General features: G+C 73.0%; 50 protein-coding genes, 1 tRNA gene and 3 rRNA genes (2 of these 54 running past the window's edge). 42 read left to right on the plus strand and 12 right to left on the minus strand.

Features of this window, described 5'->3' with window-relative positions; genetic code table 11:
• The 7 genes from adhE to KKR89_RS05145 all read right to left on the minus strand — a co-directional run.
• Window positions 1-1,764, minus strand: the 5' portion of a protein-coding gene (gene adhE / locus KKR89_RS05115) for a bifunctional acetaldehyde-CoA/alcohol dehydrogenase (RefSeq protein WP_307802246.1). It extends 999 nt beyond the left edge of the window; the window shows 1,764 of its 2,763 coding nt (coding positions 1-1,764); it begins with the start codon at window positions 1,762-1,764; its stop codon lies beyond the left edge, outside the window.
• Window positions 1,765-2,004: 240 nt separating this feature from the next.
• The gene (locus tag KKR89_RS05120) at window positions 2,005-2,523 is read right to left on the minus strand and encodes a hypothetical protein (protein WP_208198156.1); all 519 of its coding nucleotides are present in this window, start codon (window positions 2,521-2,523) and stop codon (window positions 2,005-2,007) included.
• Window positions 2,524-2,681: 158 nt separating this feature from the next.
• Window positions 2,682-3,305 (minus strand): hypothetical protein, encoded by a 624-nt coding sequence (locus tag KKR89_RS05125; RefSeq protein ID WP_208198157.1) that lies wholly within the window; start codon window positions 3,303-3,305, stop codon window positions 2,682-2,684.
• Entirely contained in the window at window positions 3,302-3,646 is a 345-nt protein-coding gene (locus tag KKR89_RS05130) for a hypothetical protein (protein WP_208198158.1), read from the minus strand. The genes KKR89_RS05125 and KKR89_RS05130 overlap by 4 nt, the downstream gene beginning before the upstream one ends.
• A 51-nt stretch (window positions 3,647-3,697) precedes the next feature.
• Window positions 3,698-3,773 (minus strand) — tRNA-Arg (locus KKR89_RS05135).
• 63 nt (window positions 3,774-3,836) lie between these two features.
• Window positions 3,837-4,490: a FadR/GntR family transcriptional regulator gene (locus KKR89_RS05140; RefSeq protein WP_208198159.1), complete on the minus strand. Its 654-nt coding sequence runs from the start codon at window positions 4,488-4,490 to the stop codon at window positions 3,837-3,839.
• 150 nt (window positions 4,491-4,640) lie between these two features.
• Window positions 4,641-5,258, minus strand: coding sequence for a 4'-phosphopantetheinyl transferase family protein (locus KKR89_RS05145; RefSeq protein WP_208198160.1), 618 nt, complete (start codon window positions 5,256-5,258; stop codon window positions 4,641-4,643).
• 71 nt (window positions 5,259-5,329) lie between these two features.
• On the opposite strand from KKR89_RS05145, the gene argS reads away from it, so the two are divergent.
• From argS to KKR89_RS18510, 7 genes are all read left to right on the plus strand, one after another.
• On the plus strand, window positions 5,330-7,012 hold the full coding sequence (gene argS / locus KKR89_RS05150) for an arginine--tRNA ligase (RefSeq protein WP_208198161.1): 1,683 nt from the start codon (window positions 5,330-5,332) through the stop codon (window positions 7,010-7,012).
• Window positions 7,009-8,388, plus strand: a complete 1,380-nt coding sequence (gene lysA / locus KKR89_RS05155; protein ID WP_208198162.1) for a diaminopimelate decarboxylase — start codon at window positions 7,009-7,011, stop codon at window positions 8,386-8,388. Before argS ends, lysA begins: the two co-directional genes overlap by 4 nt.
• 162 nt (window positions 8,389-8,550) lie before the next feature.
• Window positions 8,551-9,639 carry a heme/hemin ABC transporter substrate-binding protein gene (locus KKR89_RS05160; RefSeq protein ID WP_251141024.1) on the plus strand — a complete coding sequence of 363 codons (1,089 nt, stop codon included), beginning with the start codon at window positions 8,551-8,553 and terminating at the stop codon, window positions 9,637-9,639.
• Window positions 9,636-10,709, plus strand: coding sequence for a FecCD family ABC transporter permease (locus tag KKR89_RS05165; RefSeq protein WP_208198163.1), 1,074 nt, complete (start codon window positions 9,636-9,638; stop codon window positions 10,707-10,709). The genes KKR89_RS05160 and KKR89_RS05165 overlap by 4 nt, the downstream gene beginning before the upstream one ends.
• Window positions 10,706-11,533 carry a heme ABC transporter ATP-binding protein gene (locus KKR89_RS05170; protein WP_208198164.1) on the plus strand — a complete coding sequence of 276 codons (828 nt, stop codon included), beginning with the start codon at window positions 10,706-10,708 and terminating at the stop codon, window positions 11,531-11,533. Before KKR89_RS05165 ends, KKR89_RS05170 begins: the two co-directional genes overlap by 4 nt.
• Window positions 11,530-12,321: a hypothetical protein gene (locus tag KKR89_RS05175; RefSeq protein WP_208198165.1), complete on the plus strand. Its 792-nt coding sequence runs from the start codon at window positions 11,530-11,532 to the stop codon at window positions 12,319-12,321. The genes KKR89_RS05170 and KKR89_RS05175 overlap by 4 nt, the downstream gene beginning before the upstream one ends.
• A gap of 80 nt (window positions 12,322-12,401) precedes the next feature.
• Complete coding sequence (locus tag KKR89_RS18510) at window positions 12,402-14,912, plus strand: HtaA domain-containing protein (protein ID WP_214765676.1); 2,511 nt, start codon at window positions 12,402-12,404, stop codon at window positions 14,910-14,912.
• A gap of 113 nt (window positions 14,913-15,025) precedes the next feature.
• Here KKR89_RS18510 and KKR89_RS05185 read toward each other — a convergent pair whose 3' ends face one another.
• Window positions 15,026-15,700, minus strand: coding sequence for a biliverdin-producing heme oxygenase (locus KKR89_RS05185; RefSeq protein ID WP_208288004.1), 675 nt, complete (start codon window positions 15,698-15,700; stop codon window positions 15,026-15,028).
• A gap of 258 nt (window positions 15,701-15,958) precedes the next feature.
• On the opposite strand from KKR89_RS05185, the gene KKR89_RS05190 reads away from it, so the two are divergent.
• The 25 genes from KKR89_RS05190 to KKR89_RS05310 all read left to right on the plus strand — a co-directional run bounded on the left by KKR89_RS05190 (window position 15,959) and on the right by KKR89_RS05310 (window position 38,455).
• Window positions 15,959-17,272 (plus strand): homoserine dehydrogenase, encoded by a 1,314-nt coding sequence (locus KKR89_RS05190; RefSeq protein ID WP_208288005.1) that lies wholly within the window; start codon window positions 15,959-15,961, stop codon window positions 17,270-17,272.
• 36 nt (window positions 17,273-17,308) lie between these two features.
• On the plus strand, window positions 17,309-18,400 hold the full coding sequence (gene thrC / locus KKR89_RS05195; RefSeq protein ID WP_208288006.1) for a threonine synthase: 1,092 nt from the start codon (window positions 17,309-17,311) through the stop codon (window positions 18,398-18,400).
• Window positions 18,401-18,406: 6 nt separating this feature from the next.
• Window positions 18,407-19,393: a homoserine kinase gene (gene thrB, locus KKR89_RS05200; RefSeq protein WP_208288007.1), complete on the plus strand. Its 987-nt coding sequence runs from the start codon at window positions 18,407-18,409 to the stop codon at window positions 19,391-19,393.
• Window positions 19,394-19,739: 346 nt separating this feature from the next.
• Complete coding sequence (rho, locus tag KKR89_RS05205) at window positions 19,740-21,821, plus strand: transcription termination factor Rho (protein WP_214765679.1); 2,082 nt, start codon at window positions 19,740-19,742, stop codon at window positions 21,819-21,821.
• A 94-nt stretch (window positions 21,822-21,915) separates the two neighbouring features.
• Window positions 21,916-22,365, plus strand: a complete 450-nt coding sequence (locus tag KKR89_RS05210) for a type II toxin-antitoxin system PemK/MazF family toxin (RefSeq protein ID WP_214765682.1) — start codon at window positions 21,916-21,918, stop codon at window positions 22,363-22,365.
• Window positions 22,366-22,486: 121 nt separating this feature from the next.
• Entirely contained in the window at window positions 22,487-22,702 is a 216-nt protein-coding gene (gene rpmE, locus KKR89_RS05215; protein WP_191784206.1) for a 50S ribosomal protein L31, read from the plus strand.
• Window positions 22,703-22,854: 152 nt separating this feature from the next.
• Window positions 22,855-23,919 (plus strand): peptide chain release factor 1, encoded by a 1,065-nt coding sequence (prfA, locus tag KKR89_RS05220; RefSeq protein ID WP_243891252.1) that lies wholly within the window; start codon window positions 22,855-22,857, stop codon window positions 23,917-23,919.
• Window positions 23,916-24,842 carry a peptide chain release factor N(5)-glutamine methyltransferase gene (gene prmC / locus KKR89_RS05225; protein WP_251141025.1) on the plus strand — a complete coding sequence of 309 codons (927 nt, stop codon included), beginning with the start codon at window positions 23,916-23,918 and terminating at the stop codon, window positions 24,840-24,842. Before prfA ends, prmC begins: the two co-directional genes overlap by 4 nt.
• Complete coding sequence (locus KKR89_RS05230) at window positions 24,839-25,522, plus strand: L-threonylcarbamoyladenylate synthase (protein ID WP_208288010.1); 684 nt, start codon at window positions 24,839-24,841, stop codon at window positions 25,520-25,522. Before prmC ends, KKR89_RS05230 begins: the two co-directional genes overlap by 4 nt.
• Window positions 25,519-26,628 carry an MraY family glycosyltransferase gene (locus KKR89_RS05235; protein ID WP_208288011.1) on the plus strand — a complete coding sequence of 370 codons (1,110 nt, stop codon included), beginning with the start codon at window positions 25,519-25,521 and terminating at the stop codon, window positions 26,626-26,628. The genes KKR89_RS05230 and KKR89_RS05235 overlap by 4 nt, the downstream gene beginning before the upstream one ends.
• The gene (locus KKR89_RS05240; RefSeq protein WP_214765685.1) at window positions 26,625-27,071 is read left to right on the plus strand and encodes a hypothetical protein; all 447 of its coding nucleotides are present in this window, start codon (window positions 26,625-26,627) and stop codon (window positions 27,069-27,071) included. Before KKR89_RS05235 ends, KKR89_RS05240 begins: the two co-directional genes overlap by 4 nt.
• 162 nt (window positions 27,072-27,233) lie before the next feature.
• On the plus strand, window positions 27,234-28,019 hold the full coding sequence (gene atpB / locus KKR89_RS05245) for a F0F1 ATP synthase subunit A (protein ID WP_214765772.1): 786 nt from the start codon (window positions 27,234-27,236) through the stop codon (window positions 28,017-28,019).
• Window positions 28,020-28,121: 102 nt separating this feature from the next.
• Entirely contained in the window at window positions 28,122-28,352 is a 231-nt protein-coding gene (atpE, locus tag KKR89_RS05250; protein WP_043598826.1) for an ATP synthase F0 subunit C, read from the plus strand.
• Window positions 28,349-28,930, plus strand: a complete 582-nt coding sequence (locus KKR89_RS05255; protein ID WP_214765688.1) for a F0F1 ATP synthase subunit B — start codon at window positions 28,349-28,351, stop codon at window positions 28,928-28,930. Before atpE ends, KKR89_RS05255 begins: the two co-directional genes overlap by 4 nt.
• A complete protein-coding gene (locus KKR89_RS05260) occupies window positions 28,930-29,742 on the plus strand; it encodes a F0F1 ATP synthase subunit delta (RefSeq protein WP_214765691.1) in 813 nt (270 codons plus the stop codon). The genes KKR89_RS05255 and KKR89_RS05260 overlap by 1 nt, the downstream gene beginning before the upstream one ends.
• Before the next feature lie 68 nt (window positions 29,743-29,810).
• Window positions 29,811-31,439, plus strand: a complete 1,629-nt coding sequence (gene atpA / locus KKR89_RS05265; protein ID WP_208288015.1) for a F0F1 ATP synthase subunit alpha — start codon at window positions 29,811-29,813, stop codon at window positions 31,437-31,439.
• A 2-nt stretch (window positions 31,440-31,441) separates the two neighbouring features.
• A complete protein-coding gene (locus tag KKR89_RS05270) occupies window positions 31,442-32,338 on the plus strand; it encodes a F0F1 ATP synthase subunit gamma (protein WP_208288016.1) in 897 nt (298 codons plus the stop codon).
• Window positions 32,339-32,408: 70 nt separating this feature from the next.
• Complete coding sequence (gene atpD, locus KKR89_RS05275; RefSeq protein ID WP_208288017.1) at window positions 32,409-33,896, plus strand: F0F1 ATP synthase subunit beta; 1,488 nt, start codon at window positions 32,409-32,411, stop codon at window positions 33,894-33,896.
• Window positions 33,897-33,943: 47 nt separating this feature from the next.
• Window positions 33,944-34,231: a F0F1 ATP synthase subunit epsilon gene (locus KKR89_RS05280; protein ID WP_208288018.1), complete on the plus strand. Its 288-nt coding sequence runs from the start codon at window positions 33,944-33,946 to the stop codon at window positions 34,229-34,231.
• Between the two features lie 30 nt (window positions 34,232-34,261).
• Entirely contained in the window at window positions 34,262-34,711 is a 450-nt protein-coding gene (locus KKR89_RS05285; RefSeq protein ID WP_214765694.1) for a DUF2550 domain-containing protein, read from the plus strand.
• 27 nt (window positions 34,712-34,738) lie between these two features.
• Window positions 34,739-35,434 carry an endonuclease NucS gene (gene nucS / locus KKR89_RS05290; RefSeq protein WP_214765697.1) on the plus strand — a complete coding sequence of 232 codons (696 nt, stop codon included), beginning with the start codon at window positions 34,739-34,741 and terminating at the stop codon, window positions 35,432-35,434.
• Window positions 35,434-36,039, plus strand: a complete 606-nt coding sequence (locus KKR89_RS05295) for a hypothetical protein (RefSeq protein ID WP_214765700.1) — start codon at window positions 35,434-35,436, stop codon at window positions 36,037-36,039. Before nucS ends, KKR89_RS05295 begins: the two co-directional genes overlap by 1 nt.
• Window positions 36,036-36,698, plus strand: a complete 663-nt coding sequence (locus KKR89_RS05300; protein ID WP_214765703.1) for a TetR/AcrR family transcriptional regulator — start codon at window positions 36,036-36,038, stop codon at window positions 36,696-36,698. The genes KKR89_RS05295 and KKR89_RS05300 overlap by 4 nt, the downstream gene beginning before the upstream one ends.
• The gene (locus KKR89_RS05305) at window positions 36,695-37,147 is read left to right on the plus strand and encodes a hypothetical protein (protein ID WP_214765706.1); all 453 of its coding nucleotides are present in this window, start codon (window positions 36,695-36,697) and stop codon (window positions 37,145-37,147) included. The genes KKR89_RS05300 and KKR89_RS05305 overlap by 4 nt, the downstream gene beginning before the upstream one ends.
• Window positions 37,148-37,207: 60 nt before the next feature.
• Entirely contained in the window at window positions 37,208-38,455 is a 1,248-nt protein-coding gene (locus KKR89_RS05310) for an N-acetylglucosamine-6-phosphate deacetylase (RefSeq protein WP_214765709.1), read from the plus strand.
• 22 nt (window positions 38,456-38,477) lie between these two features.
• Here KKR89_RS05310 and KKR89_RS05315 read toward each other — a convergent pair whose 3' ends face one another.
• A complete protein-coding gene (locus KKR89_RS05315) occupies window positions 38,478-39,485 on the minus strand; it encodes a LacI family DNA-binding transcriptional regulator (protein ID WP_214765712.1) in 1,008 nt (335 codons plus the stop codon).
• 249 nt (window positions 39,486-39,734) lie between these two features.
• Here KKR89_RS05315 and KKR89_RS05320 point away from each other — a divergent pair, with 249 nt between their 5' ends.
• The 4 genes from KKR89_RS05320 (at window position 39,735) to KKR89_RS05335 (ending at window position 43,349) form a co-directional block, all read left to right on the plus strand.
• Window positions 39,735-41,183, plus strand: a complete 1,449-nt coding sequence (locus KKR89_RS05320; protein ID WP_214765715.1) for a GH1 family beta-glucosidase — start codon at window positions 39,735-39,737, stop codon at window positions 41,181-41,183.
• A 95-nt stretch (window positions 41,184-41,278) separates the two neighbouring features.
• Window positions 41,279-41,584 (plus strand): hypothetical protein, encoded by a 306-nt coding sequence (locus KKR89_RS05325; protein WP_214765717.1) that lies wholly within the window; start codon window positions 41,279-41,281, stop codon window positions 41,582-41,584.
• On the plus strand, window positions 41,581-42,597 hold the full coding sequence (locus KKR89_RS05330; RefSeq protein ID WP_214765720.1) for an HAD family hydrolase: 1,017 nt from the start codon (window positions 41,581-41,583) through the stop codon (window positions 42,595-42,597). Before KKR89_RS05325 ends, KKR89_RS05330 begins: the two co-directional genes overlap by 4 nt.
• Window positions 42,594-43,349 carry an alpha/beta fold hydrolase gene (locus KKR89_RS05335; RefSeq protein WP_214765723.1) on the plus strand — a complete coding sequence of 252 codons (756 nt, stop codon included), beginning with the start codon at window positions 42,594-42,596 and terminating at the stop codon, window positions 43,347-43,349. Before KKR89_RS05330 ends, KKR89_RS05335 begins: the two co-directional genes overlap by 4 nt.
• A gap of 27 nt (window positions 43,350-43,376) precedes the next feature.
• Here KKR89_RS05335 and KKR89_RS05340 read toward each other — a convergent pair whose 3' ends face one another.
• Both KKR89_RS05340 and KKR89_RS05345 read right to left on the minus strand, forming a co-directional pair.
• Window positions 43,377-43,856, minus strand: coding sequence for a hypothetical protein (locus tag KKR89_RS05340; protein WP_214765726.1), 480 nt, complete (start codon window positions 43,854-43,856; stop codon window positions 43,377-43,379).
• A gap of 22 nt (window positions 43,857-43,878) precedes the next feature.
• Window positions 43,879-46,104, minus strand: a complete 2,226-nt coding sequence (locus KKR89_RS05345; RefSeq protein ID WP_214765729.1) for a coiled-coil domain-containing protein — start codon at window positions 46,102-46,104, stop codon at window positions 43,879-43,881.
• A gap of 366 nt (window positions 46,105-46,470) precedes the next feature.
• On the opposite strand from KKR89_RS05345, the gene KKR89_RS05350 reads away from it, so the two are divergent.
• The 6 genes from KKR89_RS05350 (at window position 46,471) to rrf (ending at window position 56,680) form a co-directional block, all read left to right on the plus strand.
• Window positions 46,471-48,420 (plus strand): hypothetical protein, encoded by a 1,950-nt coding sequence (locus KKR89_RS05350; protein ID WP_214765732.1) that lies wholly within the window; start codon window positions 46,471-46,473, stop codon window positions 48,418-48,420.
• The gene (locus KKR89_RS05355; protein WP_251141026.1) at window positions 48,417-49,478 is read left to right on the plus strand and encodes a hypothetical protein; all 1,062 of its coding nucleotides are present in this window, start codon (window positions 48,417-48,419) and stop codon (window positions 49,476-49,478) included. Before KKR89_RS05350 ends, KKR89_RS05355 begins: the two co-directional genes overlap by 4 nt.
• A gap of 94 nt (window positions 49,479-49,572) precedes the next feature.
• Window positions 49,573-50,505 carry a tetratricopeptide repeat protein gene (locus tag KKR89_RS05360; protein ID WP_214765735.1) on the plus strand — a complete coding sequence of 311 codons (933 nt, stop codon included), beginning with the start codon at window positions 49,573-49,575 and terminating at the stop codon, window positions 50,503-50,505.
• 947 nt (window positions 50,506-51,452) lie between these two features.
• Window positions 51,453-52,974: ribosomal RNA gene (locus KKR89_RS05365) — 16S ribosomal RNA — on the plus strand.
• A gap of 402 nt (window positions 52,975-53,376) precedes the next feature.
• Window positions 53,377-56,486: ribosomal RNA gene (locus tag KKR89_RS05370) — 23S ribosomal RNA — on the plus strand.
• 77 nt (window positions 56,487-56,563) lie between these two features.
• Window positions 56,564-56,680 (plus strand): 5S ribosomal RNA (gene rrf / locus KKR89_RS05375).
• Together the 16S, 23S and 5S rRNA genes form the textbook arrangement of a ribosomal RNA operon.
• 382 nt (window positions 56,681-57,062) lie before the next feature.
• On the opposite strand, the gene glgB is transcribed toward rrf, so the two are convergent.
• Window positions 57,063-57,671, minus strand: the end of a protein-coding gene (glgB, locus tag KKR89_RS05380; RefSeq protein WP_208197323.1) for a 1,4-alpha-glucan branching protein GlgB. The gene runs 1,614 nt beyond the window's last position; 609 of the gene's 2,223 nt are visible here — the last part of the coding sequence; its start codon lies beyond the right edge, outside the window; it ends in the stop codon at window positions 57,063-57,065.

Consider the following 57,671-nt stretch of genomic DNA (forward strand, 5'->3'; position numbering starts at 1 on the left):
CGAGCCGCCGCCCAGGGCGATGATCGTGTCGGGACGGAAGTGCCGCATGTTCGCGGCGCCCTTCTGGACCGTGCGCACGGACGGCTCGGGCTCGACCTCGTCGATGATCTGCACGGCGACGTTGTTCGAGCGCCGACGCAGGACGTCGAGGACCTTGTCGACGAAGCCGAGGTTGGTCATGGTGGTGTCGGTGACGATGGTGACGCGCTCGACGTCCGCCATGTCCGCGAGGTAGCGGATCGCGTTGGGCTCGAAGTACGTCTTGGCGGGGACCTTGAACCACTGCAAGTTGTTGTTCCTCCGGCCCACGCGCTTGACGTTGATCAGGTTGACCGCCGACACGTTGTTCGACACCGAGTTGTGGCCGTACGAGCCGCAGCCGAGCGTGAGCGACGGGATGAACGCGTTGTAGATGTCACCGATGCCGCCGAGCGACGACGGTGCGTTGCAGATGACCCGGATCGCCTTGACGCGCTTGCCGAACTCGATCGTGAGCGCCTCGTCCTGCGTGTGGATGGCAGCGGAGTGGCCCAGACCGTCGAACTCGACCATCTGCTCGGCCAGTGAGATGCCCTCCTCGGTGGACGACGCGCGCAGCACCGCCAGCACGGGGCACAGCTTCTCGCGGGTCAGCGGCTCGGCGGGGCCGACGCCGGTGACCTCGGCGAGGATGATCGACGTGTCGCGGGGCACCGTGAAGCCGGCCTGCTCCGCGATCCACTGGGGCGACTTGCCGACGACGGCGGGGTTGAGCTTCGCTCCGCCGCAGTTCTCGCCGCCGGACTCGACGCCGAAGATGAACTGCTCGAGCTTCGCCTTCTCCGCCGGGCTCACGCGGTAGGCGTGCAGCCGGGCGAACTCCGCCATCGCGGCGTCGTAGATCTCGTCGTCGAGGATCGCGGCCTGCTCGGAGGCGCAGATGACGCCGTTGTCGAAGGCCTTGCTCAGCACGATGTCGTTGATCGCCCGCGCGAGCTTGGCGGTCTTCTCGACGTACGCCGGGACGTTGCCGGCGCCGACCCCGAGAGCGGGCTTGCCGCACGAGTAGGCGGCCTTGACCATGGCGTTGCCGCCGGTCGCGAGGATCGTGGCGACGCCCGGGTGGTTCATGAGGGCGCCGGTCGCGGCGAGCGACGGGACCTCGACCCACTGGATGCAGTGCTCGGGGGCGCCCGCGGCGACGGCCGCGTCCCGCACGATCCGGGCGGCCGCGACCGACGACCGCTGCGCGTTCGGGTGGAACGCGAAGATGATCGGGTTGCGGGTCTTGAGCGAGATCAGCGACTTGAAGATCGCGGTCGAGGTGGGGTTGGTCACCGGCGTGATGCCGGCGATGACCCCGACGGGCTCGGCGATCTCGGTGATGCCGTTGAGCTCGTCGACGTTGATGACGCCGACCGTCTTGAGGTTCGCCATCGAGTTGGTGACGTGCTCGCACGCGAAGATGTTCTTGACGGCCTTGTCCTCGAAGACGCCACGCCCGGTCTCCTCGACCGCGAGCCTGGCCAGCTGGCCGTGCTGGTCGAGCGCGGCGACCGCGCCCTTCTTGACGAAGCGGTCGACGTCCTCCTGCGTCATCGACGCGAACTCGGCGAGCGCCTTGGTGGCGTTGGCGACGAGCTCGTCGATGGCCTGGGCGACCTCGTCGGGCTCGGTCACGCCGAGGGCGGTGCCGGCGGGCTGGGCACCGGCGGCCGAGGACACCTCGGTCGGCGCGTCGGCGGGGGCCTTCGCGCGGGTGCTCTTCTTGGTGGTCTCGGACACCATGGACTCCCCGGGTAGTGGGTGGGATGGCCGACGCTGGAGCCGTCTGCCGCTGGTACAGACGCTAGGTACAGGGGGTCCCAAAAAGATGGGATGAAAGTCCTCGGGGTGTGACGCACGCCGCTTCCCGCCGCTCCCGCGCGCCCGTGAGGGGACCTGAGTCCCACCCCCGGGCGACGTGTCGGGGCGGCCGGACGTCGCCGGCGCAGGCGGTGGCCCGCCGCGCGTCGAGGTCGCCTGCTACGCCCGCGCGGACACGAGCGTGGCGCCCCAGCCGAACGCCCGCTCGAGCTCCGCGTCCGTCGGCCCGGTGGTGGTCCCGGCGACCTCGAAGGACGTGGGCGGCGCGACGAGCTTCCCGGACAGCGCCTGCAGGCGCTCGGCGATCGCGTGCGCCGCGGAGCCGCTGTCCGGTGTGCCCCAGGCGGTGTCGAACGCGGCCACCGGGGTGTCGGCCACCAGGTCCGGCGCCGAGCTGAGCCAGCGGTCCAGCCCGGTGAGGCCGGAGACGGTCGGGGCGTGAGCGCGGGCCTGCGTGCGCGAGTCGTTGGTGCTCATGCCGCGCAGGTGCGTGGGCCCTCCCACGGCCAGCAGCAGCACGTCCGTCGCGCGCCACGGTGTGCGCTCCCCGGCACCCACGACGCGGCCGACCTCGACGACGTCGACCGGCAGGCCGCACGACGCGATGCCCGCAGCAACCGCCTCGGCGATCGCCTGGGTGCCGCCGAACATGGACTCGAACACCACCATCGCTGTCATGACCCCACGATCCTCGCCGGGCGGTCCCGGCGCCGGGGCCGTTGGTCCCTCGACCTGCGGGCGCCGGGCCACGGCCCCGGCGGTCGGGAGGGTCCGCAGCGCAGCGGGGCAGGCGCCGCGTCACCTCCCACGTCGAGGTGGTCGACGCGCCGCGGGGGTCACCCTGCCCGCCGGCTGCGCAGCCACGGGACCCAGACGCGCCACGCGATCAGGCCGAGCAGCACCGCCGTGACGGTCGCGCTGACGCCGGCGACGACGAGCCAGGTGCGCGCGTTCCCGCCGTCGACGTAGTCGTCGACGTCGGCCTGCGCCATGACGAGGGTGCGGTCCTGCGGGTCCTGCCGCACGGCGAGCGGCCCGGCGTACCGCGTGCCGTCGGGTGCTGCGGCCCAGGTGTCGACCGGGACGTCGCCGAACGGCACGTCGACGCCCCGCAGGTCGACGCTCCTGCCGTCGACCTGCGCCCGGACGTCGTCGGAGGCGAAGCAGAAGCGGCACGTCGGCGCCTCGTAGACCTCGACCTGTGTGGCCGTGGCGCGGGCGCCGCGCTCCTGCATGTCGCGGGCCAGGGCGGTGTCGAGGACCTCCGACCTGGCGGCGACCACGGACGGCACGGTGAACCCCAGCGCCAGGGTCAGCGCGGTGGCCCACCACCACGACCGGTTCCGTCGGGGGCCATGCTCCGGGGCACCCGTGCCAGGGTTCTGCTCGTCGCCTCGCAGTGACGTGCTGTCGTCGACGGGGGACGTGGGGTCCCCGTCCGCCGGGTGCGGAGTCGTCATACCCGGAGCGTGCCAGCGGCCCGCCCTCGGCGCGCGTCGGCTCGGACTCCGCGGGTGCTGCCCTGGACGACGTCGACGACCGGTACCCCCGGTACCGCCGAGGTGGCGACGCGGGCGGGCGTGACCGTGATCTCCTCGCCCACGTGCAGGGTGGCCGGGTCGAGCCGTTCGGACAGGTCCACGGGGGACGACAGCGTCACCGTCCCGGTGCGGTGGTCGTGGTCGTGGTCGTAGTCGTAGTCGTAGTCGTGGGCCGGGCGGTTGCCGCAGCCCCGACCGCCGCCCCAGCGTGCGGCCCATGCGGACGTGCGTCGCGGCGTCCGAGCACGGCAGCGTCGCACGCTTGGGTGCGCGAGAGCCCCACGGCCGGGAACGGCGGTGGGGCTCTCGTGTGGTGCGCCCGAAAGGATTCGAACCTTCGACCTTCTGCTCCGGAGGCAGACGCTCTATCCGCTGAGCTACGGGCGCGCGGCGATCCCCGAGACTACCAGCCCTCCCGGGGCCTCTCCGCCCGCTTTCCGGTGCTGCGGCTCACGCGTCGTCGAGCAGGCCCGACAGGTAGTCGCTCGTCTCGGACGCGGCGCGGTCGGGGTCGCCCGCGACGATGGCCTCGATGAGCGAGTCGTGCGAGTCGTGCGCGTGCGCGTCGGTGACGAAGTTGAAGCGGATGTTGTCCCCGATGGCCTCGATGAGGTTGTCGTACAGGGATCGCAGCACGGGGTTCGCCGAGGTGCGGACGATCGTCCGGTGCAGCTCGAGGTCCGTCGAGACCATCTCGTCGAGGTCGCCGCCCGCGTAGGCGCGGGCTCGGGCGTCACGCTTGGCGAGCAGGTCGGAGGCGTCGGTCGCGGTGCGACGGTGCGCCGCCAGCCGGGCCGCCTCCATCTCCAGCGCCCGGCGCACGGACACGACGTCGCGCTGCCGTGCGTCGGCGATCTGGCGGCTCATGGTGACGGCGAGCTCGGAGGACGACAGCACGTACGTGCCCGACCCCTGGCGCCGGACCAGCAGCCCCGCGTGGACGAGGGACTGGACGGCCTCGCGCACGGTGTTGCGCCCGACCCCGAGCAGCTCGACGAGCGACGGCTCGGGCGGGATGCGCGACCCGACGGGCCACTCCCCGGAGCTGATGCGGGACCGCAGCGACTCGACGGCGGTGTCGATCAGTCCGGTGCGTCGCACCATGGGCGGTGGCCTCCTCGTGGTCGGCGGCGCGGGACGCGGCCGAGACGGACGGCCGCGGTGCCACCGTCCCCGAGTCAACACGTCCGACGACCCGACGACCAGTCTGACGCCTGCAGCGCCCCCGGCGTGTCGCGCGGGAACGTCCGCAGGTCAGCGCGGCAGCGCGAGCGCGGTGACGAGCAGACCGCGCCCCGTGGCCCAACGGCCGTGCAGCACGTCGACCCCCAGCCCGGGGCGGTCCAGGTGCGCGGTGAAGGTGCCGTCACCGACCTCCACGCGCACGTCCTCGAAGCCGAGCCACGTGCCGACGACCGGGGACCACACCTTGTAGACGGACTCCTTGGCGGAGAAGACGAGCCGCTCGGGCCACGGCCCGGCGGCGTGGGCCGCCCGCTCGTCGTGCGACATCACGAGGTCAGCCACGCCCGCGGGCAGGGGTGCGAGCGGCTCGGCGTCGATCCCGACGCCCACCCACGCGTCGGCGCGCGCGACCGCGGCCGCGCGGTAGCCGTCGCAGTGCGTCAGGGCGCCGACGACGCCCGCGGGCCACACCGGTGACCGGTCCGGTGCGCTGGGCACCGCCGGCCGGCCGGCCCCGAGCAGCTCCAGCGCGTCGCGTGCGCACGCCCGCACGGCGGCGTACTCGGCGCGTCGCGCAGGCACGGCCCGTACGACCGCGGCGGCCTCGTCACCGAGCAGCGGGGCCGCGGCGGACGCCCCGAACGCCTCGACCCCGACGACGCCGGGCGGCAGGAGGTCGGCGAGCACGCCCCCAGTGTGTCGGCTCGACGGGCGGATCCTGTCGCAGGCGGCCCGCGCCGGTCGCCTACCCTGGGACCGTGACTCCCGACCAGCTCGCCGACGCACTGCGCGGCGCTCTCGTGCACGCCGTCGACGACGGCACGTTCGCCCTCGACCCGGCCGCGATCCCGGCCCGTGTGCACATCGAGCGACCCCGTCAGCGCGAGCACGGCGACTGGTCCACGAACGTCGCGCTGCAGCTCGCCAAGAAGGCCGGCGTGAACCCGCGGGCGTTCGCCGAGGAGCTCGCCCGCCGCCTGGGCGACGTGCCGGGCATCGCCGCGGTCGAGATCGCCGGGCCGGGGTTCCTCAACATCCGCCTCGACGCGGCGGCGGCCGGCGAGCTCGCGCGCGGCATCGTCGAGCAGGGCGGGGCGTACGGCACGAACGACACCTTCGCGGGGCTCAAGGTCAACCTCGAGTTCGTCTCCGCCAACCCGACGGGCCCGCTGCACATCGGCGGCGCGCGCTGGGCCGCGGTCGGGGACGCGCTCGCCCGCGTGCTGTCCGCGTCGGGCGCGGACGTGACGCGCGAGTACTACTTCAACGACCACGGCGCGCAGATCGACCGGTTCGCGCGGTCGCTGGTCGCGCGGGCACGCGGCGAGGAGGCACCGGAGGACGGGTACGGCGGGCAGTACATCGCCGAGATCGCCGACCGGGTCATCGCCGACGCGCTGGCCGCCGGTGAGCCCGACCCGCGCACGCTGCCCGACGACGAGGCGCGCGAGGTGTTCCGTGCGCGCGGCGTCGAGCTGATGTTCGGCGAGATCAAGCAGTCGCTGCACGACTTCGGCGTCGACTTCGACGTCTACTTCCACGAGGACTCGCTGCACGAGTCGGGTGCCGTCGACCGGGCCGTCGCGCGCCTGCGCGAGAGCGGCCACATGTTCGAGGCAGACGGCGCGCTGTGGCTGCGCACCACCGAGTTCGGCGACGACAAGGACCGTGTCGTCATCAAGTCGGACGGCGAGGCCGCCTACATCGCGGGCGACATCGCGTACTACCTCGACAAGCGCGAGCGCGGGTTCGACCGCGTCGTCATCATGCTGGGCTCGGACCACCACGGGTACGTCGGCCGCATGATGGCCGTGTGCGCGGCGTTCGGCGACACCCCGCACGTGAACCTCGAGCTGCTCATCGGGCAGCTCGTCAACCTCATGAGGAACGGCGAGCCGGTCCGGATGTCGAAGCGCGCCGGCACGGTCATCACGATGGACGACCTCGTCGAGGCCGTCGGCGTGGACGCCGCGCGCTACGCGCTGTCGCGCTCGTCGTCGGACCAGCAGATCGACCTCGACCTCGACCTGCTGACGAAGGCCACCAACGAGAACCCGGTGTTCTACGTGCAGTACGCGCACGCCCGCACGGCGGCCGTCGCACGCAACGCCGCCGAGGCCGGCGTGCGCCGCGAGGACGGGTTCGACGCCTCGCTGCTCGACCACGAGTCCGAGGCCAAGCTGCTCGGGCTGCTCGCGGACTTCCCCCGCGTCGTCGCGCAGGCGGCGGACCTGCGCGAGCCGCACCGCGTGGCCCGCTACGCCGAGGCCGTCGCCGGCGCGTACCACAAGTGGTACGACCAGAAGCTGCGCGTCGTGCCGTTCGGGGACGAGGCCGTCACCGACGCGCACCGCACCCGGCTGTGGCTCAACGACGCGACACGCCAGGTGCTCGCGAACGCGCTCGGCATGCTGGGGGTCGGCGCCCCGGAGCGGATGTGAGCGAGCCGCTCGGCCTGCCCTGGTCGACGGGCGTCGTGCGGGGTGCAGACGGTGCCGTGCGCGTCGCGGGCGTCGACGTGCGCGACCTCGCGGCCACGCACGCCACGCCCGCCTACGTGCTCGACGAGGCGGACCTGCGCGCCCGCGCCCGCGGCTACCGCGAGGCGTTCGAGGCCGCGTGCGCCGAGCACGGCACGAAGGTCGACGTGTACTACGCGGGCAAGGCGCTGCTGACGCGCGCCGTCGCGCGCTGGGTGCACGACGAGGGCCTGCGCGTCGACACCGCGAGCGGCGGGGAGCTGGCCGTCGCGCTGGCGGCCGGCGTCCCGGGCGCGCACGTCGGCCTGCACGGCAACAACAAGTCGGACGACGAGCTGCGTGCCGCCCTCGACGCGGGGGTCGGGCGCATCATCGTCGACTCGCTGGTCGAGGTGGACCGCCTGGCCGCGCTCGTGCGCGCGCACCGCGGTCCGGGCGGTGCGCCGGCGCCGGTCATGGTCCGCGTGACGACCGGCGTGCACGCCGGGGGGCACGAGTTCATCTCGACGGCGCACGAGGACCAGAAGTTCGGGCTCTCGCTCGCGCCCGGCCCCGACGGCGGCGACAGCCCGGCGCTCACCGGGCTGCTCCGGGTCCTGGACCACCCCGAGCTGCACCTGCTCGGGATCCACTCGCACATCGGCTCGCAGATCCTCGACGCCTCGGGGTTCGCGGTGGCCGCGCAGCGCGTGCTCGCCCTGCGGGCGGAGCTGCGCGACCGCACGGGCGTCCTGGTCGACGAGGTCGACCTGGGCGGCGGCTACGGCATCGCCTACCTGCCCGGCGAGGTCCCGGTCGACCCTGACCGCATCGCGAAGGAGGTCGTGCAGGCCGTCGCCGACGCCGCGCGCGAGCTCGGCACGCCGATGCCGCGGCTGTCGATCGAGCCGGGTCGCGCGATCGTCGGGCCCGCGGGCCTGACCCTGTACACGGTCGGCACGGTCAAGCCCGTGCGTCTCGACGACGGCCGCGTGCGCACCTACGTGTCGGTCGACGGCGGCATGAGCGACAACATCCGCCCCGCGCTGTACGGCGCGCAGTACCACGCGGAGGTCGTGTCCCGGGTGTCGGACGCCGCGCCCGTGCTCGCGCGCGTCGTCGGCAAGCACTGCGAGAGCGGCGACATCGTCGTCCACGAGGTGCAGCTGCCCGGCGACGTGCGGGCCGGTGACCTGCTCGCCGTGGCCGCGACGGGTGCCTACGGGCGCTCGATGGCGTCGAACTACAACCTGCTGACGCGGCCACCCGTCGTCGCCGTGACGGCGGGCGAGTCGCGCGTGCTCGTGCGCCGCGAGACGGTCGCCGACCTGCTGGCGCTGGACGTCGCCGCGTCCTGAGCCGGGCGTTCTGCACCGGTTTCTGCAGGTGACGCCCCCGTGGTCAGTAGGACGTGTGTCCTACTCCACTCCGTCCGCGTGTTGGTAGGTGAGCCTAACCTCGGTTAGGTTCGCCTGGCGGCGCCCTCGCGCCGCGTCCCCCGGACGAAGGCGGTGAACGCCGTGCGCGCGCGTGCGACCCTGCTCGCGACCATGGCGACGCTGCTCGTCGTGCTGACGACGGCCTGCTCCGGCCCCGGGGACGCCGTCGCCGTCGAGGCGGACGGCGGCCGACACCTCGCCGACGTCACGCCGGTCGACGACCCGAGGGCCGCGACCGGGCCCGCCACCGCGGTCGTGGCCGACGCCTCCGTCCGGCCCGTCACCGACGACCCCGACCCGCAGCTGCCCGTGACCGTGACCGACGCGCAGGGCACCGAGGTCACCGTCGACGACGTCTCGCGCGTCCTCGCGCTCGACGTCTACGGCACCCTCGCCCGCACCGTCTTCGAGCTCGGGCTCGGCGACCGCGTCGTCGGTCGCGACGTGTCGTCCGGCTTCGCGGAAATCGCCGACCGCCCGCTCGTCACGGCGGGCGGCCACGACCTGTCGGCCGAGGCGATCCTCGACCTCGCGCCGACCGTGATCGTCACCGACACCACGCTCGGCCCGTGGGACGTCGTGCTGCAGGTGCGCGAGGCCGGGATCCCGGTGGTCGTCGTCGACTCGCACCGCGACGTGAACGGGGCGCCCGACCTCGTGCGGCAGGTCGCCGCCGGGCTCGGCGTGAGCGACGCGGGCGAGCAGCTCGCGCAGCGCACACAGGCCGAGGTCGAGGCGAAGGTCGCGCAGATCGCGCAGGTCGCGCCCGCCGACCCGGCCGACCGGCTGCGGATCGTCTTCCTCTACGTGCGCGGCCAGGCGGGGATCTACTACATGTTCGGCGAGGGGTCGGGCTCCGGTGCGCTCATCGAGGCGCTCGGTGGCGTCGACGTCGCGCACGAGATCGGCTGGCGCGGCATGCGCCCCGTCAACGACGAGGGGCTGGTCGCGGCGTCGCCCGACGTCATCCTCATGATGACGGACGGCCTGACCTCCGTCGGTGGCGTCGACGGCCTGCTCGACCGCCTGCCCGCGATCGCCAGCACGCCCGCGGGCGAGCGCCGGCGGATCGTCGACATGGAGGGTTCGCAGGTCCTCAGCTTCGGTCCGACCACGGCCGACGTGCTCGACGCCCTCGCGGTCGCGCTGTACGCGCCGGGGCAGCCGTGAGCGCTCCCGCCGTCGTCGCGGCGCCGCAGCGGGGGACGGCCTGGCGCCGCAGCGCGCTGTTCGTCGGGCTCGCCGTGGCGCTCGTGGCTCTCGCGGTCGTCGCCGCGGGGACGGGCCAGCTGCGCGTGCCGCCGGCCGAGGTGCTCGGCTCGGTGCTGCACCGCCTCGGCCTGGACGTCGGGCCCCTGCCCGCCCACCAGCACGGCGAGCAGGCGCTGTGGACGATCCGCTTCCCGCGCGTCGTCATGGCGATGCTGGTGGGCGCGGCGCTGGCCACCGGCGGTGCCGTGCTGCAGGGCGTCTTCGGCAACCCGCTCGCCGACCCGGGCATCGTCGGGGTGTCCTCCGGTGCCGCCGTCGGCGCGTGCCTCGTCATCGTCACCGGCTGGACGTTCGCCGGGCCGTGGACGATCGCGCTGCTCGCGTTCGTCGGCGGGCTGGCGGCCACGCTGCTGGTGTACCTGACCGCGCGCGGCGGAGGCCGCACCGAGGTCGTGACGCTCGTGCTCACGGGTGTCGCCGTCAACGCCGTCGGCGGTGCAGCGGTCGCGTTCCTGACCTTCCTGGGTGACACGCAGGCGCGCGAGCAGATCGTCTTCTGGCAGCTCGGGAGCCTCAACGGCACGCGCTGGGTGTACGTCGCCGTCGTCGCGCCCCTCGTCCTCGTCGGGCTGGTGGTCGCCGTCCTCATGAGCCACCGCCTCGACCTGCTCGCGCTGGGCGAGCGGCCGGCGCGTCACCTCGGCGTCGACGTCGAGCGGCTGCGCATCGGGGCCGTGGTCGTGGTCGCGGTCCTCACGGCCGCCGCGGTGGCGTTCTGCGGCGTCATCGGGTTCGTCGGGCTCGTCGTCCCGCACCTCGTCCGCATGCTGGTGGGGCCGTCGCACGCCGTGCTCGTGCCGGCCTCGGCCCTCGGGGGAGCGGTGCTGCTCGTCGGCGCGGACCTCGTGGCGCGCACCGCCGTCCCCTACGCCGACCTGCCCATCGGAATGCTGACGGCGCTCGTCGGCGGGCCGTTCTTCTTCTGGCTGATCCGCCGGACCCGCCGCTCGGCCGGGGGGTGGGCATGAGCGTCCTGCGCGCCGAGGGCGCCCGCGTCGCGTACGGCGCCCACACGGTGCTCGACGGCGTCGACCTCGAGGTCGACGCCGGTGAGGTCGTCGCGCTCGTCGGGCCGAACGGGGCCGGCAAGTCGACGCTCCTGTCGGTGCTCGGCGGCGACCCGCGTCCCGACGCGGGGCGCGTCCTGCTCGACGGCGTCGAGCTGCAGGCGCAGGACCTGCGGCGGCTGGCCCGGCGGCGGGCGGTCATGCTGCAGGAGATGCGGCTGTCCTTCCCGTTCCGGGTCGAGGAGGTCGTGCACATGGGTCGGCACCCGTGGCGCGGCACGCCGCAGGAGGACGGTGACGACGCCGTGGTCGCGGCGGCCATGTCGGACGCGGACGTCGTCCACCTGGCGGCCCGCACGTTCCCCACGCTGTCCGGCGGCGAGAAGGCACGCACGTCGTTCGCCCGCACCCTCGCCCAGCAGGCGCCCGTGCTGCTGCTCGATGAGCCCACGGCCGCGCTGGACGTCCGTCACCAGGAGGCGCTGCTCGCGCGCGTGCGGCAGGCCGCGCGGGAGGGCGCCGCCGTCGTCGTCGTGCTGCACGACCTCACGCTCGCCGCGGCGTGGGCCGACCGCGTCGTCGTGCTCGCCGACGGGCGCGTCCGGGCGGACGGCGCCCCGGCCGACGTCCTGACGTCGGACCTCCTCTCGGCGGTCTACCAGCACCCGGTCGACGTGTGGCACCGGCCGTCGGGTGTGCCCGGCGCGCCCGGCGAGATCGTCGTCCTGCCCGTGCGCTCGCCCCGCGACGCCGCGCCCCCCGCCCTCAGCCAGGAGACCCCATGACCCCCGTCCTGCGTCGGCCGGCCCTGGCCGCCGCCGTCCTCGCGTCCGCCGCTCTCGTCGCGACGGTCCCGCCCGCGGCGGCCGCGCCCTCGACGGCGTCCGTGACCGTCGACCGCGTCGACGGCCTGCCGGTGGGCGAGCCCACGACCCTGCAGGTCACCGGATCCGGCTTCCAGGTCGTGACCGGCGGCTTCGGCGGCCTGTACGTGCTGTTCGGGTGGGTCGACGACCCCGCGGGTGGCACGTGGCGGCCCAGCCAGGGCGGTGCGACGGGCACCGACCTGCGCTACGCCGTGGACGAGGCGGCACGCGACAACGCGGGCTACCAGGTCTTCGTCGCGTTCCCCGGGTCGCAGACGGCGGTCGAGGCGAACGGCGGCACCCTCGGCGAGGACGGGTCGTTCAGCGCCACCGTCACCGTGCCGGGTGCCCGGTTCGCGGCACCGGACGCCGCGGGCGGCACGAGCGAGATCGACTGCCTGCAGGTCACGTGCGGCGTCCTGACGATCGGCGCGCACGGCGTCGAGAACGCCACCAACGAGACGTTCACCCCCGTGACCTTCGCGACCGACGACGCGCCCGCGACCCCGCCGGCGGAGCCGTCCGCGACCGAGCCGGCCGAGCCCGCGCCGAGCCCGACCGCCGAACCGACGGTCGCCGCCGCGGTGGACGACGCGGACGCGGACGGCTCCGCCCTGCCGCCGGCACTCGCCGCCGGTGCCGCGGTGCTCGCCGCGGCCGCCGGTGCTGTCTGGTGGCGTGCGCGACGTCGCGGCTCCGCCGCGTGACCCCCCTGACCTCCCTGACGCCGGCCGGGCCACGCGCCGCCGGCACCCGCTCGCACGTCCGCCCCCGAGAGAGGAACACGATGTATCCACGAAGGACGGTCCGCGCCGCGCGCGCGGTCACCGGGGCGCTCACCGCGCTCGTCCTGGGCGCCGGAGGCCTCGCAGCCGCCGCGCCCGCGTCGGCCGCGCCTGCGCCTGCGGTGCAGGTGTCGCGCACGGAGCTGCCGGTCGAGGGCGTGACGACGGTGACGGTCGAGGGCACGGGCTTCCTGCCGTCGCTGGCGACCGGTGCGCGTCCGCCGCTGGCGGGTAGTGCGGCCGGTGCGTACGTGGTGTTCGGTGCGTTCCCCGAGGTGTGGCAGCCGTCGGTCGGTGTGTCGTCGCTCGCGCGGAAGGCCGCGGCGACGAGCTGGGCGGTCCCGGCGGACTCGATGGCCACGATCGGTGGTCCGGCCGCGGGTGCGATCGAGCTGCGGGAGGACGGGTCGTTCACCGCGACGCTGCAGGTCGACAAGGCCGAGCTGGACGCGAAGCAGCCGGCGGCCGGTGCGCGGTACGGGATCTACACGTACGCGGGTTCGGGTGCTGCGGTGGCGGCGTACGAGACGTTCACGCCGCTGACGTTCGTCGAGCCGGCCCCCGAGCCGTCGCCGACCCCGGAGCCGACGCCGACCCCGGAGCCCACGCCGACGCCCGAGCCGACCCCGGCCCCGGCCCCGGCGCCTGCGGTGCAGGTGTCGCGCACGGAGCTGCCGGTCGAGGGCGTGACGACGGTGACGGTCGAGGGCACGGGCTTCCTGCCGTCGCTGGCGACCGGTGCGCGTCCGCCGCTGGCGGGTGGTGCGGCCGGTGCGTACGTGGTGTTCGGTGCGTTCCCCGAGGTGTGGCAGCCGTCGGTCGGTGTGTCGTCGCTCGCGCGGAAGGCCGCGGCGACGAGCTGGGCGGTCCCGGCGGACTCGATGGCCACGATCGGTGGTCCGGCCGCGGGTGCGATCGAGCTGCGGGAGGACGGGTCGTTCACCGCGACGCTGCAGGTCGACAAGGCCGAGCTGGACGCGAAGCAGCCGGCGGCCGGTGCGCGGTACGGGATCTACACGTACGCGGGTTCGGGGGCTGCGGTGGCGGCGTACGAGACGTTCACGCCGCTGACGTTCGTCGAGCCGGCCCCCGAGCCGACGCCGACCCCGGAGCCCACGCCGACGCCGACCCCCACCCCGGAGCAGCCGGTGGGACCGGCCGTGACGGTCGACCGCATCCTGCGGACCGACGGCTCGCTCGACCTGACCGTGCGTGGCACGGGCTTCGGCGCGGGCGTCGCGGCGAACGGCCTGTACGTCGCGGTCGGCCCCCGGCTGGGTGACGCGTGGTACCTCGACGCCTCGACGTTCCAGGCCGCGACGTGGGTGAACCCGCGCGTGACGACCGCCGTGGGTGACATGGCACCGCTCGCCGCGGACGGCACCTTCACGGTCCGGTTCACCGGCGTGCGCCCGACCTACGTCAGCAACGGCGTCACGTACGACCACGCCGGTACGCCGTTCCACGTCGTGACGATGGCGGCGCACGGCTCGAGCGACCGGTCGCTGGACACGAGCACGCCGCTGTCGTTCGACGGCGTGCCGCAGCTGCCCGCCACGCCGCCGGCGTCCGCACCGGCTCCGGCTGCGCCCGCGCCGCTGGTCGTGGAGGGGCTGACGTCCGGTGCGGTCGTCGCGGGCGGAGAGCTGAGCCTCACGGCCGGCGGCTTCCGCCCGGGCGAGACCGGCATCCGGCTGGAGCTGCACTCCCCGCCCGTCGTGCTCGCGCGCGGGCTGACCGCCGACGCCGCCGGCGTCGTGACCGTGCAGTTCACCGTTCCTGCGTCGACCCCCGCCGGGCGGCACACGCTCGTGCTCGTCGGCGCGGACCAGACGCTGCGGCAGTCGATCACGGTCACGGCCGCGCAGCCCAGGTGCGTCGCGCGCTCGGTCAGCGGTGCCACCCTGACGTGGGGCGTGCGGGACAGCTTCCGCACGTACGTCGCCGGCCCGGTGGCGCGCGGCTCCATCACGCCCTCCGGCGTGTCCGGCACGGGTCCGTGGACGTGGTCCGGGGGCACCGGCCGCTTCAACCCCGACGGCCCGGCGGGCGCTGCCGCGTGGTCCGGACGCGTCGCGTTCTCGGGTCACGACGGCGCCCTGGCGCTGACGATCGCCGACCCGCGGGTGCAGGTCACCAGTGCCACGTCGGCCGTGCTCACCGCCACCGTCACGAGCGCCGACGGCACGTCGCGCGTGACCCTCGCGACGCTCGCGCTGTCCGCGGGGCAGCGGACCGTGGGCGACGGCCGGGTCGCGTACAGCGGCGTCCCGGCGACGCTCACGGCCGCCGGTGCGACGGGCTTCGCGGGCTTCTACACGGCCGGCGAGGCGCTCGACCCGGTGTCGTTCACGCTGCCGCTCGGCGGGCAGGTGGAGTGCGACGCGAGCACGGGCCTCGCGACGACCGGTTCCGACGCGCTGTCGGGCGTCGGTGCGTCGGTGGCGTTCGTGCTGCTCGGGGCTCTCATGGTCGGCGTCGCGCGCCGGCGCCGGGGGACCACGACCGCCTGACGTCAGGACGACGGACGGGGGTGGCACCGCTCGGTGCCGCCCCCGTCCGTCGTTCCCCGCGGACGCGAGGACCCCGGCGCGTCGAGCGCGCCGGGGTCCTGCGGGCGTGGGGCTCAGGCGACGTGCACGGCCGCGAGGTCGGCGAACAGCGCGCGGTTGAGCCGGAAGGCGACGCGCGCCTCCTCGACCACCTCGTCGCGCTGCGCGGGCGTGAGGGCGAGCCCGTCGAGCCGCTCGCGGTAGACGTCCTTGAACGGCTTGAGCTTGTGGATCTGCGGGAAGTCGTAGAAGGACACGCCGGCACCGCGCAGCCCGTGGTGGCGCTCGATCATCCGCTTGAGGATCTGCCCGCCGGACAGGTCGCCGAGGTAGCGGGTGTAGGCGTGCGCGGCGTACCGCGGCAGGTCGTCGCCGACGGCCTCGAGGCGCGCGACGTAGTCGGTCGTCGCGGGCAGCGGGCGCACCTGCGTGCGCCAGTCGTCGCCGAGCAGGTGGGCGAGGTCCGCCTCGATGGCCGGGACGCGCACGAGCTCGGGGAACACCAGGCCGGCGTCGGAGCCCGCGGCGACGAGCCGGTCGCCGGCCGCCTCGAGTGCGCTGTACACGGCGTGCTGCTGAGCCGCGAGGTCGATGTAGCCCGCGAGCGGCAGGGTGCCGCCGACCAGGTGCTCGACGAACGCGGACCGCTCGGCGGCCTCGTGGTCCTCGCGCGTCCCGGCGCGCAGCGCGCCCGAGAGCGTCGCGTCGGGAGCGGGCTCGAGGACCTGGTCGGGGGTCGTGGCGGTCATGTGGGGGGCTCCCGGGGGTGCGGCGCGCGGCGGCGACGTGTGTTGCTGACAATCCGTCAGGACGCCACCGTAGGCCAGGTGAGCCTCGCCTAACAAGACCGCTCGTCCAGAAGGTCCGCGCCCGTAGCCCGGACGGCCGCGACGCCCGGCTGCCCGTCCGCCCTATCCTGGGCGGCGACCCAGGCGCCGCCCGCGGCACCCGGCCCGACGACCCACCCCCGGCGGCACCGTCGACCGCCCTGCTCGGAAGGCACCTGCGTGGCCCTCAGCCCCGGCACCCACCCGCCCCTGCGCGTCGCCGTCCTCGGCTGCGGCGTCGTCGGCACGGAGGTCGTGCGCCGGCTGGTGACGGAGGGCGACGAGCTCGCCGCGCGCGCCGGGGCCCGCCTCGAGCTGGTCGGCGTGGCCGTCCGCTCGCTCGATGTCGAGCGCGACCCGGTCGTGGACCGCGCCCTGCTCACGACCGACGCCGAGTCGCTGGTCGAGAAAGCCGACGTCGTCGTCGAGCTCATGGGCGGCATCGAGCCCGCGCGCACGCTCGTGCTGCGCGCCGTCGAGCACGGCGCGTCCGTCGTCACCGCCAACAAGGCGCTCCTCGCCCAGGACGGCCCGGCGCTGTACGACGCGGCCGACGCCGCCGGCGTCGACCTGTACTTCGAGGCCGCCGTCGCGGGCGCCATCCCCATCGTGCGTCCGGTGCGCGAGTCGCTGGCCGGTGACACCGTCCTGCGCGTCCTCGGCATCGTCAACGGCACCACCAACTACGTGCTCGACTCGATGACGACCGAGGGCCTCGGGCTCGAGGAGGCCGTCACGGAGGCCCAGGCCCTGGGCTACGCCGAGGCGGACCCGACCGCCGACGTCGAGGGCTACGACGCCGCGGCCAAGGCCGCGATCCTCGCGTCGCTCGCGTTCCACACGCGCGTCGCGCTGGCGGACGTCGACCGCGTCGGCATCACGGCGCTCACGGCCGACGACGTCACGTGGGCCGGGCGGACGGGCCACGTGCTCAAGCTGCTCGCGGTCGCGGAGCGCGCGCGCACCGCCGAGGGCCGCGACGGCGTGCTCGTGCGCGTGCAGCCCACGCTGGTGCCGTCCGACCACCCGCTCGCCGGCGTGCGCCAGGCGTTCAACGCCGTCTTCGTCGAGGCCGAGGCCGCTGGCGAGCTCATGTTCTACGGCCGCGGCGCCGGCGGCGCCCCCACGGCGTCGGCGGTCCTCGGCGACCTCGTCTCCGTGGTCCGGCACCGCGTGCTCGGCGGCAAGGGCCCGGTGGAGTCGTCGCACGCGGACCTGCCGGTGCTCGACGGCGGCGAGGCCCGCTCGCGCTACCAGGTCCGCCTCGAGGTCGACGACCGCCCGGGCGTGCTCGCGCGCGTCGCGGCCGAGCTCGCCGCGCAGGACGTGTCGATCGAGGCGGTGCGCCAGGTGCTGCAGGCGGGGGACGACCCCGCCGCGACCCTCGTCATCACCACGCACACGGCCCCGGAGCGTGCGCTGCGCGCGACCGTCGACGCGGTCTCCGCGCTCGACGTCGTGCGACGCGTCGTGTCCGTGCTGCCGGTGCTCTGAAAGCCCCACCCCCACCCGAGCGAGGAACTCCACCCCATGGCCCACCAGTGGCGCGGCGTCATCGCCGAGTACGCCGACCGTCTGCCCGCCCACGTCCAGGAGCGCGTCGTCACGCTGGGGGAGGGCGGCACGCCGCTCGTCCACGCCCCCGCGCTCTCGCAGCTCACGGGCGCCGACGTGCACGTCAAGGTCGAGGGCATGAACCCGACGGCCTCGTTCAAGGACCGCGGCATGACGACGGCCATCTCGGCCGCCGCGGCGCGCGGCGCGCAGGCCGTGGTGTGCGCGTCGACGGGCAACACGTCCGCGTCGGCCGCCGCCTACGCGACGCGCGCGGGCATGGTCTGCGCGGTGCTCGTGCCCGACGGCAAGATCGCGATGGGCAAGCTCAGCCAGGCGATCGCCCACGGTGCGCGCCTGCTGCAGGTCGACGGCAACTTCGACGACTGCCTCATCGCGGCACGCAAGCTCGCGGAGGCGTACCCCGTCGAGCTGGTCAACTCGGTGAACCCCGACCGCATCGAGGGCCAGAAGACCGCCGCGTTCGAGATCGTCGACGCGCTGGGCGACGCCCCGGACATCCACTGCCTGCCCGTGGGCAACGCGGGCAACATCACCGCGTACTGGCGCGGCTACCGCGAGTACGCGGGCCTCGACGCGGGCGCGGGCCTGGCGGCGGTCGCCACGCGCACCCCCGCGATGTGGGGCTTTCAGGCGGCCGGCGCCGCGCCCCTCGTCCTGGGGCACCCGGTCGACGCCCCCGAGACCATCGCGACCGCGATCCGCATCGGCAACCCCGCGTCCTGGCAGCAGGCCGAGGAGGCGCGCGACGTGTCGGGCGGCGTGATCGAGTCCGTGACCGACGAGCAGATCCTCGCGGCCCACCGGGTGCTGTCGGCCGAGGTCGGGGTCTTCGTCGAGCCCGCGTCGGCGGCGGGTGTCGCGGGTCTGCTGGCGCGTGCCGAGCGGGGCCTGGTTCCGGCGGGCGCGCGCATCGTCGTCACCGTCACGGGTCACGGCCTGAAGGACCCGCAGTGGGCGCTGCGCACGGCGGACGGCAGCGAGGTGCAGCCGCAGCGGCTCTCGACCGACGTCGTCTCCATCGCCGACGCGCTCGGCCTGGGCTGAGCGGCGGTGCGTCTGCGCGCTGCGCACGTGCGGGTCCGCGTCCCCGCCACGTCCGCCAACCTCGGCCCGGGTTTCGACGCGCTCGGCATCGCGCTGGGCCTGCACGACGAGGTCGACGTGCGTGCGCTCGGCACGGACGACGTGCGCGTCGAGGTGCAGGGGGAGGGAGCCGGCACCGTCCCCGACGACGAGAGCCACCTCGTGGTCCGCGCGCTGCGCCTCGCCCTCGACCACGTCGGGGCGCCGCAGACCGGGCTGCACCTGGTGTGCCGCAACCGGGTGCCCCACGGCCGCGGGCTGGGCTCGTCGGCCGCCGCCGTCGTCGCGGGGATCCTGGCCGCCCGGGGCCTGGTCTCCGAGCCGGACGCGCTGGACGACGACGTCGCCCTCGCGCTCGCGACGGGGCTCGAGGGGCACCCCGACAACGCCGCCCCCGCGCTGCTGGGCGGGCTGACCGTCGCGTGGACCGACGATCCGGCCACCGGTCCCGGCGGTGCGGAGGCGGGGTCGGCAGCCGCCGCCGTGCGCGCCGCCCGGCTCGCCGTGCACCCCGACCTCGCGCCCGTCGCGATCGTCCCGCCGGGCCACCTCTCCACGCACGCCGCACGCGGCGTGCTGCCCGCGCAGGTGCCCCACGGCGACGCCGCGTGGCAGGTCGGCCGGGCCGCGCTGCTCGTCGAGGCGCTCGGGCGGCGACCGGACCTGCTCCTGGCCGCCACCGGCGACCGGCTGCACCAGGGCTACCGGCGCCAGGTGATGCCCGCATCGCTCGCCCTGGTCGACGCGCTGCGTGAGCGCGGCGTGGCGGCCGTCGTGTCGGGTGCCGGGCCGACGGTCCTCGCACTCGCACGCCGGCTGCCGGGCGGCACCGACGGCGCGACCGACGCGGATGCCGCGATCGCCGAGGTGTTCGGCGGCGTCATGGCCGGGTGGCGGGTGCTGCCGCTGGCCGTGGACGTCGAGGGCGGCTCGGTCACGGCGATGCTCGACTGAGTCGTCCGTCCACCAGGGGCACACCGGTCCGTGGGGGTGAACCGCCGCGGTCCGCGACGGCGGCGGACGCCGCGGTGCTAGGCTTTGCCCGTTCCCCGGACCTCGTCCTCCGGCCCCCTGTGGATCCGAACGTGATCCGCCGGTGGACCCCACAGTCCCCGGCTCTCGACCACCTCCTGGATCCCGCCGGACGGTCGCGAGTCGACGACGAGGGGAACATCCCGCCCGCGCCAGCAGACGTCGTCGTACGCGACGCGCGTGGCACCACTCCGTCTGGTCACGTGGACCGGGCGCAGGCCCCCTCCCGGGCGGACCGGGCGGGCCCCGCCGAGGGGAAGGATCCTTCGTGACAGACACCATCGACGCCGCCACGGCCACCACGGGCGGCTCAGGTTCCGGCAGCATCTCCGCGATGCGGCTTCCGGAGCTCCAGGCGCTCGCCTCCCAGCTCGGCGTCAAGGGCACGAGCAAGATGCGCAAGGGTGACCTGGTGCAGGCGATCTCCGCCGCGCGCTCCGGCGAGCGGCCGCAGGCCGCCGAGCCCCGCGTGACGACGCGCCGGCCGCGGGTCGTGCTCGACGAGAGCATCGTGGCGACCGCGCCGGCCGAGCAGGCCCCGACGGAGCGCCCGGCGCGCTCCCGGGAGCGCTCGGGTGGCGGCCGCGACGCGCTCGCCGGCCTCGAGGCCGCGCTGGACGCACGCCTCGCGCCGGCCGAGCAGCGCGACGACCGTGCCGTGCGTGCCGCCGACGCGGCCGCGTCCGTGACGGGCGAGCGCCGCTCGCGCCGTGCGGGTCGTGGCGCGGGTGCGCCGCCCGCCCCGGAGGTGGCGCCGCAGCAGGACGAGCAGGAGGAGCGGGCGCAGGGCGCACGCCATCACGGCGAGCGCCAGCAGGGTGAGCGCCAGCAGAGTGAGCGCCAGCAGGGTGAGCGTCCGCAGGGTGAGCGTCCGCAGGGTGAGCGCCAGGCCGGTGACCGCCAGCAGGGCGACCGCCAGGCCGGCGAGCGCCAGCAGGGCGAGCCCCAGCAGGGCGAGCGTCGCGCGGCCGGCCAGAACGGCGCCCCGGCCCCGCAGGCGGGCCAGGCGGCCAACGACCGGCTGGACGACGACGAGCGCGGCGGTCGCCGCCGCCGCTCGCGGGATCGCTTCCGCGACCGTGACCGTGACCGCAAGCGCGGCCGCACGCGCACGGGGCAGGGCGACCTGGCGGGCCTCGACGAGGTCGAGGTGACCGAGGACGACGTGCTGCTGCCCGTGGCCGGCATCCTCGACGTGCTGGACTCGTACGCCTTCGTGCGCACCACGGGCTACCTGCCGGGGCCGAACGACGTGTACGTCTCGCTCAACCAGGTCAAGAAGAACGGCCTGCGCCGCGGCGACGCGATCACCGGTGCCGTGCGCCAGCCCCGCGAGGGCGAGCAGACTCCCGCGGCGGGCAACCGCCCCAACAAGTTCAACGCGCTGGTCCGGCTCGACAGCGTCAACGGCACGCACCCCGACGAAGCGCGCGAGCGTCCCGAGTTCACCAAGCTGACGCCGCTGTACCCGCAGGAGCGGCTGCGCCTGGAGACCGAGCCGGGTCGTCTGACGCCGCGCGTCATCGACATCGTCGCGCCCATCGGCAAGGGCCAGCGCGGCCTCATCGTCGCGCCGCCCAAGGCGGGCAAGACGATCATCATGCAGCAGATCGCCAACGCGATCACGACGAACAACCCCGAGGTCCACCTCATGGTCGTGCTCGTCGACGAGCGCCCCGAAGAGGTCACGGACATGGAGCGGACCGTGAAGGGCGAGGTCATCGCCTCGACCTTCGACCGTCCCGCGTCCGACCACACGATCGTGGCGGAGCTCGCGATCGAGCGGGCCAAGCGCCTGGTCGAGCTCGGTCAGGACGTCGTCGTGCTGCTGGACTCGCTGACGCGCCTGTCGCGCGCCTACAACCTCGCGGCCCCCGCCTCGGGCCGCATCCTGTCCGGCGGGGTCGACGCCTCCGCGCTCTACCCGCCCAAGCGGTTCTTCGGCGCGGCGCGCAACATCGAGAACGGCGGCTCGCTGACGATCCTCGCCTCGGCCCTGGTCGAGACGGGCTCGAAGATGGACGAGGTCATCTTCGAGGAGTTCAAGGGCACCGGGAACATGGAGCTGCGGCTGTCGCGCTCGCTCGCCGACAAGCGCATCTTCCCGGCGGTGGACGTCAACGCGTCCGGCACCCGCCGCGAGGAGGTCCTCATGAGCAACGACGAGCTGAAGATCGTCTACAAGCTGCGTCGCGTCCTCGGTGGGCTCGACCAGCAGCAGGCGATCGAGCTGCTGCTGGGCAAGCTCCGTGAGACCAAGTCGAACGTCGAGTTCCTGCTGCAGGTGCAGAAGACGACGCCGGGCCACAACGGCCCCGCCCTCGAGGAGGGTGTCGGCAAGGTCGTCTGACCTCCCGCGCCGGCGCGCGACGGCCCCGCACCCCACCGGGTGCGGGGCCGTCGGCTTCCCGCCGACGGGCCCCGACCGGGGTTAGCCTCCCCGTGTGCCGCTCGCCCCGCAGGACCTCGCCGACGCGCTCGCCCGGCCCGAGGTGCTCGGGCTCGTCGCGCTCCTGCTGCTCGTCGCCCTCGTCGCACGGCGCCGACGCCGGGTCGCGGCCCCGCGCACGCGAGCCGGTCGGCCACGCGTCGGTGACGTCTGGTTCGCCGACGTCCCGTTCGACGACGGCCCGGGCAGCAAGGACCGTCCCGTCCTCGTGCTGCGCGTCGACGGCCGGACGTGGGAGGTCGCCCGGTTCACGTCGCAGGACCGCAGCGCACGGCGTGACCACGTCCGGCTGCCGCCCGGGTTCCCGGGCCTGACCCGTGCCAGCTGGATCGACCTGCGGCCACGCACGTTGCCGCTGTCGGCCGCGCGGCGTCGCACCGGGCACGCGGGCGAGGCGCTCGTGGCCTGGTACCGGGACGCGTCCGACGACCGCGGGCCGTCCTGACGCTCCCGCGCGGGAAGTTTTCGCGGCCGCCCGCCGTTCTGGCACAATGGTCCGTCGGTCTGCGGTTCACCGGCGCGGTACGCGCGTCCGGACCCGGAGACGAAACCCAAGGAGAACTCCCGTGAAGTCTGGTATCCACCCGGAGTACGTCCTCACCGAGGTCACGTGCACCTGCGGCAGCACGTTCGTCACGCGCTCGACGGTGACGAGCGGCAAGATCCACGCCGACGTCTGCAGCGCCTGCCACCCGTTCTACACGGGCAAGCAGAAGATCCTCGACACCGGTGGCCGCGTCGCGCGGTTCGAGGCCCGCTACGGCAAGAAGACGGCGAACTAGCTCCTCCGCAGCGCCGGTGCACCGGCGGACGACGGCCCTCCATGGTCGTGTCCGCCCGCGCACCGGCGCTGTCGCTGTGTGCGGCCGTCGGTCGCACGGGTCGTCGACCAGTGGGAGGACAGGACGTGGAGCAGCTCGACGCCGTCGAGGCGATGCTCGTGGAGCACGCGGAGATCGAGCGTGACCTGTCGGACCCGTCCGTGCACGCCGACGCGGCGCGCGCACGCCGGCTCGGCCGGCGCTACGCCGAGCTGGGTCGTGTCGTGCAGGCGTACCGGCAGTGGCGTGCTGCGGCCGAGGACGCCGAGGCGGCCGCCGAGCTCGCCGCCGAGGACGAGGCCTTCGCGGTCGAGGTCCCCGCGCTGCAGGCCGCCGCGGCCCAGGCCGCCGAGCGCCTGCACCGCGTGCTCGTGCCGCGCGACCCGGACGACGCGCGCGACGTCATCCTCGAGGTCAAGGCGGGGGAGGGCGGCGAGGAGTCCGCGCTGTTCGCGGCCGACCTGCTGCGCATGTACACGCGCTACGCCGAGCGCCAGGGCTGGAGCGTGCAGGTGCTCGACGCGACCCCCTCGGACCTGGGCGGCGTCAAGGACGCGCAGGTCGCGGTGAAGGCCCGGACCGCCGGGCCTCCCGAGGACGGCGTCTGGGCGCACCTGAAGTACGAGGGCGGCGTGCACCGCGTGCAGCGCGTCCCCGTCACCGAGTCCCAGGGCCGCATCCACACGTCGGCCGCCGGGGTCATGGTCTTCCCCGAGGCCGACGACGAGGGCGACGTCGACGTCGACGTCAACGACCTGCGGATCGACGTGTACCGCTCGTCCGGGCCCGGTGGCCAGTCGGTCAACACCACGGACTCGGCGGTGCGGATCACGCACCTGCCCACCGGGATCGTCGTGTCGATGCAGAACGAGAAGTCCCAGCTGCAGAACCGTGAGCAGGCGATGCGCGTGCTCCGGGCGCGGCTGCTGGCCGCCCGGCAGGAGGAGGCGGCCGCCGCGGCGAGCGAGGCGCGCCGCTCCCAGGTGCGCACGGTGGACCGCTCCGAGCGCATCCGGACGTACAACTTCCCGGAGAACCGCATCGTCGACCACCGCACGGGCTACAAGTCGTACAACCTCGACCAGGTGCTCGACGGCGACCTCGGGCCGGTCATCGCGTCGGCGGTCGAGGCGGACGACGCCGCGCGTCTCGCCGCCGCGGGCGGTGGCGCCGCGTGAACGGGACGGCCACGGCACGCGACGCGGGTCCGGGCCTGCGCGCGTACGTCGACGGTGCGACCGCCGTGCTCACCGAGGCCGGGGTGCCCTCGCCGCGGCACGACGCGATCGCACTGGCCGCGTGCGCCCTGGGCCTGCCGCGCGTGGAGCTCGTGCTGCCGCCGCCGCTGCCGGAGGGCTTCGCGCCGCGGTACGCGGAGCTCGTCGAGCGCCGCCGCGCGCGCGAGCCGCTGCAGCACATCGTCGGGCACACCGTCTTCCGCTACGTCACGCTGCGCGTCGAGCCGGGCGTGTTCGTGCCGCGTCCGGAGACGGAGACGGTCGCGCAGCTCGCGATCGACGAGGCCGCGGCCGTCGCCGCCCGGGGCGGGCGGCCGCTCGTGGTCGACCTGTGCACCGGCACGGGCGCGATCGCCGTCTCGGTCGACACCGAGGTGCCCGCGAGCCGCGTCGTCGCGGTCGACCTGTCCGACGAGGCGGTGGGGCTGGCCCGCGCCAACGCGGCCGCGGCCGCAGGCCCCGACCTGCGGGTCGTGCAGGGCGACGTGCGCGACCCCGCGCTCCTCGCCGAGCTCGACGGCACCGTCGACGTCGTCGTGTCCAACCCGCCCTACATCCCGCCGCACGCGGTGCCGCTCGACCCCGAGGTGCGCGACCACGACCCGGACGTGGCGCTGTACGGCGGCGGAGCCGACGGGCTCGACGTGCCGCGCGGCGTCATCGCGGCGGCAGCCCGCCTGCTCGCGCCCGGCGGGCTGCTGGTGATGGAGCACGCCGAGGTGCAGGACGTCGCGGCGCGCGCCGCCGCCGAGGCGACGGGCGCGTTCACCGACGTGCGCACCGTGCCGGACCTCACGGGCCGCCCGCGCACGCTCGTCGCTCGGCGGGTCGCGCACGTGATCGTGGGAGACTCGCCCGCGTGAGCATCCGTATCAAGGACGCGACCGACCCGGCGACCTGGGGCCCCGCGATCGACGAGGCGGTCAACGCCGTCGGCCGTGGCGCGCTCGTGGTCCTGCCCACCGACACCGTCTACGGCATCGGGGCCGACGCGTTCGACCCGCGTGCCGTGCAGGCCCTGTTGGACGCCAAGGGACGCGGCCGGCAGATGCCGCCGCCGGTGCTCATCCCGGACGTGCGGACGCTGGACGGCCTCGCGACCGACGTCCCCGACACGGTCCGCGCGCTGGCCGAGGCGTTCTGGCCCGGCGGCCTGACGATCATCCTGCGGGCCCAGCCGTCGCTCGCGTGGGACCTGGGCGAGACGCACGGGACCGTCGCGCTGCGCATGCCCGACCACCCGGCCGCGCTCGCGCTGCTGCGCCGCACGGGACCGCTCGCGGTCTCGAGCGCGAACCTCACCGGGCACCCCGCCGCGACGACGGCGCACGACGCGGACGGCCAGCTCGGGGACGCGGTCGCCGTGATCCTCGACGGCGGGCCGGCGCCCGGCGGCGTCGCCTCGACGATCCTCGACGCCACCGGGGACGTCCTGCGCGTCGTGCGGCTCGGGGCCGTCGACCTCGCGGCGCTCGCCGCCGTGGCGCCCGTGATGGCACCGCCCGCGCCGACGCCGGGGACGCGCGGGACCGCCGAGTCGTGAGGACCTACGTTCTCGTCGCCGTCATCGCCGCGGTCGTCACCTACCTGACGACGCCGCTGGCGCGCTGGTGCGCGTTGCGCTGGGGCGCCATCACGGCGGTGCGTGACCGTGACGTGCACGCGGTCCCGACGCCCCGTCTCGGCGGGATGGCGATGTTCGCCGGCCTCCTCGTGGCGCTGCTCATGGGCTCGCGGCTGCCCTTCCTCGAACCCGTGTACGCCAACCCGCGACCCATCTTCGGCATCGTCGGAGGCGCCGCGCTGGTGTGCGCGCTCGGTGTGGCCGACGACATCTGGGACCTCGACTGGCTCACCAAGCTCATGGGTCAGGTCCTCGCGGCCGGTTTCCTGGCGTGGCAGGGCGTGCTGCTCTACCAGCTCCCGATCGGTGGCGTGCTCAGCGGCTCGTCGCGCACCGCGGTGTTCGTCACCGTGGTGTCGGTCGTGGTCGCGATGAACGCCGTCAACTTCGTCGACGGGCTCGACGGGCTCGCCGCGGGCGTCCTCGCGATCGGCGGCACGGCGTTCTTCGTGTACGCGTACCTGCTGACCATCAGCACCCGCGACGACTACTCGAACCTCGCGACGCTCGTGGTGGGCGTGATGGTGGGCGTCTGCGTGGGCTTCCTGCCGTACAACCTCTACCCCGCCCGCATCTTCATGGGGGACTCGGGCTCGATGCTGCTCGGCTTCGTCATGGCGGCGGCGGCCATCGTCGTCACCGGCCAGATCGACTACGCGGCGGTCGTCGAGCGCGTGCGGTTCCCGGCGTTCGTGCCGATCCTCCTGCCGATCGCGGTCCTCGTCCTGCCGCTGCTGGACATGGGCCTGGCGATCGTCCGCCGGCTGCTGCGGGGCAAGAGCCCGTTCCACCCCGACCGCCTGCACCTGCACCACCGGCTGCTGGCCCTCGGCCACAGCCACCGCCGGGCCGTGGCCATCATGTACGTCTGGACGGCCGTGCTGGCGTTCGGCGTCGCGGCGCTGGCCGTCCTGTCGACCACGACCGTCCTCGTCGTGACCGGCGTGGGCGTGATCGTGGCCACGGCCCTGACCCTCGGCCCGCTGCGCGGGCGCACCCCGACATCCGTGGAGGCCCTGCCATGACCACCGATCCCGCCGCCGCACCCGCGCCGGACCCCACCGAGAGCGTGTTCCGCCGTGCGCTGCGCGACACGGGCGTGCTCCTCGGCGCGCTGACCGTCCTCGGCGTCGGCATCGGCGCGCTCGTCGCCGGGCAGCCCGGCGTGTGGGGAGCGCTCATCGGCGTGGGCCTGGCACTGGTCTTCTCGGGGACGACGGTCGTCGCGATGCTGCGCACGCTCCACTCGCCGCCGCACACGATGGCGGCGGTCGTCATGGGGACCTGGCTCGCCAAGGTGCTGGTCGTGGTGGTCGTCCTGGCGCTGCTGCGGGACCACGACTTCTACTCCCGCGGCGTGCTCGCGGCGGTGCTTGCCCTGGGCGTCGTCGCGTCGGCCGTGCTCGACTTCCGGGCCGTGAACAACGGCCGCGTGCCGTACGTCGAGCCCGGCTCCGGCAGCCGGTGATCCGCGTCACCCCACGGGCCCACCAGGAGGGGCGGACCTAGGTCAGCCATGGGTTAGGCTTTCCCCCATCCACGACGGCCAGGTGCTGCTGGTGTGCCCGCGACGAGGCGGCACCGGCCACCACGACCACAGGAGCCCGCACTGTCCAGCATCGCGACGATCCTGCCGCTCGCCGCGGACGAGAGCGGCTTCCACACCCCGACGATCGCCGACTTCTTCCCGGCGCCGTTCCTCTTCGAGGGCACCGTCTTCGAGTTCAACCGGATGCAGCTCGTCCGTGTGATCGCGACCGTGGCGCTCGTGGTGGTCATGGTGATCGCCGCCCGCAAGGCGAAGCTGGTCCCGAGCCGTGGTCAGAACGCCGTCGAGCTCCTGCTGGACTTCGTGCGCGTGAACGTCGCCGAGGACATCATCGGCAAGGAGAAGGCGCACAAGTACGTCGCGCTGCTCACGACGATCTTCTTCGCGATCCTCGCGTTCAACATCACCGGCATCATCCCGGGCCTGAACGTCGCCGGGTCGGCGCTGATCGGCCTGCCGGTCATGCTCGCGCTGTGGGTCTACGTCATGTACATCGGCGCGGGTGTCCGGGCGCACGGGCTCGGGGGCTTCCTCAAGTCCAGCCTCTTCCCGCCCGGCGTGCCGCCGTTCCTCTACGTGCTGCTGACCCCGGTCGAGTTCCTCACCGTGTTCATCCTGCGGCCCGTGACGCTGGCCGTCCGGCTCATGGCCAACATGGTGGCCGGCCACCTCATGCTCGTGCTCTGCTTCGCCGCGACGGACTTCTTCGTCCGCTCGATGTCGGGCATGAGCGTGTTCGCGGTGCCGAGCCTCCTGGGCGGGTTCGCGATCACGCTGTTCGAGGTGTTCGTCGCGGCCCTGCAGGCCTACATCTTCGTCGTCCTGGCCGCTGTCTACATCAGCCAGTCGATCTCCGACGAGCACTGACCTCACACCCCGCGGGGCCTCGGCCCCGCACCTGAGCACGAGCCCTCGGCCGACCGGCCGGGGACCCAACGGAAGGAACGAGCCATCGTGGCAGACACCAGCATGATCCTCGCCGCCGCCGACGCCGTCTCCGGGAACATCGCGACGGTCGGCTACGGCCTCGCGGTGCTCGGCCCGGGTATCGGTCTGGGCATCCTCATCGGCAAGACCGTCGAGGGCATCGCACGCCAGCCCGAGGTCGCCGGCCAGCTGCGCACCACCATGTTCATCGGTATCGGGTTCGTCGAGGTCCTCGGCCTCCTCGGCCTCATCACCGGGTTCCTCTTCCAGTGAGCGGCGCCGCGGTCTCCGCGGCCGTCGTGACGGCCGCGGGCGAAGAGCCCGAGGGCATCCAGCTGCTCCTCCCGGCCAGCTACGACCTGCTCTGGTCGTCGATCGTGCTCGTGGTCATCGCGGTGGCGTTCTACAAGTACGTGCTGCCGAAGTTCCAGACGGTGCTCGACGAGCGCACGTCGAAGATCGAGGGTGGCCTCGCCCTGGCCGAGACGGCCCAGGCCGAAGCGGCGGCGCAGCTGGCGGAGTACCAGCAGCTGCTCGCCGACGCCCGCTCCGAGGCCGCGCGCATCCGGGAGGACGCGCGCGCCGAGGGTGGGCAGATCCTCGCCGAGTCGCGGGCACGTGCCCAGGAGGAGGCGGCCCGCATCGCCGAGACCGCGCAGCGCCAGATCGACGCGGAGCGCCAGCAGGCCGCCGTGTCGCTGCGTGCCGACGTCGGGACGCTCGCGACGCAGCTCGCGTCGAAGATCGTGGGCGAGTCGCTCGAGGACGAGGCACGGCGCTCGCGCGTCGTCGACCGCTTCCTCGACGACCTCGAGGCCAGCACCACCACGAGCGCAGGCAAGGGGAACTGATGCGCGGGACCAGTCGCGCCTCGCTGCAGGCGGTGGAGAACCGGTTCGCACCGGTCGTCCGCGCCGCCGGCGGCCCGGCACGCACGATCGGCGAGGAGCTGTTCGCCCTCGTCGACGCGCTCGACGCGTCCGGGGCGCTGCGCCGCACGCTCGCCGACCCCTCGCTCGAGGCGGACGCCAAGAGCGGGCTCGTCGCACGGCTGCTCGACGGTGCGGACCCCCGCACCGTGGAGATCGCGCAGGCGCTCGTGCGCTCGCGCTGGTCGGCTGACGCCGACCTCGCGCACGCGGCCGAGCGGCTCGGGTTCGTGGCGCTGCTGTCGGCGGCGCAGAGCGCCGGGACGCTCCAGCAGGTGGAGGCCGAGCTGTTCGCCATCACCCGCGCGCTGGCCGGCCAGCGCGAGGTACGTCGCTACCTGCTGGACGAGATGTACCCGGCGCAGGCGCGTGGCGAGCTCGTCGAGCGCATGCTCGGCCAGCAGGGTGACCCGATCACCCTGGCGGTGGCGCGCCGCGCAGCGGTCGCCCCCCGTGGGCGTCGTTACGTCACCACCCTGAACCACGTCGGTGACGTGATCGCCGAGCTGCGCAGCCTGGAGGTCGCCACCGTCGTTGCGGCCTCGCCGCTCACCCCGACGCAGACGGCTCGTCTGGCGGACCTGCTCGGACGCGCCCTCGGGCGTGCCGTCCAGGTCAACGTCGTGGTGGATCCCGACGTCGTGGGAGGCCTGCGCGTGCAGTCCGGTCCCGACGTCATCGACTCGACCGTCCTCTCCCGACTCGCCGACGCACGCCGGCAGCTGGCCGCCTGACATCGCCGGAGCACCGGCCCACGACACACCGCACGCGCACGGCGCGTGCGTCAGATGAGGAGAACGCCATGGCTGAGCTGACGATCCGGCCGGAGGACATCCGCTCCGCGCTGGACAGCTTCGTGAAGTCCTACGAGCCCAAGGGCCCGGCGACCGAGGAGGTCGGACGGGTCGCGGTGGCAGGCGACGGCATCGCGCAGGTCGAGGGCCTGCCCGGCGCGATGGCCAACGAGCTGCTGAAGTTCGAGGACGGCACGCTGGGCCTGGCGCTCAACCTCGACGTCCGCGAGATCGGTGTGGTCGTCCTGGGCGAGTTCACCGGGATCGAGGAGGGCCAGGAGGTCCGCCGGACCGGCGAGGTGCTCTCGGTCCCCGTGGGCGACGGGTACCTCGGTCGCGTCGTCGACCCGTTGGGTCAGCCGATCGACGGCCTCGGCGAGGTCGCGACGGACGCCCGTCGCGCGCTCGAGCTCCAGGCTCCGGGCGTCATGGCCCGCAAGTCGGTCCACGAGCCGCTGCAGACCGGCCTCAAGGCCATCGACTCGATGATCCCGATCGGCCGCGGCCAGCGTCAGCTCATCATCGGTGACCGTCAGACCGGCAAGACGGCCATCGCGATCGACACGATCATCAACCAGAAGGCCAACTGGGAGACGGGCGACCCGAGCAAGCAGGTCCGCTGCATCTACGTCGCCATCGGCCAGAAGGGCTCGACGATCGCCGCCGTGCGCAGCGCTCTCGAGGAGGCCGGCGCGCTCGAGTACACGACGATCGTGGCGTCGCCCGCGTCCGACCCGGCCGGCTTCAAGTACCTCGCGCCGTACACCGGCTCGGCCATCGGCCAGCACTGGATGTACCAGGGCAAGCACGTCCTCATCGTCTTCGACGACCTGTCGAAGCAGGCCGAGGCGTACCGCGCGGTGTCGCTGCTGCTGCGCCGCCCGCCGGGCCGCGAGGCCTACCCGGGTGACGTCTTCTACCTGCACTCCCGGCTGCTCGAGCGTTGCGCCAAGCTCTCCGACGAGCTGGGCGCGGGCTCGATGACCGGCCTGCCGATGATCGAGACGAAGGCCAACGACGTCTCGGCCTACATCCCGACCAACGTCATCTCGATCACCGACGGCCAGATCTTCCTGCAGTCGGACCTGTTCAACGCCGACCAGCGCCCCGCCGTGGACGTCGGCATCTCGGTGTCCCGCGTCGGTGGTGCCGCGCAGGTCAAGGCGATGAAGCAGGTCTCCGGCACGCTGAAGCTGGACCTGGCGCAGTACCGCTCGCTCGAGGCGTTCGCGATGTTCGCGTCCGACCTCGACGCCGCGTCGCGCGCTCAGCTGACGCGTGGCGCGCGCCTGATGGAGCTGCTCAAGCAGGGCCAGTACTCGCCGTTCCCGGTCGAGAACCAGGTCGCGTCCATCTGGGCCGGCACCAAGGGCAAGCTCGACGACGTGCCGATCCAGGACGTCCGTCGCTTCGAGTCCGAGCTGCTGGACCACCTGCGTCGCAACACCGACGTCCTGTCGACCATCGCCGAGACGGGCAAGCTCGAGGACGCGACGGAGAAGGCCCTGGGCGACGCGATCGACGACTTCCGGCTGGGCTTCCTCACGTTCGACGGCAGCCCGCTCGTGGGCGGCCAGGACGAGGACGCCGACGTCGAGGTCGAGCAGGAGCAGATCGTCCGCCAGAAGCGGGCCTGAGCATGGCGGGTCAGCAGCGCGTCTACAAGGCGCGGATCAAGAGCACGCAGTCGCTCAAGAAGATGTTCCGCGCGCAGGAGCTCATCGCTGCGTCGCGCATCGGCAAGGCGCGCGACCGCGTCGCGATGGCGACCCCGTACTCGCGGGCGATCACGCGTGCCGTCTCGGCGGTCGCGACCCACTCCGACACGTCCCACCCGTTCCTGGTGGAGCGCGACGACACGCGCCGGGTCGCGGTCCTGCTCATCGCCTCGGACCGCGGCATGGCGGGCGCCTACTCGGCGAGCGTCATCCGCGAGACCGAGCGTCTCGTGCAGCAGCTCGAGGGCGAGGGCAAGCAGGTGGCCCTGTACGTCGCGGGCCGTCGCGCCGTCGCCTACTACACGTTCCGTCAGCGCGAGCTGGCGGGGCGGTGGACCGGGTTCTCCGACGCACCCACGCCGGAGATCGCGGACGAGATCGCCGACGCACTGCTGGACGCGTTCCGCGCCCCGGCGGAGGACGGCGGGGTCGCCGAGGTGCACGTCGTGTTCACCCAGTTCGTGAACATGGTGACCCAGCGGCCGCGTGTCATCCGGATGGTTCCGCTCGAGGTCGTCGAGGGTGTCGCACCCGTGGGTGAGAACGACGCACTGCCCCTCTACGAGTTCGAGCCGAGCCCGGAGGAGGTGCTGGACGCGCTGCTGCCGCGCTACGTGCGCACGCGCATCTACGCCAACCTGCTCCAGGCGGCGGCCTCCGAGCTCGCGGCGCGGCAGCGGGCCATGCACACGGCCACCGAGAACGCCGAGGACCTCATCCGCACCTACACGCGACTGGCCAACCAGGCGCGTCAGGGCGAGATCACCCAGGAGATCAGCGAGATCGTGTCGGGCGCAGACGCGCTCGCGTCCTCCTGACCACGAACGCAGCACGACACCGACCCCTGCCGGGCGCCTGAGCGGCCCGGACGAGTGAAGCGAGGCAGACATGACCGCCACCACCGTCGACGCGACGGCCGCGAACGCCGGCACGCCCGGCGTCGGCCGGGTCGCGCGGGTCATCGGGCCCGTCGTGGACATCGAGTTCCCGCCGGACCAGATCCCCGAGATCTACAACGCGCTCGAGGTCGACATCGACCTCTCGACGCAGGGCGAGGGCGAGGCCGCCGGCGGCTTCACCATGACGCTCGAGGTCGAGCAGCACCTGGGCGACTCCCTGGTGCGCGCGATCGCGCTCAAGCCGACCGACGGCCTCGTCCGCGGCGCGCAGGTGCGCGACACGGGCCTGCCGATCTCGGTGCCCGTCGGCGACGTGACCAAGGGCCACGTCTTCAACGTCACCGGCGAGGTGCTCAACCTCGCCGAGGGTGAGACCCTCGAGATCACGGAGCGGTGGCCGATCCACCGCAGGCCCCCGGCCTTCGACCAGCTCGAGTCGAAGACCACGATGTTCGAGACCGGGATCAAGGTCATCGACCTGCTGACCCCGTACGTCCAGGGCGGCAAGATCGGCCTGTTCGGCGGTGCCGGCGTCGGCAAGACCGTCCTCATCCAGGAGATGATCCAGCGCGTCGCGCAGGACCACGGCGGTGTCTCGGTGTTCGCCGGTGTCGGTGAGCGCACGCGTGAGGGCAACGACCTCATCGTCGAGATGGAGGAGGCGGGCGTGTTCGACAAGACCGCCCTCGTCTTCGGCCAGATGGACGAGCCGCCGGGCACGCGTCTGCGCGTCGCCCTGTCGGCCCTGACGATGGCGGAGTACTTCCGCGACGTGCAGAAGCAGGACGTGCTGCTCTTCATCGACAACATCTTCCGCTTCACGCAGGCGGGCTCCGAGGTCTCGACGCTGCTCGGCCGCATGCCCTCCGCGGTGGGCTACCAGCCGAACCTGGCGGACGAGATGGGTCAGCTCCAGGAGCGCATCACCTCGACGCGTGGTCACTCGATCACGTCGCTCCAGGCGATCTACGTGCCCGCGGACGACTACACCGACCCGGCACCGGCGACGACGTTCGCCCACCTCGACGCGACGACCGAGCTCAGCCGTGAGATCGCGTCGCGCGGCCTGTACCCGGCCGTGGACCCGCTGGCCTCGACCAGCCGGATCCTCGACCCCCGGTACGTCGGCCAGGAGCACTACGACGTGGCGACGCGCGTGAAGTCGATCCTGCAGCGCAACAAGGAGCTCCAGGACATCATCGCGATCCTCGGTGTCGACGAGCTCTCCGAGGAGGACAAGACGATCGTCGCGCGTGCGCGCCGCATCCAGCAGTTCCTCTCGCAGAACACCTACATGGCCGAGAAGTTCACCGGCGTCGTCGGCTCGACGGTGCCCGTGAGCGAGACGGTCGAGGCGTTCAAGAAGATCGCGGACGGGGAGTTCGACCACATCTCGGAGCAGGCGTTCTTCAACATCGGTGGCCTCGAGGACCTCGAGCGCAACTGGGCCCGCATCCAGAAGGAGTACGGCGTCTGAGCCCTCGGGCCCAGACGACGTACCGCACCGACTCAGGAGGCAGCACGGTGGCACAGCTCGAGGTCGACGTCGTCGCAGCGGACGGCAAGGTGTGGTCGGGTGCCGCGCGTCAGGTGTCGGCGCCCGCAGCCGACGGGGACATCGGCATTCTGACGGGGCACACGCCGATCCTGTCGGTGCTGCGCCCGGGCGCGGTGCGCGTGGTCCCGGCTGGGGGCGGTGCGGTGTTGTCCTGGCAGGTCGACGGGGGATTCCTCTCCGTCGACTCCGACCAGGTGACGGTGGTGGTCGACTCCGTCTCGACGACGGCGTCCGCCGCCTCGACCGGGCACTGACGCGGCGGACGTCGACGAGGAGGGCGCGGCGTGAACGGTCCGGCGTGGTTGGTCGTCGTCCTGGTCTCGCTGGTCGCCCTCGTCGGCGTCGTCGGGGGGCTGTGGCTCTCCCGGACCCGCACCCTGGCGCGCCGCGTGGGCTCGTTCCCGTGCGTGCTCGTCGAGATGGGGCGGGAGGCCGCGTCGTCGCCGGCGCGCGGTGTCGGGCAGTACGGCGCCGTGACGCTCTACTGGTGGCGGCGCCTGTCCATCGTGCCCCGGCCGGCACGCACCTGGTCGCGCGGCAGCATCGAGGTGCTGGAGCGGACGTTCCTGCCGCCGGCGCCGGATCGCCCGCAGGCGGTCGTGGCACGCTGCCGTGTGGTGCCGTCGTCGGGCGGCGCGCCCCGTGAGATCCGCCTGCAGATGTCGGCGGACGCGTACGCAGGCTTCACCTCGTGGCTCGAGGCGACCCCGTCCCGGGTCGGCAAGGTCATCTGACCCCGCAGCAACTGGAGGAGAGCGCGCATGCGCCTGGTCGTGGCGGAGTGTGCCGCGCGGTACACGGGCAGGCTTGCGGCGCACCTGCCGCGGGCGCGGCGGCTCGTCGTCGTCAAGGCGGACGGGTCGGTGCTGCTGCACTCCGACGGCGGCTCCTACAAGCCGCTGAACTGGATGAGCCCGCCGTGCTCGCTCGCGGTGGGGGAGCCCGACGCCGAGCAGCGCGCGGCGGGCGTGACCCAGGTGTGGACGGTCCAGAACGCCAAGTCGGACGACCGGCTCGTCATCGACCTGTACGACGTGCACCACGACTCCGCCCACGAGCTCGGGGTCGACCCGGGCCTGGTGAAGGACGGCGTCGAGGCGCACCTGCAGGAGCTGCTCGCGGCGCAGATCGTGCTGCTGGGGTCGGGGCACACGCTGGTGCGCCGCGAGTACCCGACGCCGATCGGCCCGGTCGACATCCTCGCCAAGGCGCCCGACGGCGGCACCGTGGCGGTCGAGATCAAGCGTCGCGGCGACATCGACGGTGTGGAGCAGCTCACGCGCTACCTGGATCTGCTGAACCGCGACCCCTTGCTGACGCCGGTGCGGGGCGTGTTCGCGGCACAGGAGATCAAGCCGCAGGCGCGCGTCCTGGCCGTCGACCGGGGCATCTCCTGCCTGGTCCTCGACTACGACGCGATGCGCGGCGTCGACGACGTCGACTCCCGGCTGTTCTGATGACGCCCGCTCCCACGCACGAGTTCGACCCGGCTCTTGAACATGTTCAGATGAACGTGTTCAATAGATCCATGAGCACCCCTCACGCCGCCCCCGCCGCGACCACCGACCCGCGGTCCCGCGCCCTCGCGCGCCAGGCCGCCGAGCAGCTGGGCGGCCTCGGGGTCCTCGAGCTGAACGCCTGGTGCGCTCTTCTGCTCATCACGGTCAACTCCGGCATCGGTCTCCTCACGCTCGCGCTCTCGGGGGTCTGGCCGGGCGGAGAGGCGTTCGGCGTCATGCTGGCGGTCGCGTCGTTCGGGGCGCTCGTGCCCGTCCTCGTCGTGGGGTGGCCCGTCGGCGTCCTCACGGCCTGGCTCCTGCGGCGCGAGCCGCGCGAGAGCCGTCACGTCGTGGTGTTCGCCGTCGTCGGCGCGGTGGCAGCCGTGCTGCTGGGGCTCGTCGGTCGCGACCTCGCGCCCGATCCGGTGATCTCCCTGGTGCTGGCCGCCGAGGGCGCTCTGGGTGCCGGTGGCGGACGGCTGCTCGTGGGGCGCGCGCGACGTGCCCTCGCGCGGCGCCGCGCTGCGCAGCCGGCGCCCTGCGCCGCGACGGCGGAGCCGTGACCGCTCGCCGGACCGCGGACGAGACCCGCGAGCTCATCCGTACGACCGCGCTGCGCCTCTTCCGGGAGCGGGGGTACGACGCGACGACGATGCGCGTCGTGGCCCAGGAGGCCGGCGTCGCGGTGGGCAACGCTTACCACCACTTCGGGTCCAAGGACGACCTCGTGCAGGAGCTCTACCTCGAGGTGAACCGGGAGCAGGTCGCGCACGCGCGGGCGCAGCTCGCCTCGGGCGGGGACCTCGCCTCGCGCGTGCGCATCGCGTGGCTGGCGGGGATCGACGCCTTCGGGCCGTACCGGCAGTTCGGCGCCGAGTCCATCGGCACGGCGATCCGTCCGGGCTCCCCGGCGAGCCCGTTCTCGGAGTCCTCCGCGTCGACCGCCGAGCTCAGCCGCTCGCTGTTCCGCGATGTTGTCGACGGTGCGCGGCCCGCCGTGCCTTCCGCGCTGCGCGCGGAGCTGCCCGAGCTGCTGTGGCTCGCGCAGCTCGGGATCACGGTGTTCTGGGTGCACGACTCCTCGCCCGACGCCCGGCGCACGCGGGTGCTCATCGACGGCCTCGCACCGCTCGTGGGGCGACTCGTCGCGCTGTCCCGGCTGCCGGTCGTCTCGGGTGCCGCGCAGGAGGTGCTGCGGCTGGTGGCGGCGGTGCGCCCGTGACCCGCCTCTGGACCTTCCCCGCCGTGGCGGGCGTCGCGGCGGCCGTGCTGACGGTGTGGCTCGTGCGCGCGGTCGGGATCCTGGTGGCGCAGGGCCCGAGCGCCTCGGTCGTGACCGTGCCCTCGCTCGGGCTCCTGTACACCGCGGGCCCCGCCGTCCTGTGCGCCGTGCCGATCGTGGTGCTCGCGCGCGCCCTGCGGGCATGGCTCGGCCGGTCGGCCGGGGTGTCCACCGTGGTGGGGCTGGCGGGAGGCGCGCTCGTCGGCGTGGTGCAGACGTGGGTGCTCCTCTCGTCCTGGCCGTGGGACCTGTCGTCCGGCCTGCTGGTGGAGATGGTCGGGCTGCCGGCGCTCGGTGGCGTCGTGGGCGGTCTGGTCGCCGGTCTCGTGGCCCGTCGGCGCGACGCCCGCGACGCCGGTGACCCGCCAGGGCGCACGCGCGTCCGCTGAGCCGCGGCGTCACCCGTCACGCCGCGGTGCCGCGTGCGGGTCCTGCGCGATGATGGGCGCATGGTGGACGACCTCTCGGACGTGCCCGGTGCGTCGACGGTGCGCGGGGACGTCGTCACGCCGTCGGGGGTGCTGCACGACGGCGCCGTGGTGGTCGACGGCGGGTGGATCGCCTGGGTCGGACCGGCGGGTGCCGCTCCCGTGCGTGACCTGCCGCCCCCGCCGCCCGCGGGCACGTTGGTGCTCCCGGGCCTGGTGGACCTGCACTGCCACGGCGGGGGTGGTGCGAGCTTCCCCGACGCGACCGGTGCCGACGAGGTGCGCCGCGCCGCCGACGAGCACGCGCGCCACGGCACGACGACGCTCGTCGCGTCGCTCGTGACCGCGCCGCGAGAGGTCCTGCTGGCCCGCACGGACCTGCTCGCACGGGCCGCGGACGCAGGGGTCGTCGCGGGCATCCACCTCGAGGGCCCGTTCCTGTCGCGCGCGCGGTGCGGTGCGCAGCACCCGCAGCACATGGTCACGGGCGACGCCGACCTGGTCCGCGAGCTCGCGGCCGCGGCGCGCGGGCACCTGGTCTCGATGACGGTGGCACCCGAGGTCCCCGGGGTCGCGGACGGGGGCGACGACGTCCTCGCCGCCCTCGTCGGGGCGGGCGCGCTGCCCTCGGTGGGGCACACGGACGCGTCGGCCGAGGAGGTCGAGGCAGCGATCACGCGCGCGTTCGACCTCCTCGCTACGTCGGCCCGGGCCCGCGGGCCGCGCGCGACGGCGACGCACCTGTTCAACGGGATGCGCCCGCTGCACCACCGCGACCCCGGTCCGGTCGCGGCGTGCCTGGCCGCGGCGTCGCGCGGCGAGCTGGTCGTGGAGCTGGTCGCGGACGGCACCCACCTGGCGCCGGCCACCGTGCGGGCGGTCATGGACCTGGTGGGTCCGGACGGCGCCGTGCTCGTCACCGACGCGGTCGCGGCGGCGGGCATGCCCGACGGCGACTACCGGCTCGGGCCCCGGGCCGTGCGCGTGGCAGACGGTGTCGCCCGCGTCCTCGAGGACGTGCCGGGAGGTGCGCGCGGCACCGGCGCGATCGCGGGCAGTGTCGCGCACCTGCTCGACGTCGTCCGCACGACGGTGGCGGGGGGCGTGCCCATGGTGGATGCGGTCCGGGCCGCGTCGGCGACCCCCGCCCAGGTGCTCGGGCGGCACGACGTCGGCGCGCTCGTCGCGGGACGACGGGCCGACCTCGTGGTCACGATCGACCTCCTGGAGCCCGTTCGCGTCATGCGTGCAGGTGCCTGGATCACCTGACGCCGCCGCCGGCGCGCCGAGGTCAGGCGTGCGGGGGAGTGGTGCTGGCGCGCAGGACGAGCCGGGGCGCCAGCAGCCGCGTCTCGGCGGGCTCGGCCCGCAGGACGCGAGCCATGGCCATCTCGACGGCGACGGTCGCGATGGTGTGCGCGGGGATGTCGATGCTCGTGAGCGGCAGCGGCTGACCGAGGGCGACGTCGGGTGGCGACACCGCCACGAGGGAGATGTCGTCGGGCACGTCGCGGCCGCGCTCGCGGAGCGTCGCGAGCACCCAGGGCAGCGCCACCTCGTTGTGGACGACGAGCGCGGTGACGTCGGGCAGACGCGCCAGCACCCGGTCGACGGCGTCGGCGGCACCCACGCTGGAGGACTCGCACGGTTCGACGACACCCTCGAGGCCGGCTGCGGCCACGCCGTGGGTGAATCCGTCGATGATCCGCTCGGCGTACGAGGTGTGACGTTCCATCACGGCACGCGGGGACCCGATGAGCGCGATCCGGCGGTGGCCGAGGTCGGCGAGGTGCTGCACCGCGAGGCGTCCCACGGCGTCGAAGTCGAGGTCCACGCACGACAGGGGGCCGGGGTCGCGCGGCAGGCCGATGAGCACGGCGGGCTGGCTGAGGCGGCCGAGCAGGGGCACCCGAGGGTCCTCCGCCTCGACGTCCATCACGACGAGCGCGTCGACCATCGAGCCGGACGCCACGCGCTCCATGCCGGCGATCTCGTCGGAGGTCAGGAGCAGCACGTCGTGGTCGAAGGTGCGGGCGGCGGTGACCACGCCCGCGACGAACTGCATGATGACCGCCACGTCGACGTCGACGCGCAGCGGGGCCATGAGGGCCAGCACGTCGGTCCGGCTCGACGCCAGAGCTCGGGCGCCGGCATGGGGGCGGTAGCCGAGGGCCTGGATCGCGCGCTCGACCCGTTCGCGCGTGGGTGCCGAGATCGGGCGCTTGCCGGACAGCACGTACGACACGGTCGAGGTCGACACCCCCGCCGCTCGTGCCACATCGTCGATGGTGCTCGCCACGTCGCTCCGTCCGTCAACGCGTTGCGCGCCCGCAGGCTCGCTCCGTCCCGCGTGACGTGCCTCACCCTAGCGCGGCCCGCAGGCCCTACGGTGGGAGGGCGGCAGGTCGTCCGAGGGGGTGCGGGAGCGGTCCCACCCTGTGTATCGTATCGATTCGATTCGCGCCGCACCGATGCCGCGCGACACGGCGAGCGACCCTCCCGGTCCGCCGGCACACCCCTGAACCGCGCACCTCTCGGAGGCCATGCCATGACCCGCACGACGAGGCCGTCCGGCCGCCAGTTCCCCGCCGACTTCCTGTGGGGCTCCGCGACCGCGTCCTACCAGATCGAGGGTGCCGCGGCCGAGGACGGGCGCGCGCCGTCCATCTGGGACACGTTCGCCCACACGCCCGGCAAGGTGCTCAACGGCGACACCGGTGACGTGGCCGTCGACCACTACCACCGGGTGCCGCAGGACGTCGCGATCATGGCGGACCTCGGACTGCAGGCCTACCGCTTCTCGATCGCGTGGTCGCGGATCGTGCCCGCCGGCACGGGCGAGGTCAACCAGGCCGGTCTCGACTTCTACTCCGACCTCGTGGACCGGTTGATCGCCGCCGGCATCAAGCCGGTCGTGACCCTTTACCACTGGGACCTCCCGCAGGTGCTCGAGGACCAGGGCGGGTGGACGTCCCGCGCCACCGCGTACGCGTTCGCGGAGTACGCGCGCGTCGTCGCCCGCGCCCTGGGCGACCGGATCCACCTGTGGACGACCCTGAACGAGCCGTGGTGCTCGGCGTTCCTCGGCTACGGCTCCGGCGTGCACGCCCCCGGTGTCACCGACCCCGCCGCGGCGCTCACGGCGGTGCACCACCTCAACCTCGCGCACGGCCTCGCCGCCACCGCGATCCGCGAGGAGCTCGGCGCGGACACCCCGGTCTCGATCACGCTGAACCTGCACGTCACCCGGGCGGCGTCGCACGACGCCGCGGACGTGGAGGCCAAGCGCCGCATCGACACGATCGCGAACGAGGTCTTCCTCGGCCCGCTGCTCGAGGGCGCCTACCCGGAGCGCGTGACCGCCGACACGGCGACGATCAGCGACTGGTCCTTCGTGCAGGACGGTGACCTCGAGCTCATCCGCGTCCCGATCGACCTGCTCGGCGTCAACTACTACTCCACGGGTCGGGTCCAGCACGGCACGCCGCCGGTGGGCGACGGCAAGCCCGGTCCCGACGGGCACCGCTCGTCGGTCGTCAGCCCCTGGATCGGCGCGGACCAGGTCGAGTGGCTCCAGCAGCCGGGCCCCTACACCGCGATGGGCTGGAACATCGAGCCCCAGGGCCTCGTCGACCTCCTGCTCGAGCTCCACGAGCGCTACCCGGCGCTGCCGCTCGCGATCACCGAGAACGGCGCGGCGTTCTACGACACGGTCACGCAGGACGGGCGCGTCCACGACGCCGAGCGCGTCGCCTACCTGCACGACCACCTCGACGCCGTCGGCGAGGCGCTGGACAAGGGCGTCGACGTGCGCGGCTACTTCGTGTGGTCGCTCTTCGACAACTTCGAGTGGGCGTACGGCTACGACCGCCGCTTCGGTGTCGTGCACGTCGACTACGACACCCAGGTCCGCACGCTGAAGGACTCGGCGCGCTGGTACCGCGAGCTGGTCCGCACGGGCGAGATCCCCACGCCGGAGTCGGCCGCCACCCTGTGACACCCGGCCGCCCGGTCCCCGGCCTCGTGCCGCGCGCGAGGAGCGGGACCGGGCGGCATTGGTGCCGGGGTCGCCCGCCGGGTGAGGATGGTGCCGTGCCCCGCTCCCGCCGCTCCGAGCGCCGACCGTACGGTGCGCCGTACGTGCCGCTCGACGTCGACCGGGCCACGGGCGGCCGCCGCGCCGAGTCCGGCCCGGACGGCGAGTGGGTCGTGCAGCAGGTGCGCGGCTCCGACCGCGAGTACCGCTGCCCGGGCTGCGACCAGGTCGTGCCCGCGGGCAGCGACCACGTCGTCGCGTGGCGCACCGACTCGTGGCGGGGTGACGGCCTCGAGGAGCGCCGGCACTGGCACGACGCCTGCTGGCGGGCCCGCACCCGACGCGGCCCGACGCGGCGATGACGGCAGCCCCCGACCACGCGTGGGACGTGCCCGGCGAGAGCGACGTCCGGCTCGTCGCCAGCGACCTGGACGGCACGCTGCTGGGTCCCGACGGCGCCGTGTCCCGGCGCACCGCGGACGCGCTCGCGGCCGCCGAGGACGCCGGGCTCGACGTCGTGTTCGTGACTGCCCGGCCCCACCGCTGGCTGGCTGATCTCGCGTCCCACGTCGCCGGCCACGGCGTGGCGATCTGTGCCAACGGCGCGTCCGTCGTCGACGTCGCCGGTCTGCGGGTGCTGGAGGAGCACGGCATGGACGCGCGGCGCGTCGCCGCCGTCGCCGCCCGCCTCCGCGCCGCGTGGGGAGCCGACGCCGTCCACCTGGCAGCCGAGAGCGCCGACGGCTTCGCGTCCGAGCACGGGTTCGTCTCCGAGCACGAGGTCCCCGCCGGCAGCCCCACCGCCGTGCGCATCGAGGACGTGCTGACCCCCACCACGCTCAAGCTCCTGCTGCGTGCCCCCGGGCGGCTGCAGGAGGCCGACGCGTTCGTCGCCGAGGCGCAGGCGGTCATCGGCGACCTCGCGCACGTGACCTCGTCCGCCGCCGGCGCGCTCGGCGAGATCGCTGCCCCCGGGGTCACCAAGGCCGCCACGCTCGCCGCCTGGGCGGCCGCACGCGGCATCGCCCCGGCGCAGGTGTGGGCCGTGGGTGACGCCCCCAACGACCTGCCCATGCTCACGTGGGCGGGGCGCGCGTTCGCGGTGGCCAACGCTCACCCGGCGGTCCGCGCCGCGGCCCACGAGACGCTGCCGTCCAACGCGGACGACGGCGTCGCGGTGCTGCTGGACCGGGCGGCCGCACGCGCGCGCGCCCGGGCCGCGGACGGCAGCACGCTCGCTAGGCTCGGTGACGAGGGCGCTCCCCACGGGACGGCGTCCACCGGGACGAGGCAGCTGCCGGACGTGCAGGGCCGCCGGTCCACCGGCACCCGGTCCGTCGACACGCCGCCAGCCGGCACCCAGGAGGACGCATGACCGCCCCCACCCCGATCGTCCTGCTGCACGCCTTCCCGCTCGACCACCGGATGTGGGACGAGGTCGCCGCCGGCCTCGCCCGCACGCACGAGGTCCTGGCGCCGGACCTGCCGGTCGCGCTCGGCGAGCCGCTGCCCGAGCCCGCGCTCGAGCACGCCGCGGACGCCGTGGCCGGCGCGATCCGCGCGACGGGGCCCGGACCGGCCGTCGTCGTCGGGCTCTCGATGGGTGGCTACGTCGCCCTCGCGCTCCTCGAGCGGCATCCCGAGCTCGTCGCCGCGCTCGCGCTCGTCGACACGAAGTCGACCGCCGACACCCCGGAGGCGGCGGCGAAGCGGCGGCAGGTCGCCGACGCGGTGCAGGAGGCCGGCAGCGTGGACCCCGTGCGCGCCATGCCCGACGTGCTGCTGGGGGAGACGACGCGCAGCGCGCGTCCCGACGTGGTCGAGCGTGTCACCGCGTGGATCGGGGAGCAGGACCCCGCCCGGGTCTCCTGGGCGCAGCGGGCGATGGCCGCGCGTCCGGACCGGACGGACGTGCTGCGGGCGTTCGACGGGCCGGTCACGGTCGTCGTCGGCGACGAGGACTCCGTGACGGGCACCGACGCCGCGGAGCACATGGTCGCGGCGGTCGAGCAGGCGCTGCTCGTCGTGGTCCCGCGGGTCGGTCACCTGTCGGCGGTCGAGGACGCGGACGCCGTGCGCAGCGCGCTGGCCGACCTCGCCCAGCGGGTTCACGACCCGGTGGCCTGACACCCCGCGCGCGGGGTGCTCCCGGCGCTAGACCTCGCCGGCGAGCACCCGCGCGAGCGCGTCGGGCATGTCGATGGACTCGCCGTCCTTGCCGCCCGCCCCGATGACCAGCGGCGGGTCCTGGGGCGTGGGCTGCACGCCGCGCAGGCGCGCCACGAGGCTCGTCGGCGTCGTCAGGACGTAGAACTCCCCGGCGGTGTCGATGCCGACCGTCTCGTCGCGGCGGAGGTACCAGCCCCGCAGCGGCGTCCGGTAGCGGGCGCGGCCGTCGTACGACCGCACGTGCAGCGGCACGGGGTCGACGCCGAGCGCGCGGGCTCGCTCGAGGAACTCCGTGATCATGGCGCGCGCGCGGGCCGACTCGGCGCGCTGGCGCGCCGCGAGGGCCTCGCCGTGGGCGCTCGCGGCCTCACGACGCTGCGCGCGCCAGCGAGCGGCCCGGTCGTCCGCAGAGGCGGGGACCGGGCTGCCCTCGGTGCCGTCCGGCACCGGCTGCTGCGGGCTCATCGCGTGCTCCTGCGCCGCTGGATCAGCGCGGGCCGGAAGAGGCGTCCCGCGCGTCGTCCTGCTGGCGCACAGCGGGCGAGGGCACGACCGGGATCGCGGCGGAGACGGGTGCCGGGCGCGCCTTGGAGCGTGCCGGTCGCACGGGACGCACCGGGCGGGCCGTCGGGTCCGACTCCGGCGCGGCCTGCCCGTCGTCGGTGGGGCGAGCGTCGGACGTGCCGTCGACCGGTGCGTCCACCGCGGACTCGCTCGTGCCAGGAGACGTGTCCGCCTGGGTGCCCTCCGGAGCGTCATCGGTAGGACGGTCGGTCGCCTCGTCCGGCGTCGCGGCGTCCTGCTCCGCCCGCTCCGGGCTCGCCCCGCGCGCCGGTGCCGCCTGCGCCTGCGCGAACTCCGCCTCGATCCGGCCTGCCTTCTCCAGCGCGGCGGGGTCCGGGTTGGTCCCCAGCAGGTGGCGCAGCTCGTCGAGGTAGGACGTGATCGACTCGCGCTGCCGGTGCAGGTCCTCGACCTGGCGCGTCGCGGTGCTGCGCTCGCGCTCGGACTCGGTGAGCGCGTCCGAGATCTGCTTCTCCGCGTGCTCGCGCGCCTCCGCGACCGCACGGTCGGCGTTGCGTCGGGCGTTGGCGACGAGCTCGGCCGCCTGCTTCTCCGAGTCGATGCGCACCTTCTCGGCGTGCGCCAGGGCCTTGGCGACCCGCTGCTCCGCCTCCGAGGCGTGCGCCTCGGCGTCGGCCACCAGCCGCTCGGTCTCGACGCGGGCCGACTCGTGCCGCTCCGCGTCGTGCCGCTCGGCCGCCTCGTGCTGGGCGGCGATCGCGAGCTCCGCATCGGCGAGCTGCTGCTCGGCGCGCCGGACGAGCTCGTCCGCCCGCGTCCGTGCCTGCGTGGTCGCCTCGGAGATCGCCCGGCGTGCCTCCGTCTGGAGGCGCTCGATCTCCAGACGCGTGCGCTCGCGCAGCTCGGTCGTCTCGCGCTCGGCGGCCGCGAGGGCCTCGGCGGTCTCGCGGTCGGTCGTCGCCCGCAGCTCGTCGGTCTCGCGCTGCGCGGTCTCGCGCAGGTGCGCCACCTCGTGGCCCGAGCGCTCACGCAGCTCGGTCGTCTCCCGGTCGGCCAGCGCCCGCAGCTGGGCCGCGTACTGCTCGGACTCGGTGCGCAGCGTCGCGACGGCGTCCTCCGCCTCGGCGCGCGCCTGGGCGATCTCGTCGCCGGTCGTCGAGCGCAGCTCGCTGGCCTCGCGCTCCGCCGTCGCCCGCACGTACGCCGCGTACTGCTCGGCCTCGCCGCGCAGGGCCGCGACCTCGGCGGCGACCCGCTGCTGCAGCGCCGCGGCGTCGCGCTCGGCAGCGGCCCGCGTCGCGTCCGCGTACTCGGCGGCGGCCGCCCGCAGCGCCGTCGTCTCCTCCGCCGCCGACTGCCGCCACGCGGCGACCTCGGCGTTCACCTCGGAGCGCACGCGCGCGGCGTACCGCTCGGCGTCGCCGCGCAGCGCCGCGACGTCGGCCTCGACACGCTGGCGCAGCTCGGTGGTGTCCTGGTCGGCGCTCTGGCGCAGGTCCTGCGCGTAACGCTCGGTCTCCTCCCGCAGCGCGGCCGTCTCGGCCTCCGTGCGGGTGCGCAGCTCGGTCGCGGTCCGCTCGGTCGCGATGCGCAGCTGGGTCGCCTCGTGCTCGACGCGCGCGCGGAGCGTGCCCAGCTCGCGCTCGAGGGACGTGCGACGGTCGCTCTCCTCGGTCGCGACCGCGCTCTGGATGCGGGCCGCCTCACGCTCGGCCGAGCCGACGAGCTCCTCTGCCCGGCGCTGCGCGGCCAGCAGCGAGCTCTCGGTCTCGGTCGCCGCGGTCGTCCGGATCTCGTCCGCCTCGCGCCGGGCTGTCGCGAGCAGCTCGGCCACCTCGTTCTCCGCCCGGGCGCGCAGCTGCCCGGCGGCCAGCTTCGCCCGCGCCAGCGCGTCGGCCGCCTGCGCGTTCGCCTGCGTCATGACGTCGGACGACTGCTCCTCGGCCGATCGCAGCAGCTGCTCGATCCGGGAGCCGAGGCCCGCGTACGTGGGCCGCTCGGCCTCCCGCAGCTGGCGGTGCACCTCGGAGAGCTCGCCGGCGACCTTCAGCTTCTCCGAGTCGAGCGCCTCGACCTGGGCGCGCGCGTCGGCCAGGGCCTTCTCGAGCGAGGTGAGGGTCTCGTCGACGGCGTCGCGGTCGTAGCCGCGGAAGTTGACGACGGGGAACGGGTTCCGGGCTTCGGGCACGGGTGATCCTCCTGGGAGAGGGGCCCGGCGGGCGGCTGCGGCCGAGGTCCTCCTCGACGAGCCGGTGCCCCTTGGTCAGGATACGCGGGAGACCCGCTGTGACCAGGGCCGTTCACCGCGTGGGAGGGGTCATGCGGGCGCGGTCGCGGTGCCGGCCGGGCGTCGCCGGGGGATGCCCTGGGTGCGGGCGCCCGGTTCGTCCCGTAACGTCCCGCCGGGGTCTCGCGGAACGGTGCGTCGAGGTGGCACCAGGGGTGCACGAGGCGTGGAGGTGGCGTGTCGATCGGGGCCGATAAGTCGCCCCCGTGCGGTCCTCCGCGGCCCGTCTGCCTATCCTGGGGCGTTCGTCAGTCGAGAGGATCGTGAGTGCTCAAGCGACTTGTCGTCGCCCTGGTCGGTCTCGTGGGCGTCGTCGTCATCGCCCTCGGGGTGGCCTCGGCGACCCTGTGGCGTGCCGACGACGTGCTGGTGGCCGACCTGCAGGCCGACGAGAACCTGGTCGTCACGGACCCCGGCGTGCTGGAGCTCGCCGCCTCCGAGGTGACCGTCCGTGCCGAGGGCGACGGCCCCGTGGTCCTGGCGATCGGCCGGGACACGGACGTCTCCGGATGGGTCGGGACGGACGCGCACCAACGGGTCACGGGCCTTGCCGGCTGGCACGAGCTCGCCGCCGAGGACGTCGTCGCGCCGACCCCGCAGGACGAGGCGCCCACCGAGGGCGAGGCGCCCGCCGAGGGTGAGGCGCCCGCCGAGGGTGAGGCGCCCGCCGAGGGTGAGGCGCCCGCCGAGGGTGAGGCGCCCGCTGCGACGGTGCCCGACCCGACCGGCTCCGACCTGTGGGTCGCCGAGGCGACCGGGGACGGTGCCGCCGAGATCACCTGGGAGGCGCAGCCGGGGCGTTGGAGCGTGCTGGCGGCGAGCACGGACGGCAGCCCGCTGCGTCTCTCGCTCGCGTGGCCGCAGGTCGTGACGACGCCGTGGCTCTGGCCGTGCGTCGCGGTCGGTGCGCTGCTGCTGCTCGCCGCTGCGGGTCTCCTGCTGCGCGACGTGCGGCGCGCGCGCCGGGGTGCGGACGAGGACTGGGTCCCCGTCCTCACCGGCCCGCTCCCGACCGTGGACGAGGCGGGCGGTCCGGTCCAGCTCACGCGACGGCAGCTCCGCGAGCTCGCGGCCCACGGGGCGGCAGCCGGCACAGGTGTCCGGGCGCCGCGCGACGACGCGCCCCAGCACGCCGACTCGACGCAGCCCGTCCCCGCCGACGCGAGCACCGCTGCTGCCCCTGCCGCCGCGACCGCCGGACGGCCCTCTGGAGCGTCCGACGCGCTCGCCGACGAGGACGCGGCGCCGACCGGTCCGGGCCGCGGGCGTGGTGCGCTCGCGGGCATGGCTCCCGCCACCCGGCGTGCGCTGCGGGCGGTGACGTCCCTCGGCTCGAACCCACGTGAGGACCAGCCGGCTGCGGCGGACGCACCCGAGACCGCGGGCGGGGCACCGGCGACGGATCCGGTGGCACCCGCGGCGCGTACCGACGCCGCGCCCGTCCGTGGCGACCGCCCGGCGTGGCGCCCGTCCGTGGCGCCCGGCACCCCTGCCTCGGCGGATCCGGCGCGATCCGCGGCCCCGGCGCGCTCGGGGGGCCCGACGCCTGCTGCCGCGCGTCCCGCGGGACGTCCGGACGCGCCCGTGCCCGCCGGCTCCGCCCCCGCCGGTGTCCCGTCCGCGGGGTCGCCGCGGTGGTCGGTCGGTGGCGACGCACCCTCGCCGTGGGCGGCCGGACCGTCCACGCCCGCCCGCCATGGCGACGCCCCTGCGGCGTCCGGTCCCGCTCACCCCCACGGCCGGCCGGCGTGGCTGGAAGCCGCCGCACCGTCCCCGGGCGCGCGCCCGGCCGGCGGCGGCCTGCCGGCTCCCGGCGCCCCCGGTTCGCCCGACGCGCCGCGGAGCGCACGTCCCGCACCGGCCGGTCCGACCGGCGGCGGCAGGCCGGCCCCGAACGGTCCGTCGGCCGCCGTGCCGACCGCCAGCGCACGTCCCGGGGCGCCACGCCCCGGCTGGGCACCCGTGCCGCCGCCCCCCGGCCCGGTGGCCGGCCGGGCGTCCGACGCGCCGGCTCGTCCCGCGCCCGCGGGATCTGCGGCACCGGACGCCGGGAGCGCCGACGCGCCGCGTCCGGCCTGGCTGCGCGACGCGCCGGTGCCGAGCGGTCCGCGCGCGGGCGCCTCGGAGCCTGCGGGCGGGTCGCGTGCCGACGCCTGGCGTCGGGCATGGGGACTCGCCTCGACCGATGACGACACGACCTCGGAGGAGGAACGATGAAGGGCCGTCGACTCGCGCCCGTGCCGCTCGACGGCGACCCGGGCCGCCGTCCGGGCCGGAGTCGTCGCCGACGGCTCTCGGTGACGGCCATGGTCGTCCTGCCGCTGCTCGGGCTCGGCGCGTGCAGCACCCCGCTGCCGACGGCGGACCCGGAGCCCGTCCCTGCTGTCGCGCCCCCGGCCGTGTCGGTCGCGCAGGCCCAGCGGGTGCTCGACGCCGTCGCGGAGGTCGTCGCGGCGGGCGACGCAGCTGGTGACGCCGCCACGCTCGCGCCGCGACTCGAGGGGCCGGCACTGGCGATCCGCACGGCCGAGTACGTGCGCAACACGGCCAACGCCGGCACACGACCGCCCACGGTCCTGCCGTTCGACGAGCAGGCGCTCCTCGTGCCCGAGACGGACACGTGGCCGCGCACGCAGCTGGTCGTCACCGAGCAGCCGGCCGACCTCCAGGCGCCACGCGTCCTCGTGCTCCGTCAGGCGTCGCCGCGCGACCCGTACAAGCTGTGGGGCTGGGCACGGCTCCTCCCGTCGGTGGAGACCCCCGCGACCGCGGCGCCAGAGGAGGGCAGCCCCACGCTCCCGCCGGACGCCGAGGGTCTGCTGATGACGCCGCGGGACGCCGTCGCGCAGTACACCGACGTGCTGGCGAACGGTGACGTGTCGTCGTACGTCGGCAGCTTCGCGCCGGACTCGTTCCGGTCGGCGATCGAGGCCGAGCGGGGCGCGGTCGTGACGCAGCTGGCCGACGCGGCGACGCTCACCCAGACCTACGCACCGGTCTCCGACCCGGTCGTGACGCTGGGGACCGTGGACGGCGGGGCCATCGTCGTGAGCGAGATCGCGACGACCTCCACGGTCACCCTGCCCGAGGCCGGCGGAACCATCACGGTCGAGCCGTTCTACTCGGCTCTGGCCGGGGGAGCCACGACGGCGGGCACGAGCCTGACCCGCACCTTCTCGGGTGTCGTCGTCATGTACGTCCCGCCGGCCGACAGCGGCGCCCAGGTCCAGGTGCTCGCGGGCGAGCAGTCGGTCACCGGCGCGTCCGCGCAGTGACGTCCGGCAGAATCCTCCGTGACGCTGCGGCGCGGGTGAACCGCGCGGCGACGTCCGGTCCCACCTGAGCACGACGAAACCCGAGGAGCTCGTGATGTCGCAGCCGTCGCAGCAGCCCCGCCCACGACTTGACGCGCGCGGTGCGGTCGACCTCTCCGCGCTCGTGCGGCCGACGACCCCGCCGCCCGGCAGCCCCGGCGGTCTCGATGCACCGGCCGCCTACGTGCGCGACGTCGACCAGGCGACCTTCGCCGACGTGGTGCAGTCCTCGACGCAGCACCCGGTCGTCGTGGCGCTGTGGGCGCCGTGGAGCGAGGTGAGCCAGCAGGTCGTCGCGGACCTCGCCGCACTGGCGCAGGAGGACGGGGGTCGCTGGCTCCTGGCGCGCATCGACGCGGAGGCCAACCCTCAGGTCGCCGCGGCCTTCCAGGCCCAGTCGGTGCCGACCGTGGTCGCCGTGCTCGGGGGTCAGCCCGTGCCGCTGTTCCAGGGTGCGTACCCGCGCGAGCAGGTGCGCGCGGTCGTCGACCAGCTGCTCGCCGCGGCGGAGGCGAACGGCATCACCGGCCGGGTGAACGCGGCCCCTGCCGCCGAGCCCGAGCCCGAGCCGGCGCTGCCGCCGCTGCACCAGGCGGCGTACGACGCGATCGAGCGTGACGACCTGCCCGCGGCGCGCGCCGCGTACGAGCAGGCGCTGCGGGAGAACCCGCGCGACGCCATGGCCCGTGCGGGGCTCGCGCAGGTCGGCCTCATGGAGCGGACGGCCGGCGCGGACCTGCGCGCGGTGCGGGAGGCTGCCGCCGCGCGGCCCGACGACGTCGATGCGCAGCTCGCGGTCGCGGACCTCGACGTCTTCGGCGGCGCGGTGGAGGACGGCTTCGTGCGGCTCGTCGACCTCGTGCGCCGGACGACGGGGGAGGACCGGGAGCGGGTCCGCGTGCGCCTGGTGGACCTCTTCGAGGTCCTGGGCGCCGACGACCCACGTGTCGTGGCGGCACGCCGGGCGCTCGCCGCGGCCCTGTACTGACCGTAGGAACTGACCGTAGGACCGGCGACCGAGAGGCGCCGGCCCGTGGCCGAGGACGCGACTTGCGTTCTGCGGCCGGCGCTGCGTAACGTACTCCCCGGCCACCCGGCAGGGAGGAACGGACACCGAGCACGACTCGGTGGTCGGTCCCCCGGGATGGCACCCCCTCGGATTGCTCTCGAACGGCGCTGTGCGCCGGACCGAGCTGCGCCGGTGGGGGAGATCGATCGGGTCATGAGATCCGGTACGGTCCTCCAGTCGTCGAAGTCCTCCGGGGCGCGACGAGGGGGGTCCGGGCCAGGTCGGAAGATCGGGTACAGTCCTCCAGTCGAAGTCCTCCGGGGCTCCGACGAGGAGGGTGCGGACCGGGTCGGAAGATCGGGTACGGTCCTCCAGTCGAAGTCCTCCGGGGCTGCGACGAGGAGGGTGCGGACCGGGTCGGAAGATCGGGTACGGTCCTCCAGTCGAAGCTCTCCGGGGCGCGACACGGAAGGTCGGGACCTGGTCGCAAGATCCGGTACGGTCATCCCGCTGCAGCCGCTCCTCGGAGCCGGAGCAGCACGGTCGGACCAGGTCCAGCGATCAGGTACGGTCATCCAGCCGCTGAAGCCCTCCGGGGTGAGGCGCGGTGGGTGAGCGACATGTCGCAGGACCCGGGGCGAGCGGAAGACGAGGCCGATAAGGCCAGGTTGACCGGGAGCCGCAGATCGGATAAGTTTGAACGGTTGCCTCCAGACAGGCCCGAGAGGGTCTAGCGGATGCGCGTCTGTTCCTTGAGAACTCAACAGTGTGCCAAGTAGTCGATGCCATATTTTTGGCGTCGAGCCTGGATCAGGTCCACCCCGTGGGTCTGGTTCGGGATGATGCCAGTTGATGCCCCTCTTCGGGGGGGTTCTTTGTGTGTCTGTTGCTCGCCGGTCTTCGGGTCGGTGGGTGGCTGTTTGACATTCACGGAGAGTTTGATTCTGGCTCAGGACGAACGCTGGCGGCGTGCTTAACACATGCAAGTCGAACGGTGATCTCGGTGCTTGCACCGGGTGATCAGTGGCGAACGGGTGAGTAACACGTGAGCAACCTACCCTTCACTCTGGGATAAGCCTTGGAAACGAGGTCTAATACCGGATACGAGACGCACGGGCATCTGTAGCGTCTGGAAAGATTTATTGGTGGAGGATGGGCTCGCGGCCTATCAGCTTGTTGGTGGGGTAATGGCCTACCAAGGCGACGACGGGTAGCCGGCCTGAGAGGGCGACCGGCCACACTGGGACTGAGACACGGCCCAGACTCCTACGGGAGGCAGCAGTGGGGAATATTGCACAATGGGCGAAAGCCTGATGCAGCGACGCCGCGTGCGGGATGACGGCCTTCGGGTTGTAAACCGCTTTCAGCAGGGAAGAAGCGAAAGTGACGGTACCTGCAGAAGAAGCGCCGGCTAACTACGTGCCAGCAGCCGCGGTAATACGTAGGGCGCAAGCGTTGTCCGGAATTATTGGGCGTAAAGAGCTCGTAGGCGGTTTGTCGCGTCTGCTGTGAAAACCTCAGGCTCAACCTGGGGCTTGCAGTGGGTACGGGCAGACTAGAGTGCGGTAGGGGTGACTGGAATTCCTGGTGTAGCGGTGGAATGCGCAGATATCAGGAGGAACACCGATGGCGAAGGCAGGTCACTGGGCCGCAACTGACGCTGAGGAGCGAAAGCATGGGGAGCGAACAGGATTAGATACCCTGGTAGTCCATGCCGTAAACGTTGGGCACTAGGTGTGGGGTCCATTCCACGGATTCCGTGCCGCAGCAAACGCATTAAGTGCCCCGCCTGGGGAGTACGGCCGCAAGGCTAAAACTCAAAGAAATTGACGGGGGCCCGCACAAGCGGCGGAGCATGCGGATTAATTCGATGCAACGCGAAGAACCTTACCAAGGCTTGACATACACCGGAAAAGTGCAGAGATGTGCTCCCCGCAAGGTCGGTGTACAGGTGGTGCATGGTTGTCGTCAGCTCGTGTCGTGAGATGTTGGGTTAAGTCCCGCAACGAGCGCAACCCTCGTCCCATGTTGCCAGCGGGTTATGCCGGGGACTCATGGGAGACTGCCGGGGTCAACTCGGAGGAAGGTGGGGATGACGTCAAATCATCATGCCCCTTATGTCTTGGGCTTCACGCATGCTACAATGGCCGGTACAAAGGGCTGCGATACCGCGAGGTGGAGCGAATCCCAAAAAGCCGGTCTCAGTTCGGATTGGGGTCTGCAACTCGACCCCATGAAGTCGGAGTCGCTAGTAATCGCAGATCAGCAACGCTGCGGTGAATACGTTCCCGGGCCTTGTACACACCGCCCGTCAAGTCATGAAAGTCGGTAACACCCGAAGCCGATGGCCCAACCTTTTGGGGGGAGTCGTCGAAGGTGGGACTGGCGATTAGGACTAAGTCGTAACAAGGTAGCCGTACCGGAAGGTGCGGCTGGATCACCTCCTTTCTAAGGAGCATCTGGCAGCAGGTCGCCTCGTCAAGGGGTGGTGCTGGTGTCCAGGCCCATGCCCTCGCCGATCGTGCGGGGGGTGGTGCTCACGGGTGGAACATCGACTACTGGCCGGCTCGTTGGGTCGGTGGCTTCCAAGTACGCCTGCAGCTTGCTGCGGGGAGGGAACGGAGAGTCGTCGGTTCGTCGCGGGTCGGCTTGGCACGCTGTTGGGTCCTGAGGGAACAGCCCGTTGTGGGTGTTGCCTTGGTCGGGATCGTTCGGTCCGGTCGAACCGCTGGTCGCTGGTGTCCTCTTCGGGGGGTGGTGGTGGTCGGTAGGCGCCGGGATGCCGGACGGTGACCGGTGGTTGCTTGAGAACTGCACAGTGGACGCGAGCATCTTTGAATGATCTTTTGTGGTCAAGTTTATAAGTGCACAGGGTGGATGCCTTGGCACCAGGAGCCGAAGAAGGACGTAGTAGCCTGCGATAAGCCTCGGGGAGTTGGCAAACGAACCGTGATCCGAGGATTTCCGAATGGGGAAACCCCACACGAGTCATGTCGTGTGACCCGCACCTGAATATATAGGGTGCGTGGAGGGAACGCCGGGAAGTGAAACATCTCAGTACCGGCAGGAAGAGATATTCCGTGAGTAGTGGCGAGCGAAAGCGGATCAGGCCAAACCTAGCGCGTGTGATAGCCGGCAGGCGTTGCGCGTTGGGGGTTGTGGGACCTTTCAGTGGGGGCTGCCGCCTTCGCAGGGAGTCAGAAAGTCGCGTTATAGTCGAAGGGTCTTGAAAGGCCCGGCACAGAGGGTGTTACCCCCGTAGACGAAATGACGCGGCCTCCCGAAGGGGATCCCAAGTAGCTCCGGGCCCGAGAAACCCGGAGTGAATCCGCACAGACCACTGTGTAAGCCTAAATACTACCTGGTGACCGATAGCGGACAAGTACCGTGAGGGAAAGGTGAAAAGTACCCCGGGAGGGGAGTGAAATAGTACCTGAAACCGTGTGCATACAATCCGTCGGAGCCTCCCTAGCAGGGGTGACGGCGTGCCTTTTGAAGAATGAGCCTGCGAGTTAGTGGTACGTGGCGAGGTTAACCCGTGTGGGGAAGCCGTAGCGAAAGCGAGTCCGAATAGGGCGACCGTAGTCGCGTGCTCTAGACCCGAAGCGAAGTGATCTAGCCATGGGCAGGGTGAAGCGCGGGTAAGACCGCGTGGAGGCCCGAACCCACCAGGGTTGAAAACCTGGGGGATGACCTGTGGTTAGGGGTGAAAGGCCAATCAAACTTCGTGATAGCTGGTTCTCCCCGAAATGCATTTAGGTGCAGCGTCACGCGTTTCTTGCCGGAGGTAGAGCTACTGGATAGCCGATGGGCCCCAACAGGTTACTGACGTTAGCCAAACTCCGAATGCCGGTAAGCCAGAGCGTGGCAGTGAGACTGCGGGGGATAAGCTCCGTAGTCGAGAGGGAAACAGCCCAGACCACCAGCTAAGGCCCCAAAGCGTGTGCTAAGTGGGAAAGGATGTGGAGTTGCACAGACAACCAGGAGGTTGGCTTAGAAGCAGCCACCCTTGAAAGAGTGCGTAATAGCTCACTGGTCAAGTGATTCCGCGCCGACAATGTAGCGGGGCTCAAGCACACCGCCGAAGCTGTGGCATTCACACAAGTGACAAGCCTTCGTGGTTCAGTCGTGTGGATGGGTAGGGGAGCGTCGTGCCGGCAGTGAAGCCGCGGGGTGACCCAGCGGTGGAGCCGGCACGAGTGAGAATGCAGGCATGAGTAGCGAATGACGGGTGAGAAACCCGTCCGCCGAATGACCAAGGGTTCCAGGGCCAGGCTAATCCGCCCTGGGTAAGTCGGGACCTAAGGCGAGGCCGACAGGCGTAGTCGATGGACAACGGGTTGATATTCCCGTACCGGCGAAGAACCGCCCATACCGAGCCCGGTGATGCTAACCGTCCGAGCCTGCCTCATCGTCCTTCGGGACACCGGGGCAGGGGAGCACGGGACCCGAACTGGTAGTAGGTAAGCGTATTAACAGGGGTGACGCAGGAAGGTAGTCCAGCGTGGCGATGGTAGTCCACGTCCAAGGTCGTAGGGTGAGGTGTAGGCAAATCCGCACCTCGTGAAGCCTGAGAACCGACGGGTACCGCGTATGCGGGAAATGGGTGATCCTATGCTGCCAAGAAAAGCCTCGACGCGAGGTTCTAGCCGCCCGTACCCCAAACCGACTCAGGTGGTCAGGTAGAGAATACCAAGGCGATCGAGAGAATCGTGGTTAAGGAACTCGGCAAAATGCCCCCGTAACTTCGGGAGAAGGGGGGCCTCAAGCGTGAACCGGCATGCCCGGGGAAGCGTGGAGGGCCGCAGAGACCAGGGAGAAGCGACTGTTTACTAAAAACACAGGTCCGTGCGAAGTCGCAAGACGATGTATACGGACTGACGCCTGCCCGGTGCTGGAAGGTTAAGAGGACGGGTCAGCACGCAAGTGCGAAGCTCAGAATTTAAGCCCCAGTAAACGGCGGTGGTAACTATAACCATCCTAAGGTAGCGAAATTCCTTGTCGGGTAAGTTCCGACCTGCACGAATGGCGTAACGACTTCTCCGCTGTCTCAACCGCGAACTCGGCGAAATTGCACTACGAGTAAAGATGCTCGTTACGCGCAGCAGGACGGAAAGACCCCGGGACCTTTACTATAGCTTGGTATTGGTGTTCGGTGCGGCTTGTGTAGGATAGGTGGGAGACTGTGAAGCCGGCACGCCAGTGTCGGTGGAGTCAACGTTGAAATACCACTCTGGTCGCTCTGGATATCTAACCTCGGTCCGTAATCCGGATCAGGGACAGTGCCTGGTGGGTAGTTTAACTGGGGCGGTTGCCTCCTAAAATGTAACGGAGGCGCTCAAAGGTTCCCTCAGCCTGGTTGGCAATCAGGTGGCGAGTGCAAGTGCACAAGGGAGCTTGACTGTGAGACTGACAGGTCGAGCAGGGACGAAAGTCGGAACTAGTGATCCGGCGGTGGCTTGTGGAAGCGCCGTCGCTCAACGGATAAAAGGTACCCCGGGGATAACAGGCTGATCTTGCCCAAGAGTCCATATCGACGGCATGGTTTGGCACCTCGATGTCGGCTCGTCGCATCCTGGGGCTGGAGTAGGTCCCAAGGGTTGGGCTGTTCGCCCATTAAAGCGGTACGCGAGCTGGGTTTAGAACGTCGTGAGACAGTTCGGTCCCTATCCGCTGCGCGCGCAGGAAACTTGAGAAGGGCTGTCCCTAGTACGAGAGGACCGGGACGGACGAACCTCTGGTGTGCCAGTTGTTCCGCCAGGAGCACGGCTGGTTGGCTACGTTCGGAAGGGATAACCGCTGAAAGCATCTAAGCGGGAAGCCTGCTTCAAGATGAGGTTTCCACGCCCTTCGGGGTGAGAGGCTCCCAGCTAGACCACTGGGTAGATAGGCCGGACGTGGAAGGCAGGACTAACGACTGCCGCAGCTGACCGGTACTAATAAGCCGACAACTTGACTAACTTCATTCATTGCTACGCGTCCACTGTGCGGTTCCCGAGGAACCAACGGCTCATTCCCGTTGACATCTCGACAGAGTTACGGCGGTCATAGCGAAGGGGAAACGCCCGGTCCCATTCCGAACCCGGAAGCTAAGCCCTTCAGCGCCGATGGTACTGCACCCGCCAGGGTGTGGGAGAGTAGGACGCCGCCGGACAATCATTCAACGAAAGGCCCACCCCTCACGGGGTGGGCCTTTCGTCGTTCCACCATGTCGTTCACCACGTCGTTCCACGACGTCGTTCCACCAACGTCGTTCCACCACGTCGTTCGCTCCACCACGCACCCTGGTCGAGGCTGCCGGTTCGGTGCGCCTTGCCGTGACGTAGACGTGCGACCCCGTCGTCGCGACGCGGGCAAAGGCGCGGTCGTCGTTGCTGCTGTGCCGGCTGGACAGGGTGCTCGGACACGGGGCGCGGGTGGAGAGCCGGTCGCCGCGCGGGGGACCTGGGTGGCGGACGCAGAAGGGGTGGCGGACGCAGAAGGGCCGGAGCAGCATCGCTGCTCCGGCCCTCCCGCGTCGTACGGACCCGTGCGCGTCAGCTCACGGCGTCGACCGCCTCGACCTGGGACGCCTCGTCCCCCTCGGCGACGAAGATCACGGCTCCCAGCGGCGGGACGCGCACCGTGGCTGACCAGTCGCGCGCATAGTGCTCGACCGGCTGGGCCACGATCGCGCCGAGATTGCCCACGCCCGAGCCGCCGTACGCCTCGGAGTCCGAGTTGTACGCCTCACGCCACGTGCCACCGCGCGGCAGCGGCAGCCGCCACGACTCGTGCGGCACGCCGGCGAAGTTGACGACGACGACGGCGGGCGGTGCGCCGGGCGCGTACCGCGCGTACGCGAGCAGGTTCAGTCCCGCCTCGTCGGACGCCAGCCACTCGAACCCCTCGGGAGCGTGGTCGAGCTCCCACAGGGCCGGCGTCTGGCGGTAGAGGACGTTCAGATCCCGGAGGGACTGCATCACGCCGCGGTGGGAGGGGTCGTCGAGCGCCTGCCAGTCGAGGGAGCGCGACTCCGCCCACTCGCCCTGCTGGGCGAACTCCTGGCCCATGAAGAGCAGCTGCTTGCCGGGATGCGTCCACTGGTAGGCCAGCAGCGCGCGCACACCGGCCAGCTTCTGCCAGTGGTCGCCGGGCATGCGCCC

The organism is Cellulomonas dongxiuzhuiae (genome assembly GCF_018623035.1).
Taxonomy (GTDB): Bacteria; Actinomycetota; Actinomycetes; order Actinomycetales; family Cellulomonadaceae; genus Cellulomonas; species Cellulomonas dongxiuzhuiae.

Coding starts and splice junctions, on each gene's coding strand:
- KKR89_RS05120 (WP_208198156.1), bottom strand. CDS start 2,523: ATGACAGCGATGGTGGTGTTCGAGTCCATGTTCGGCGGCACCCAGGCG.
- KKR89_RS05125 (WP_208198157.1), bottom strand. CDS start 3,305: ATGACGACTCCGCACCCGGCGGACGGGGACCCCACGTCCCCCGTCGAC.
- KKR89_RS05140 (WP_208198159.1), bottom strand. CDS start 4,490: ATGGTGCGACGCACCGGACTGATCGACACCGCCGTCGAGTCGCTGCGG.
- KKR89_RS05170 (WP_208198164.1), top strand. CDS start 10,706: ATGAGCGTCCTGCGCGCCGAGGGCGCCCGCGTCGCGTACGGCGCCCAC.
- KKR89_RS05175 (WP_208198165.1), top strand. CDS start 11,530: ATGACCCCCGTCCTGCGTCGGCCGGCCCTGGCCGCCGCCGTCCTCGCG.
- KKR89_RS18510 (WP_214765676.1), top strand. CDS start 12,402: ATGTATCCACGAAGGACGGTCCGCGCCGCGCGCGCGGTCACCGGGGCG.
- KKR89_RS05185 (WP_208288004.1), bottom strand. CDS start 15,700: ATGACCGCCACGACCCCCGACCAGGTCCTCGAGCCCGCTCCCGACGCG.
- thrC (WP_208288006.1), top strand. CDS start 17,309: ATGGCCCACCAGTGGCGCGGCGTCATCGCCGAGTACGCCGACCGTCTG.
- prfA (WP_243891252.1), top strand. CDS start 22,855: ATGCTCGTGGAGCACGCGGAGATCGAGCGTGACCTGTCGGACCCGTCC.
- KKR89_RS05240 (WP_214765685.1), top strand. CDS start 26,625: ATGACCACCGATCCCGCCGCCGCACCCGCGCCGGACCCCACCGAGAGC.
- atpE (WP_043598826.1), top strand. CDS start 28,122: ATGATCCTCGCCGCCGCCGACGCCGTCTCCGGGAACATCGCGACGGTC.
- KKR89_RS05260 (WP_214765691.1), top strand. CDS start 28,930: ATGCGCGGGACCAGTCGCGCCTCGCTGCAGGCGGTGGAGAACCGGTTC.
- atpA (WP_208288015.1), top strand. CDS start 29,811: ATGGCTGAGCTGACGATCCGGCCGGAGGACATCCGCTCCGCGCTGGAC.
- KKR89_RS05270 (WP_208288016.1), top strand. CDS start 31,442: ATGGCGGGTCAGCAGCGCGTCTACAAGGCGCGGATCAAGAGCACGCAG.
- atpD (WP_208288017.1), top strand. CDS start 32,409: ATGACCGCCACCACCGTCGACGCGACGGCCGCGAACGCCGGCACGCCC.
- nucS (WP_214765697.1), top strand. CDS start 34,739: ATGCGCCTGGTCGTGGCGGAGTGTGCCGCGCGGTACACGGGCAGGCTT.
- KKR89_RS05295 (WP_214765700.1), top strand. CDS start 35,434: ATGACGCCCGCTCCCACGCACGAGTTCGACCCGGCTCTTGAACATGTT.
- KKR89_RS05310 (WP_214765709.1), top strand. CDS start 37,208: ATGGTGGACGACCTCTCGGACGTGCCCGGTGCGTCGACGGTGCGCGGG.
- KKR89_RS05320 (WP_214765715.1), top strand. CDS start 39,735: ATGACCCGCACGACGAGGCCGTCCGGCCGCCAGTTCCCCGCCGACTTC.
- KKR89_RS05330 (WP_214765720.1), top strand. CDS start 41,581: ATGACGGCAGCCCCCGACCACGCGTGGGACGTGCCCGGCGAGAGCGAC.
- KKR89_RS05335 (WP_214765723.1), top strand. CDS start 42,594: ATGACCGCCCCCACCCCGATCGTCCTGCTGCACGCCTTCCCGCTCGAC.
- KKR89_RS05340 (WP_214765726.1), bottom strand. CDS start 43,856: ATGAGCCCGCAGCAGCCGGTGCCGGACGGCACCGAGGGCAGCCCGGTC.
- KKR89_RS05355 (WP_251141026.1), top strand. CDS start 48,417: ATGAAGGGCCGTCGACTCGCGCCCGTGCCGCTCGACGGCGACCCGGGC.
- KKR89_RS05360 (WP_214765735.1), top strand. CDS start 49,573: ATGTCGCAGCCGTCGCAGCAGCCCCGCCCACGACTTGACGCGCGCGGT.